Origin of the sequence: [Flexibacter] sp. ATCC 35208 (genome assembly GCF_001975825.1) — a bacterium.
In the GTDB taxonomy this organism is placed as follows: Bacteria; Bacteroidota; Bacteroidia; order Chitinophagales; family Chitinophagaceae; genus Chitinophaga.
The window spans coordinates 1-57,671 of sequence record NZ_MTKN01000019.1 but is presented as its reverse complement, the minus strand read 5'-3'; the positions used below and the strand labels follow the sequence as shown (position 1 = coordinate 57,671).

Sequence of the window (57,671 nt, the reverse complement as noted above, 5' to 3'; positions counted from 1 at the left end):
AGCAGCGAAGCATTGCTGCATGCTATCAGCGCAGCCAGCACTGTGATTGTGTATAGCAGCAATTACTCCCTGTATAAATATGCCGCTGGTTTTGGTCGTTTCAATTTCAATTATAAAGAGAAATACTACCTGGATGGTACCTTCAGAAGAGATGGTTCTTCCCGCTTTGGTTCCAATAACCAGTTTGGTTCCTTTGGTGCATTGGGTGCAGCCTGGATCTTCTCACAGGAAGATTTCATGAAAGATATAAAACCGATCAGCTTTGGTAAACTGCGTGCCAGCTATGGTATAACCGGTAACGACCAGATCGCGAACTATATGTATACACCGCTGTATTCTACTGCGTCTACTACCTATTCCTATATGGGTACCACAGCCCTGGTCGCCAATGGTGTAGCTAATCCTAACCTGAAATGGGAAACCAGCAAAAAGCTGGATATCGCACTGGAACTGGGCTTCCTGAAAGACCGTATCCTGCTGAAAGCGGATTACTACCAAAACAGGACTTCTGACATGCTCGCCTATATTACCACCCCTATGCAGATTGGTGTTAACTCTTATGCGGGTAACCTGCCTGCCACCATTCAGAACAAAGGCTGGGAATTCGAGGTAAACACAACCAATATAGCTACGAAGGACTTTTCATGGACCACTACGCTGAACCTGACCATCAATCAGAATAAACTGCTGAAATTTGACAATATCGAAAACTCCAGCTATGCCACTACTTACACGGTTGGTAAATCTATTGATGCGCCGTTCCTGTACCACTATACAGGTGTAAACGCAACTACAGGTGCTCCGGTACTGGAAGATGTAAACAAAGATGGTTCTATTGGTTCGGCGGACAGGCATGTAGGTAATGTAGGCGTACCTTACTATGGTGGTCTGACCAACTCTATCTCTTACAAAGGATTTACACTGGACTTTACCTTCCAGTTCAATCACAGGTTCTACTACCTGAACAATACGCTGAATAATTACTACTATCCATTTGGATATGATATGACCAACCAGAGTACGGCAGTGTTAAACCGCTGGCATAGTGCCGGTGATGTAAGCAATTTCCCTGGTGCCAGCAAGAGCTATTCTTCCAACTATTACTATTATGCGACCTCCGATGCAAACTGGGGTGACGCCTCTTATATCAAGTTCAAAACTTTGAGCCTGACTTACAATCTGCCAAGAACATGGTTAAACAAGGCCAGAATTGCCAATGCATCTATCTATGCAAGAGGTCAGAACCTGTATACATGGGCAAAACAAAAGTATACACTGGATCCTGAAACTACCCTGCCGGGTACTGGCGCCGGACTGGGTACTGGTCAGTACATTGCCGTACCACAGCTGCGTACCATGACTGTAGGCTTGAATTTATCATTATAAAAAAGCAGAGAGATAATGAAGAAACTATCATATATATTACTCGCATTGGGGCTTACCGCCACTTCATGCAAGAAGTTTGTAACAATCGACAATGCACCGAATTCACTGTCTGCTTCAGACACATATGCGTCTGACGGAACAGCTACCAGTGCCGTAGTAGCATTGTACTCTTACTGGGCTACCACTTATTGTCTACAGTACTATACCTGGACTGCAGAGTTACTGGGTGATGATATTCAATATCGCTATTACAGTTCTACTCCTGCTATGGCTGAATTCCAGAATGGGAATGTAACAACGACCAACAGCAATGTCCGTAACTACCAGTGGTATTATCCTTACTATGTAATTGCGGAAGCAAACAATGCGATTGAAGGGCTGACTAAATCTACGACACTGACTACTTCGGTAAAGAACCAGTTATTAGGTGAAAGTTACTTCATGCGTGCATTTCATTTCTTTTACCTGAACAATTTCTTTGGTGGCGTGCCATTGTCACTCGATCCGGTTGCACTGAACAATGCCAATCTGCCAAGATCGACCAAAGCAGAAGTGTATACACAGATCATCAGTGATCTGAAAACTGCCGAAGAGTTACTGCCTGGTACTTATACCGGTACCCTGCATGCAAGGGCGAACAAGTATGCAGTAGAAGCTTTGCTGGCAAGAGTATACCTTTATCAGAAAGATTACACCAACGCTGTGGCTTATGCAACAAAAGTGATCGGCGCTACGGATGTAACATATACCCTTTCTGACCTGAGTACAACTTTCAAAACCAGCAGTGCAGAAACCATTTTACAGTTTGCTACTTACTATGGTTATAGCAGCTTTGGCTACAGGGCTTCTTCTGCTACGACGATTCCTAACTATTACCTGTATGATTCATTTCTAAGTGAATTTGAAACAGGAGATAACAGGAAAACAACATGGACAGATAGTCTTGTAAGCGGAGGGGTTACCTATCGTCGTGTCAATAAATACAAACTGGGTACCGCCACTGCAGGTGATGAATACAATGTGGTGCTGCGCCTGGCAGAGCAATACCTGATCCGCGCAGAAGCCAGTGCGCAATTGAATGACATTGCTACGGCACAGGCCGACCTGGATAAGGTCCGTACCCGTGCCGGCCTGGCGAATACCACTGCTGCTACAAAAGATGATCTGCTCACTGCCATTGCACAGGAGCGAAAAATAGAATTGTTTGGTGAATTTGGACACCGCTGGTTTGACCTGGTACGTACCGGTCAGGCAGATGCGGTATTGAGTCAGGAGAAATCTACCTGGTTATCCAGGGATACCCTGATGCCAATTCCTTATCAGGAAATTCTGAATAATCAAAAACTGACCCAGAACCCGGGTTACGAATGATCCATTTGCTATAAAGTATTCACATGAAAAAGATTACCTCATTGTGTGTTATTGCTGCTATGTGCTGTGCCTCCTTAAAGGCACAGCGCATAGATAGCCTGTATAAGGTTTATGATAAGCTGGCCACTTCCACAGATGAAAAAGACAAAGCGTACCTGGCTACAGAGTTGTACAAACATCTGCAAAGTAAAAAGGAAGAGGATTGGCAGCTGGCAGCAAATACATTCTACCGTCTTAATAAAAAGGACGTAGTGGATTCCATTAAGATTGCTGAAAAGAAAAAGTTTCCTGCGGGTCTGGTGGTAAGACAGGATCAGATTGCACTCATCTATGATGAGAAAGACCCGGCGAAGAAAGAGGCAATGTATTACCAGCTGATCAAGCGCTTCCCTCCTGCTAAGTTTGGGCCGGACAGGATTGCGTATGATTATGTGAGGAATGCTATCGGCAGTGCATATGCTAATATCGATAGTGTAGCCAAAGCCGTTAAATTTGCCAACATGGTCGAGACTTCTGCCTGGAAAGGTGAGGGCTGGGCTGGTATTGGTAATATACTGGCTAGAAAAGGGCATTTTAAAGAAGCGGAAATGCTGCTAAAAAAAGCGGTGGACACTTCCTATTCATTTAAGATTGCAAAGGTACAGGACAATGCAGCGAAATTTGCTGGTGTTGGGTATCGGTCTTATAACGCCATCTTGTCAAAGATGCTGTATAATGATAAAAACTATGAAGAAGCGCTGAAGTATGCAGAGAATGCGTATAAGGTGTATCAGGAAGATGGTGAGGTAAATGGAGGGGTGTTAGACACATATTCCAAAACACTGATTGCACTGGGTCGTGATAAAGAAGCTTTTGAAAAGATCGATGAAGCAGTGAAAGCTGGTCAGGCGACCAATGATATGAAAACGGAGCTGAAATCCCTTTATACAAAAGTAAAAGGAACGGAAGGCTACGATGCATACCTGCAGGAAGTGAACCGACAGCTGGTTGCAAAGATCACGAAAGAGCTGAACAAGCAGATGATCAATACCCCTGCTCCTGACTTTACTTTGACGGATCTGGATGGGAAGAATGTGACATTGAGTGAGCTGAAGGGGAAGATTGTGGTACTTGATTTCTGGGCTACGTGGTGCGGACCGTGTAAAGCGTCTTTCCCTGTGATGAAACAGGCAGTGCTGAGGTATGAAAAAGAAAACGATGTAAAGTTTCTCTTTATTCATACATGGGAAAGGGATGATAAGGCGGTAGCTGATACAAAGAAGTTTATAGCCGATAATAATTATCCTTTTGAAGTGCTGATGGATTTAAATGAGCACAAGGCTGCCACAGCCTACAAGGTGAATAGCATACCTGCTAAGTTTGTGATTGATAAGGCAGGGAATATCCGCTTTAAGTTCTCAGGATTCTCAGGTGGCGCTGATGCAGCGCTGGAGGAAATATCTGCGATGATATCTATGATACGCGGTTAAAGCATTGTCTTATGATACAAAGCCCATTTTCTGTTTAAACAGAAAGTGGGCTTTGTTTTTTACTTAGTTGTGAAGTAAGTCTCTTTTAAATATTTATAGATCATCGCTTCCTGTTTATCTGTACTGTCACCTTCCTGTAAGTAGCGTTTATAGTATTTTTTCGCAATTGCCTGATTCTTCATATTCACGTCATACATTCTTCCTATACTATATAAGTGCATGGGCGCACGGCTCAGGTAGTAGGCGGTATCCATATTGGCGATGGCCGGTTTATACAATTTTAACCCTTCATTATTTGATGCCATTGCAGCATAATAGTCTGGCAAACTTTTAGAGCGGGCCAGGTCTATGCAGGTACTTAACAGCTGGTTACTCTGTTCATACATTTTCAGTTGGCTACAGGCGAGGGCTGCATAGTACATGACCTGTTCAGAAGGACTTTTGCGGTTTTCCATGTAGGTGTTGATGTCTATGCAGAACTGGTAATCTTTCAGTATAAAACTGGCTGCTGTAACATAGCTCATAGCACCCTGCATGACCACCTCATGCTGCATCAGGTATTTGCCAAGGGTGATGCAGTTCCTGTAATTTTTTAAATAGTAGTTGCACCTGACAGCAGTACCTGTGATAAAAGACTGGGTAGAATCTTTTTGCAGGTAGACATTGAGAATGGAATCTGCGGAGGTGTACATTTCCTGTCCGATGCGTTCATCGGCGAGGCGGTTGACGGTTTTAGGATCAGCGGGATTGAGCTTATAGGCTTTTAACAGCAAATCAAAGCCTTCTTCGGCCTCGTCGTTGTTTAAGAGGGCAAAGCTTAGTTGCCGGATAGCCACCGGATTATTGGGCCGTAAAGCGGCAATACGGCGAAGGTGTGGGATTGCCAGGACGGTGGCGTGCTGATTGAGGCAGATATTGGCAATGTACTGATGCGCAGATACGTTTGTACTATCCAGGTCCAATACTTTTTCATAGGTGCTCACAGCTTCACTATAACTTCCTGCCTGATAGTACGTGTACGCCAGTAGCGATTGTTGTTTAATATTATTTGTGTCCAGGTGGGCCTGCAGATAAGTGATGGCACGGGGATAATCCTGCTCCTGCAGGTATTCCATTACAGAATCGGCTTGTTGGGCCAGCAGCCTGCTGGTTGGTAATAATAACAGTAGCAGAAGGGCTCTGATCATATGAACTAATTTATTAGTTTCAAAACTATGTATTTAGTTTTACATAAAGAAATGTTATTTTTGAAGGTGCCGGGGTCAGCCACCAGGATTAAACCCTATATTCACTATAATATGAAAAAACTACCCTCATTGTGCGTTTTAACCTTCCTGTTTTTTGGTGCCGAGGCACAGAACATGGATAGCATATACCAGGTGTATGCAAAACTGGTTTCCTCCTCACAGGAAAATGACAAGGCCGAACTAAAGATGCGACTGGAGAATGATATAAAGAGTGAAAATGAGACGAACTGGATGATCGCCTGGTTTGTATATTTCCAGATGAGAAATACTGCGAAGGCAGATTCTATCTTACAGGCAGGCAAACAGAAATGGCCCGATGGACAGCTGGCGAAACATGAGCAATTTAACTTTGTCAATGATGAAAAAGATCCTTTTAAGAAGGATGCGATGTATCACATCTTTCTTAAACGCTTTCCCCCCCCTTCAAAAGATGCAATAGCTACTTACGATGATATGAGGGGACAACTGGCTGTTGGCTATCTAAAATCTGGTTACGTCGCTAAAGCCTTCTTGTATACCGACAGTATAAAAACATTGAATGTACAGCGATGGATGGCCAGGGAGCTATTTTCTAAAGACCATTGTAAAGAGGCGGCTGTCCTCATGGACAAATCAGTAGATAGCACCAGAGAATACCAGATGGCTGCCATGATCTTCCATGAAAACATGGAATATACAAAGGCACTCAGATGCATAGAGATCGCCTATAAAGACAATCATACACAGCCAATCACCTATACGATCTACTTTAGTACGCTAAAACACCTTGGTAAAGATCAGCAAGCCATGGATATAGCTGCTGAAGCAACAAAGACGGGGCTGGCAGATAAGAAAATGAAAGCGGAACTCAAAGAACTGTATGAAAAACTAAAAGGCAGGGAAGGATATGATGCCTATGCCGCTGAATTGAATAAAGCATTCCTATTGCAGCTGACTGCACATCTGCAAACAACTCAGATCAATGAACCTGCGCCTGATTTTACATTGAAGAACCTGGAAGGCAAACAAATCACCCTGAGTGAACTAAAAGGGAAAGTAGTGGTGATCGACTTCTGGGCTACCTGGTGCGGCCCCTGTATAAGCTCCTTCCCTGCTATGAAAGAAGCCATGCTACGGTTTGAAAAAGATGAGGATGTAAAATTCCTTTTTGTGGATACATGGGAGAGAGAAGCGGATCCTTCAGAGAAAGTAAAGAAATTCCTCGCCGACAACCACTATCCATTTGATGTGCCATTGGATATAAAAGCATATAAAGCAGCAGGTGCTTTTGATGTAAAGGGTATTCCTGCAAAATTTGTGATTGACAAAACGGGAAATATCCGTTTCCGTTTTACAGGATATAGTGGTAGTGATTATACAACTACAGAAGAGGTATCAGCGATGGTGACGATGTTAAAATGAGGGAATGACCAATTGCCAGTAAATACATCCGTTCAAGCTACTACAAAACCCTGAGTTAGCGTTTGCACCTAATTCAGGTGGTTGGAAATGGTCATATTTTTTAACCCTAAAATTTTCCGTAATTTCCTGACACAAATCAAACTTTGGGCGATAAAACAGATCAAAGGATATTTCTAAATTCTGTCGATTGAAGCGAATCACACATTTTGAAGGGTTGTATGGAGAATCGGGTCCCAGACCAGATGGAGAGTACCTGTTTTCTGAATTACTGGAAACACGCAGTGAAAATTTTGACTGGAAAATCAAGCCTCACATTCATACAAATCTCTACCAGATCTTTCTGATAGAGACACGTAAGACTGAGTTTTTAGGGAACAATGAAGCGACATGGCTGACAGGCCCATCCATTTTATTAATACCCCCTCTGGCTATCCATGGGTTTAACTACCATGCCACTACTAAAGGGCGTATTCTGACTATTTCCGACAAACTGGTCAGTAGTATCTTTCCCATGGTAAGCAGCATTGCACCAATGCTGGAAAGCTTGCAGATACTAACCCATTATGCACCGCCTTATACTTTCAGATATGTGGTAAAACTGGTGGAAGAATTACATGAAGAACTATTCGATACCCGGTATGAAAAGCAGCAGATGCTAACGGCTATGTTGCAGCAGCTCTTTCTTGTTTTGTATCGCTTGTGGAGACAGAATAGTGTCGTAATGCAGGAATCGGATAGTATCTCTCTCTCCTACTTTCGTAAGTTACAGAAGCGGATCAGTGAAGCGGGTTCTAAATATAGCATCGATCAGTATGCAAGAGAACTGGGCATCACGCCTGTGCACCTGAACAGGGTTTGCAACAGTGTGGCCGGGAAATCGGCGCATCAGCTGTTGCAGGATCACCTGGTGGATGAGGCGAAGAAGCATTTGCGTTATACTTCTTACACCGTTTCTGAAATTGCGTATTTATTGAATTTTGAATATCCCAATTACTTTGCACGCTTCTTTAAGAAAGTGACCGGGCTCTCACCCAGTGGGTAACGTAGGCTATAATGGCCATGATTGCTTATTTAAGAAAGTGACCGGGTTCTCACCCAGCGAGTACCGGAAGATATAATGACCATGATTGCTTATTTAAGAAAGTGACCGGGTTCTCACCCAGCGGGTACCGTAGGCTATAATGGCCATAATTGCAAGAACAAGGATAAACCACTTGCCCTGAATTTGTTCTATTTGTGCAGAGATAATGTTCGGTTCATTTGAAATTCTTTCTATCATCCAGCCCAGGCTGGCGATGATAGCGATTACTCCCCCCAAGTATTTTATCCAGACATTGTTGATCAATAATAACCAGGGCACCGTACAAAGCAGTACGAACAACTGCATCGTTTCAATACCGATATTAAAGCCTAAAATACTTAACGCCATTTCGGTGGGTACAAGGTCTAAATTATTTAACGCGGAGGCAAAGGCCAGACCGTGTATAAATCCGAAGGTAATTGCAATCCAGGCTTCTTTCCCTTTGAATATCGGACGGATGATGTGAATAGCGCTGATTAAAATAGTAAATGTAATAGCGATTTCCACCCATTGAGAAGGGATCACAATCCAGCCTAAAGTGCCACATAGCAGGCTGATGGAGTGACCTATGGTAAAGGCGGTCACGATTTGTATCAATCGTTTTATTCTATCTGCAGCTGGCAGCATTAAGGCTAATAGAAATAAAAGATGGTCGGTACCTTCGCGGATATGTTCAATACCCAGCATGACCATGTTTTTGAAACCCGTCCAGTAAGTACCATGTTCCAGGTTGATGTACATGGGAAATACTTTCCCTGAGCGGGTATCCATTTTAATGATGCCGATCTGTTCCCCGTTTTGAATCCCGTTCTTCCAGTCCTGCTTTACGAAGACTAAAATTTTATGCGTGACTACTTCATGAATAATAGCATTGTAGCGGAAATTAAAATCCCGTAGCAGTGCAGGGTCAGGAGGTGTCATTTCAAAGTAGACCAGGACCTCCTGATACCGGCCTACATTGGGATCGGTATCTGTGGTCATCCGGATACTGTCAATGGTAGTAGTCCACTGACGGTCGCCAGACAATGCGCGTATATGTTGTTGAAAATAGGCTGGGTCGATGGTATCGATCCGGGTTTGTTGAAGGGCACTGGCTAGTTCCAGCATCGGCATTTTGGCTTCGCCTTTGATGCTGTGGTCCAGTATTGACAAACTCACGATTGAATTGGGCATGGGGTGCGCGAAGAGGTGTTGCCCGCATAATAATAAGAATACACATACTAAAAGTCTCATGCTATATAGAGAGATTGGATCAGAGAATCGCTATCAGCTTTCATCGGGGTACCCGGATAAAAACAGGCTGTATCGTATTGGTGACACAACCTGTTTTTATTTTAATTAAAATCAGTTACCACCGTAGTCAGTAGATTTATCTCTCCATACAGAGTGTGGATGTGTACCGGAGAGCACCACACCGTTCTGACAGGAGTATTCAATCCATACAGAAGGACCGTCAATGCGTGCATAGTCATTACGTGTAGTCATTGCAGTACTACCTGAATAAGAGATGTAGGTCTGATCCAGTTCATTGGTGTATTTGGTCATGATCGTGCTGGTATCTGCCACATCGGCTACATAAGTTCTGATAGCAGCCAATACAAGGTTCTTCTGAGCAGTAGTCAGGTTGCTGCAGGCAATACCTGATTGTGTAGAAGGGAAAGCATCGTCATTCTGCGGCCCACAAACAAGATCACTATAAGTAGCGCTCAATTTGGCAGTAGATAATTCAGCCGTAGAAAGACCGGTGAGCATAGTAGTGAGGGCGGCCTGTTCCTGTTGGATAGGCTGATTGCTGGTACCATTCCACGTGAAGGTGGCGAAAGGCTCTACCCCTCTGAAAGAAGGTGTAGCACCAACGAGTGCACCATCAGTATACGTATTGGCGAAGGCGGTATGATGACCACCATATTGAATTTCGAAAGTGCCGGAAGTAGCGGGGGTACCTAAGAATGCAATGTAAAAATTAGCGGCGCCGTAGGTAGAGCCACCACCATTTTCGTTCAGGTATTCATCGGCATTGAGCAGTTGTTGCAGTTCATCCCAGCCTTCGTTTGAAGTGGTACCGGCGACTGCTTTGATCAGCGCTTTTGCATACTGAATTTGTTCGGTGGTCATGGAGCCGAAGTTGAGACCGACTCTTTTGTAAGAGCTGGAAACCAGCGCCTGTGGGAAGTTCGACCACTTAATGGCGTTTGACTTGCTGTAGCTCAATTGAACGGTGGCTAACTGAGCGGAGGTCAGTGTGGCCTTGAAGGCGTCGGCGAGACAGATGATTTTGTTGATGCCTGTTTCGGCGTCGCAGCTGGTGACATCAATAGGGTCAGGATTGGTGTCGTCTGTGCTGGTAGTAGTAGAGTCCGAGGATGAGGAGCCATCGGAACCGGAATCCTTGCCGCACGATATCATGATCGAGGCGATGGCAAAAGCAAGACAAAGGTGTTTGATTGTTACTTTCATATGGCGATAGTTTGTATCAGACGATTTGTAATAACGACCCCGTGTAAATATGAAAGTTTAATAAAAGGGATAGAATGTTTGGTTTGTATCCGAAATAGTGGGGAAAATATACGCTGGGGGAAAGGTGTTTTAACAACCTTTGAGCAATTAATCACATACCTAAAAAAGAAAATAATACGCCCCATATCTATGGAGCGTTGGAAAATTTTGGTATATTGGTTTTTGTTATTTAGTTCATTGCTATGAAAAACTGTATTCCACTGTTAATCCTCCTGTGCCATGTAACCTATATGCATGCGCAGGTTCATGCGCGGCAGATAATAACCACACATGCGTCGCAACATACGTTTTCATTACCGGAAGTAATTTATGTTGATCAGCAGGATGACTGGCTGGTGAAAAAGGCTGCGGAGTTGCTGCGGGCGGATATGCTTGCGGTGACGGGGAGAGCGCCGGAGATTGTGCATCGGTTGGATGGGCGGCCGTATGTATTGATAGGGACAGTTCGGGGAGGATTTGGGAAGGATAGTGTGGGGTGGGGAGATGGAGGAGATGGCGTTGATACAGTGAGGGTGAGTGGGAAATGGGAAGCGCTTCGGAGAGATAGGATTGCAGGTTTGGATACTGCGGGATTGGGGGGGAAATGGGAAGCATTTCGAATTACAGTCTCTCCAGGGAAGGTAGTAATATTGGGTAGTGATAAGAGGGGCGCTGCCTATGGTGCACTTGAACTATCTAAACAACTGGGAGTGTCGCCATGGTATTGGTGGGCGGATGTACCTATAAAAAAGAAGGAAAAAGTATTTGTGCAGGAAGGACGTTATGATTTCGGGCCTCCTTCGGTGCAATACAGAGGGATATTTATAAATGATGAGGCGCCGGCATTTTCCGGATGGACGCATGAGAAATTTGGCGGGTTTAATCATCATGTATATGAAAAGATATTTGAGTTACTATTACGACTAAGGGGGAATTATTTGTGGCCGGCGATGTGGGGAAACGCGTTTAATGATGATGATCGGTTGAATCCCGTATTGGCAGATAAATGGGGAATTGTGATGGGCACAAGCCATCATGAGCCAATGTTGCGTGCGCAGACGGAATGGAAGCGGTATGGGCAGGGTGCATGGGATTATGTGGCGAATGACAGTGTGTTGAGGGCGTTTTGGAGGGAAGGGATTGTCGCAATGGCAAAGCATGAAAGTATAGTGACGATAGGGATGCGGGGAGATGGGGATTTGCCCATGAGTAGGGAAACGGCAACAGATTTATTAGAAAGGATTGTGCGGGATCAGCGATCCATTATTAGTGAGGTGACGGGCAAGCCGGCAGCGGAGACACCACAGTTGTGGGCGTTGTATAAGGAAGTGCAGGATTATTATGATAGCGGAATGCGGGTACCAGATGATGTGACGTTGTTGTTGTGTGATGATAATTGGGGGAATATCAGGAGGTTTCCTGATCCTGTGATGCCGAAGCGGAAGGGAGGATATGGGGTATATTATCATTTTGACTATGTGGGGGATCCGAGAAATTACAAATGGGTGAATACAAATAATCTGGCAAGGGTGTGGGAACAGTTGCATTTGGCGAAGATGTATGGGGTGGATAAGATATGGATTGTGAATGTGGGGGATTTGAAGCCGATGGAGTTGCCGATAGTTTTTTTTATGGATTATGCATGGAGCGCGGAGCCAGAGGATACTTTACCAGATTATTATAAACAGTTTGCGGAGGAAAATTTTGGGGAAGGATTGGATGAGCGGATGGCAGAAGGGAATGTCAGAGGAGGAATGAAAGAGGAAGATTATTCTCGCAGGATCGCAAAAGGGAATTCCAGAGGAGGAATGGAAGAGGGAACCAAAACAGGTGCAGATTCGTCCAAACAGTCTGGATTTTCATTCATGAATTCAGCCAGAGATATAGGTGATTACCTGCGGCAGTATAGTGAAATGGCCGCAAGGCGGAAGCCGGAATTGCTGGATGAGTCTAGTTATACATTAAAGAAGTATAAAGAGGTTGTAGCCGAATGGGAAGAGCTGGTTAAAAAAGTGCGTTTACAGCCTTATTCAGATGCTTATTTTGAACTGGTACAGTTTCCTGTAGAGGCGATGTACAATTTACACAAATTGTATTATGCGGTGGCTTTGTATAAGAGCAACCGGGTGCAGAATAAGGCATGGGCGGATAGTGCGCGGAGTTATTATATGCGGGATTCATTATTGACAGTGGCGTATCATCAGGTAGCCGGTGGAAAATGGAATCATATGATGGACCAGACGCATATTGGATACACAGGCTGGCAACAGCCGCCGGTAAATAAGATGCCGGATTTGGCGGGGCCATATAAGCGTCCGGTAGTGCCTAAGATCTATAAACAGATTTCAGCAACAGGTTATGTGACGAAACATGGAGATTGGGTGCATATAAAGGGTATTGGAAAATTTGGAGATGGGATTACCAGTTTTGCTAATAGTGGTACATTTAGTGATAGCATCATTTATCATAGTGCAGGTACGGTAGCAAGATATGAGTTTGAAGCTTCGGGGAATACTAATATTTATCTTAACTTCTCTCCTACTTTGAATTTCACGCATGGGGATGGACTATGGTTTGGGGTTTCCATTGATGGTGCAAAGGAATTGGCAACGACTATTAATGCCCATGATGATAATAAGGAGCTATGGAGTAAGTGGGTATCTGATAATATTATTAAAGTAAAACTCTCCTATACATTTAAACCAGGAAAGCATGAAATTGTGTATTCCCAGTATTCACCCGGGTATTGTTTTACAAAGTATTGAATTTAAAAAACACTAACTTATGACCCGGATATTAATTGTTTGTTTATGTTCATGGTTGTTTTGTTGTTATGCATCCCTGCAAGGAATAGCACAACCACTGGTAAAGCATATTTATACAGCAGACCCTTCTGCCCACGTATTTAATGGCCGAATTTACATTTACCCTTCGCATGATACAGCAACAGGTGTACCAGAGGACGACTTAGGCAGTCATTTTGATATGAAAGATTTCCATGTGCTATCATTAGATCATGTAGGTGGTAAAGTAACGGATCATGGAGTCGCCTTGAGTTTAAAAGACGTACCCTGGGCAAAGAAACAATTATGGGCACCGGATGCAGCGTATGCGAACCACACTTATTATTTATACTTTCCGGCAAAGGATAGTGCAGGCATCTTCCATATCGGAGTAGCCACCAGCAGTAAACCCGAAGGCCCATTTAAAGCTTTGCCAAAGCCAATTGTGGGGAGTTATAGTATAGACCCTTGTGTGTTTAAAGATGAGAATGGAAGTTTCTATATGTATTTCGGAGGAATATGGGGTGGACAATTGCAAAAGTGGGATCATAACAAATATAATGGCGCTGCCGGAAATCGCAATGTAGATGATGTAGCGGCTCTACCGAGAATTGCAAAACTGAAAAAGGATATGACAAGTTTTGATGGCCCGGTAAAAGATGTAGTCATTTTAGATGAACATGGACAGCCATTTCACGAAAAGGATAATGACAAACGATTCTTTGAAGCTTCCTGGGTACATAAATATAAAGGGAAGTATTACTTTTCTTATTCTACAGGTGATACACACAATTTGTGTTATGCGATTGGCGATTCTCCTTATGGACCATTTATTTACAAAGGCATCATCATGACCCCTGTAACAGGGTGGACTACGCATCATTCTATTGTTGAGAAAGATGGGAAATGGTATTTGTTTTATCATGATGTAGAGCTATCTGGCAAGACTTATTTGAGAAATGTAAAAGTGACAGAGCTGCATTATAAGGAGGATGGAAGTATTGTGACGATACATCCCGAAGCGATCTCCCCACAGGCACATCATTGATCAATACTCATAAAAACTTACCTGCTGGATTTCCCAATTATGTGAAGGAATACGTATAGGCAGGCTCCCTTCCATTGGGTATTTATACAGTAAAGGGATCAATTGTTCCAAATTATCTACCTTTCTTACTTTTATCAGNNCTGATAAAAGTAAGAAAGGTCATCATTATCAACCAAAGAACCTTTCTTATTAATAACCTGAATTTTGTGCGGAAATACCCCCATCTGCCAGTGCAGGGTTATTATCTATTTCTGATTGAGGAATAGGTAATAATTCATCCCGATTCTTTCTGAAATAACTAATAGGATCAGTCGTGAAGTACCCCATTTTCCGCCACCTTAAGATGTCGCGGTTACGCACCTCCTCATCTCCCAATTCAACAGTTCTTTCATGCATAATTGCTTTCGTCACCTGATCCTTCGATCCTGTTGGAAATTGGGCAGTAGGATAATGTGGCATTGCTACAGAAGGACGATCTCTGACCATGTTCAGGTAGCTTACGGCTCCTGCTATATCGCCAGTTTCGTTCGCACACTCTGCCAGCATGAGCAACACATCTGCATAGCGGATGATACGCTGGTTATTGCCACCAGGGTGATAAGAAGCAGTGGACAGACTTTGCTTGTAAATGAGCATAAACTTGCGCCAGCTGATTTTCTTAGTGACTCCATTTACAATAGAAGAGTTTCCATTTTGCATCGCATCGGTCAGTACATCTGCATCACTGTTAAAGAGATCACCCGTTTCATATACCGTCCATTTATAGCGTGGGTCTGTTTTAGCGGCACCAGAAGCAGTGTTTTCAAATTCGTTCAGAAATTTATTAGATGGAATTAAATTACGCCATGCCAGCGGACAATATTCCTGGTTGCGGATGGTAGATTGTGCGTTACCTGCGCCATCACCAGTACCGCCCCAGTCAAAGGAATTATCACCTTTGTCAACAAAGACAGCTTCCCAGATAGATTCTGCATTGAACTCTGTCTCTTCCAGGAAATTATCATTAAAGTTGTCTACAAGGCGATAAAGATCGGAACTAACAATCTTTGACAATGCTACCTTGGCAGATGTGTAGTCGCCTTTCTGCATATATACTCTGCCCAGCATAGCATTGGCTGCGCCAGATGACACCCGCCCCAGATCAGCGGCGGCATAAGTTGCGCTTAGTGTTCCGGCGGCATCTGTCAGGTCCTGTATGATCTGGTCATAGATAGCAGTTTCTGCTGCGCGGGGTTGGAACTGGTTGGATTCAGTTACGACCTGTGTGTACATTGGGACTGGTCCCCACAGGGTCATTAATTCAAAATAGGCCCATGCCCGGAAGAACTTCGCCTGGGCTACACACTGGTCGCGAACGGCGTCATTATCGGTGACAAGGGGGGCACTGCCAATAACTGTATTGGAACGATGGATGATGATATATAATCCCTGCCATACGGAACTTATCACGGAATTATCTGCCGTAGTGGCGCCATTCAGGATCTGACCACGGGGTACTTCCAGTTGACCACCACCGGACGAGACGTCGTCGCTGCGGAGGTCATGGACGAAAAACCATTCACGGGCAATGAGGGTGCTGGCGTGGAAGGTAGAGTAAATAGCGTTGGTGCCGCTTAACAGTTCTGTGCTGTTTTTGAAATAGTTATCAAGGGTGGCATACCCTGGATTTGTTTTGTCAAGGTCTTTGGTACAGCCTAGTCCACCAAGAAGCAGACAGACGATGAATATGTACTTATACATGTTTTCAGTTTTTGTATGTGATTAAAATCCTACTTGTAAAATCAACCGGAAGGAGGCTGGGCAAACGAGGAATAATTCCTTTCCCAGATCTTTCAGTTGTGGCTCCTGATTAAAATCCTACTTATAAAATCAACTGACAGCAATAACAAGCTGGATACTGCCCGTAGTCGGTGCCAGCGGTAAGGAAGGTGCTGTTAAAACCCAACCTGCAAACCCAACTGGAATGAACGCGCTGCAGGATACTGCCCATAATCAATACCATTGGTAAGCGTAGTATTTTTAGACCCGATTTCAGGATCCCATCCTTTATATTTTGTAAAAGTGAGCAGGTTCTGAGAAGACACATACACCCTAAAACTGCTGATATACCGAATCGCACCATTACGCAGTGTATACCCAATCATCAGATTCTTCAGCCTCAGGTAAGAACCATCTTCAATCCAGCGGTTAGATACCCGCAGATTCGAATTCGGATCCCCACTGATAGCACGGGGAATATCAGTATTCGTATGCTCCGGCGTCCAGGCATTCAACACCTCTGTACCCGCACCAAATAAACGAGCCATGCCTTCAAGCAGCACCCGGGTGCCATTGTAGATTTTATTGCCCTGCACCCCCTGGAAGAAAACAGAAAGGTCGAACTGGTGCCAGTTCGCATTATAGTTCAGGGAGTAAGAATAATTAGGAACATAAGATCCCAGGAATGTACGATCTGCAGATGTAATAGACCCATCCCCATTCAAATCTTTGAACCGGATATCACCAGGCGCTGTGCTCTTGGCAGGGTCAGTACCAGAAAGCTGCACAGGCCCTTTATCTACTTCAGCCTGGCTCTGGAAAATGCCATCGGTAACATAACCATAGAAGGACTGAATCGGCTGTCCAGCCACCGTACGGGTCATGTTGCCATTCCCGAAATCGGCGTCTGAGCCTGCATCTATGGTAGCATTCGGCGTGTTCAGACTAAGGATCTTATTCCTGATAAAACCGATATTAGCATTTACATTCCACCTGAAAGCACCTTTCGTTTTGTTATAGCCCAGCGCAAGGTCTACCCCTGTATTTTTCATACTGGCGGCATTGAGTTGCGACCCTGCACCACCATAACCAAAGCTGGGAGGCGTGGGAATCGTGAGGATCAGGTTGTCAGTCAAACGGCGATACCATTCTGCAGTGAAGGTGATGGTATTATCAAAGAGCCCAAGGTCCAACCCCACATTGACCTGCTTGGTCTTTTCCCATTCCAGGTCAGCACTCGCCAACTGGTTATAATAGGAAGCATTGCCGACAGAAATGGTATTGCCAAAGGGATAGGTAGCACCATTAGCCTGCACAATAGCCTGCCAGGGATATTCATTAGCCAATATAGAGTTTTGTAAAGCCGGAAAAATACCGATAGCATTCAGCCCAGTCACGCCCCAGCCACCCCGTAGTTTCAATTCGGAAACTGCGGTAACAGGTTTCATAAAACTTTCCTGGTCAATACGCCAACCGGCGGAGACTGAAGGGAAGCTCTGAAATTTCTTTCCAGGCGCCCATACAGATAAACCATCCCGACGAATAGCAGCACTCAGTAAATACTTTTCACCGAACTCGTAGTTCAGACGGCCGATGTAGGATTGGATGAGTGTGGCTGTGGTAGTAGAATAAGCGGATACGTTCGTTGCACCAACCAGTGTCTCGATGTCATTTGTACTCTGGTTCCCTGTCTGGGATTCCCCATAGTTACTGGCAGGCTGTCTTTCAAATACAGCGATGGCATTGACATGGTGCCTGCCAAAGTGTTTATCTAAAGTCAATTGTTCTGTGTAGAGTAAAGTTGTTCTGTTGGCCCGTTGATCATTGATGGACGCAACAGTGGAATTCCGGCCTTTGTCATTATAGATGGGAGTAAATTGATGCTGGAACTGGCCGGCGTAGTCTGCACCAAATACAGAGCGGAAACTGAGCCATGGAGTAAAGTTAACCTGAGCATAGACTGTACCTAAGAGTTTGAAGAGTTTACGGTGCGCATCGCCTAGTAATAGCGCATCTTCTACAGGGTTGGTGGGGTCAGCCCCATCCACGCTGTTTTCTGCATTCCGGAAACCACCCTGCGTGGTGGGATCGTACACAGGCAGATAAGGCAATGCGCGAATTACGTTTGCAAGGCGGGTCCGGTTGCCGGAGGTGTTGTCATACCGTTGATTGGAATAAGCGACAAGCAGGTTCTCTCCTACCTTAAAGACACGACTGATGTTGTGTTCTGAATTGATACGGAAGTTGCCACGCTCATAGTTGACGCCCTGTGCAATCCCGTCCTGCTTGAAGTAACCGCTGGACATGTAATAAGTAGATCTGTCATTTCCGCCGCTTACTGAAAGGTTGGACTGGGTGATTAAGCCACTTTTGAAATAGGCATCCTGCCAGTCAGTATTGGTCTGCGCATACGTCTGGGAAGTACCATCGTAAATAGGTGAATTCCAGTTCGCATCTTCAAGACGTGGCGGTTTGGAAATGCCAGCGGCACCGTTCAGGGCACGTTCGTATTGCAGATATTGCTGGGTATTGAGCAGGTCGATCTTTTTCCAGGCAGTTTGTACACCTGTGTATGTATCGAGTCTTACTTCTGCTTTGTTGCTGCGGGTACCTTTTTTAGTAGTAATAATAACGACTCCATTGGTAGCGCGGGAACCATAGATAGCTGCAGCACTGGCGTCTTTCAGGACTTCGACGGAGAGGACATCTTTGCTGTCAAAACTGGTGAGGTTGGAAGTCGGAAATCCATCGATCACGTATAAGGGATCCGAGGCATAGCTGATGGAGCTGATCCCCCTGATCCGAACGATGGGGTCTGTACCAGGAGCGCCATTATTAGTGACAGTCACACCCGGTACACGCCCCTGCAAGGCCTGCTGTACACTTGCTACGGGCAACTCATTGAGGGTCTTGCCATTGACGGAAGCGACAGAACCCGTGAGGGAGCTTTTCTTTTGCGTACCATAACCGATCACGACCATCTGATCCAGATTCTGGACGTTTGGGGCGAGGTTAATGTTGTATTGGGTACCAGGATTGACGGTGATTTCCAGGGTATTATAACCGATGAAGGTGAATACCAGGGTTTCGCCATTGGCGGCGGTGATGCTGTAAGAGCCGTCGGGCGCGGTGACGGTACCCCGGTGAGTGTTTTTGATGGCGATAGAAACACCGGCTAGAGGGTTTTTAGCATCATCTGAGACTTTTCCTTTGATGGCTTGCTGGGCTCGGGTGGTGAGCGGTAACAGGAAAAGGAGGAAGAGGGGAACACACAGGATCCTCTTCAATGCCAGTGGCAATGGGTGTTGCTTCATAACGTTTGGAGTTTAATAAAATAAAATGAGGATGCGACAACGGATCGGGCCAACCAGGGTTTTACTTCCGGCTACAGTTTTTCTAACGGGAATTGTCACATCAGATACGACGTGATGTAATTTAGGTTTTTTTTGGGTTAAATGTCGATTGGACACTATGTAATTTAAAAAATCCCGACTGGCATAGCCGGTCGGGATTTTTTAGGTTATTACCTCACATAGTGCGCTTTCAGATACTGTTTCACCGGCGTAGGCTTCCTACCCAGTAACTTCTCCAGATCCCCTGTCACCACTTCAAAATCACCTTGTTTTATCGCCGCAGCAAAACCAGTACTAATCATAATGCCCACTTCCGGCACACCAATCTCCTTCATATGCTTTTCAAAAGCAACCGGATCTACATCGGTATAACCAATGTGTTTACCAGACACTTCTGACAGCATGTCTGCCACATCTGCAAATGAATACAAATGATCGCCAGTGAGTTGATAAGTCCTGTTCTCATGACCCTTGTTCGTAATCACCACAGCCGCAGCATCAGCCAGGTCTGGCCGGTATACATAAGGTACTTTACCAGCTCCTGCCGGGTAGTGAATGCCTGTATTCAATGCCTGGTCGCCGATGTAGAAAGGAATCACCTCTGCATACAGGGTATTACGCAGGAATGTATAAGTAATACCACTTGCCCTGATATAATCTTCCGTCTGGAAGTGAGATTCCATTAGTACTTTCAGCGGACTGGTAGCTGCATCTTTCATGGTTACACCGGTGTAAACGATTTGTTTTACACCTGCTTTTTTTGCAGCGTCAACAACATTGGTATGCTCTTTCAGTCGTTCAAGAGACAAGCCGGAAATGAGGAGTACTTTATCAATCCCTTTCATCGCATTATCCAGGGAAGCGACATCATTATAATCTCCAATTCGGATATTTAGACCGAGTTTTTTGAGCTGTTCAGCTTTCTGTTCGCTTCTTACAAATGCGGCAATTTGATTGGCAGGTACTTTCTTTAACATGCTATCGATGATAGCCGATCCAAGATTTCCAGCTGCTCCGGTTATTAGAATCATATTCCAGTTTTTAAATTTATTTATCAAAATTAGCAGAAGTCAATTACAAATTGTAACCCATTACTTTATGGTAACTAGTTACTTATTTGTAACTGATTGGTAATGTTCCTATTTTTGTCTGAAAATAATAAAGCTTGAAAATGGATCTTGCACAGGTTGCGACGCCTACCCTGACACCAGAATGTCAGATGATGATTGTTGGGATTAGGGATACGCAGGAGTTGTTGGGTGGAAAATGGAAGACGGAGATTATCGGAGCGTTGTATTATGGAGGGAAAAAGCGGTTTATGGATTTGAAACGACAGTTGTCCGGAATAGCGCCGAAGGTATTGTCGAAAGAGTTGAAAGATCTGGAAATGAACCACCTGATCAGCAGAACAGTGCTGGATACAATGCCGATTACGGTGGAGTATGAACTGACAGAACAAGGGAAGAGTCTGAAAATTGTAATTGAAGCCATGGCGAAATGGGGGATCAATTACAGGAAGCAGCTGTTTGAAAAGTAGTTATTTCTTCCTTGGTCTGAAAGCCAGGGTGAAGACTAAAGAGAGAACAAGTGCTACGGTGATAACAGGAGGGATCTTAGCCCAGGTAAGCGGAGGATCGGCGATCCATCTGTAAATGATACCGACGATGATGCAAAAAATGAAGGTGGTGATAAAGGATCTCATTTTGTAAAAATAGAAAAAAAAGCGACGTTCATAAAACTTTATGCCTGTGTCAGCCATTCTAAAAACTGCGAGACCTTCTCCCGGCTTATCGTAATTCTCTCAGGAACAGGTATCGATAATGTTACTGACAACTTCCTTGATAAATAACCTGATGCATCCAGCACCGATTTTTTATGAATCAGGTATTGCCTGTTGGCACGATAGAATAAAGGTTCTGTTAGTTTAGACAGCTCCTCCATGTTCTTAGTTAAAGGATACGTCTTCTTGTCAAAAGTTGTCAGATAGACAATTCCATTTTTCAGGTAAAAGAATGCAATGGTATCTATCGCTACAGGAAAGATCTTATCCTTTTGATAGACCAATACCGACCCTGGCTCTGATGATTTACGGGTTACGAAGATTTCTTCCAATGCTTTGTAAGAAGTTCGTTTACCCGTAAAAGAGATATACTTATTGATAGCGGCAGCTACCGCCTGTTTATCAGATTGTATGTAGAGGCAGGTGCGCAAGCCGGTATGCGTATGCATGAGGATGTTGAGAATTTTTCAAAGCAGGTGGATTTTGGAGCGGCTGCTGGCGTAGGGTTTCAGAGTAAGATGGGATTAGGGTTTGGGGTAAGGTATGTAGCGGGTGTTTCTTCCGCTGGTACCGTTGGTGATTTCAGAAGCGGAGTGGCACAGGGTAGTATGTTTTACATTTTTTAATGTTTGAAAGGTGGAGGTCACTAAGACCTCCACTTATCATCTCTTAGCCGTTTGCATAAACATGACTGATCCAGTCGCGCATGATCCCGATCAGTTTACGCAATTCATCATCTGTAATAATATAAGCAGGCATCACATACATGACTTTACCAATAGGTCTCAGCCATGCCCCATTTGCCATTGCGTAGTCGCGAAAGCCGACCATCATGCTGTCTTCTTTTAGTTCAATCGCACCAATAGCTCCTACTATTCTTTTATCTGCAATTGCAGGTGATTCAATCTTCTCAAATTCATTTCGGATCACTGCATTTATCGCAGTAATACGTTCTAAATAATGGTCTTTTTCTATAATCTCTATGCTTTTTAAAGCAACGGTAGTCGCCAGCGGGTTCCCCATAAATGTAGGCCCATGCATCAGTGCCTTATCATAAGACTCACCTAAAAACCCATTAAAAACACGGGTAGTGGCCAGTGTAGCTGCATGCCCCATATACCCGGCTGTCAGTGCTTTTCCAACGATCATAATATCAGGGGTAATGCCAGCATGATCTGCTGCGAATAGTTTGCCTGTGCGGCCAAAACCGGTAGCTACTTCATCCAGCACTAAGAGTATATTATATTTATCGCATAACGCTCTCGCCGCTTTCAAATATAAAGGAGAGTAAATTCTAAACCCACCGGCACATTGTACAATAGGTTCGAGTATAAAGCAGGCAATTTCAGGCGCATGTATTTTCAACAGATCTTCCAGCTTCGAAGCTTCTTTTTGAATAGTTGCAGCATCTGCATCAAACCCACCTGCAGGTGTATCTAAAAAATATCCCCTATACAATACATCCACAAATGCATTAGAGAAATCAGAATCATCCCCCACTTCCATGGCCTTAAATGTATCGCCATGGTAGCCATTCTTCAGTGAGATGATTTTATGTTTTCCTATATGGCCCGTATTTCTCCAATACTGCAATGCCATTTTCAAGGCCACTTCCACCCCAACAGAACCGCTATCAGAATAAAACACATGATTCAATCCAGGAGGTGCAATCTCCACCAACTTATCTGCCAATGCCAATGCAGGCGGATGCGACAACCCACCCAGCATGACATGCGAAAAACTATTGATCTGTTCTATCAATGCATTATTAATGTCTGGATGATTATACCCATGGATCACCGCCCACCACGAAGAAATTCCATCTGTCAATCTGCGTCCATCTTCCAGTATCATCTCCGTGCCTTGTCCGGCCACCATTACGGGCACCTGCCCAAGATCCTTCATCTGCCTGTAGGGATACCATAATTTCATGGGCACAAATTTAATGTTTTAAAAGTATCCGGAATATGCATGAAATGTATCCGGGCATCAAAGCCGGTCATTCCGGAATGTCGCGCAAATTTAATGCTTTACCGCGTTGTTCTTCCTTTTGTTCGCAACCAGTCCGGTAGTTCGATTGATTCATCCTGGATTTATATCACAAAAGGATTAAACCATGTTGAAAGAAACAACGATGGCACTTACTATGGTAAGGCCCCTGCTGCGATTGTTGACCTGAAGGCAGCAGTCCGGTACATTCGTCATAATAAAGGGGTATTACCTGGCGATGCGGATTATATCATTTCTACAGGTGTAAGTGCGGGCGGTGCGCTACCTGGTTTGCTGGCTGCTTCTGGTAATTGCCATTTGTATGATGCGTACCTCAACGAAACAGGTGCAGCTGATGAGCCGGATAATATCTATGCCAGTGCATGTTTCTGCCCTATTACAGACTTAGAGCATGCAGATGGTGCCTATGAGTGGATGTATGGAGATAAGAATAGTGATTTTGTAAAGGAATAATTCTATCACACACAAATAAAAAAACAGAGCCCGGTATGAATACCGGGCTCATTGCTTAAACCTACAACTTCGTTACACATTTTGTAACTATCAAAAAGGTATTAATGATAAATTCAAATTAATATAAGGTGTCGTATCCACTTTGCCATCAAAGAAATAACGATTCGACTTCTCCCACCGTCCATACTGTCTGTACATCACCGGCGTCCATAACCCTGCACTCACTCCTGCCAGCAATAACTTACCCAGTTTGTATTCTACCCCCGGCCCTGTCTTCAGATCCAGCGTGCTGAAATTCGCATTTCGCGGTATATTAGGTGAGCTATAGTTGAAGAAGGATACAGAGGAGGATAAGATCGTTCCGAAGCTCGCCCAGCAATTTTTGCTCAGGGTCTTCCGTAAGGTCAATTGCTGTGGGATCGTGAAATTCAGATCAACCCCATTCGGCAACTGCTTTTGATAAACAAGCAATGGAATGACCGGTGTGATGTTGGTAGGATCAATGATCACCTGTATACCTACCATCAATGTGGTCTGCGCTGATTTTTTCAGTAAGATCATTCCATTTCCCATCACCGCATACTTATTAATACCGCCACCATCACCTGTTAAAAGGACCACACTGGCCGATGAGACAAACATACGGCCAAACAGGGAATCTACTCTGCGATAGGTGGTGGTCAGGCCTACAGTATTTTTGGATAATGAAGATTCCGTAATATCCAGGCCCTTTATATCAGAAAGCTGATAATTCGTACGCGCATAGAGGATAGTTGCCGTCACCATGCCACTCTTCCCCCAATTCTTAACCGGGAGATTTAGCAGTGCTTCTGTACGTTGCTGTCCAAAATCGCTGCTCAATATGTTCTTCCCTTTTAAGTTCCCTTCCAGTTGCCCCCTGCTGATGAACGTCGTAGAGATCATTGCAGGGCGCATGCCTGGACTTTTAAGCAGGAGATCTACGATATAGGCCTTTTTCAATTGGACCTTCGCCAGCGAATCCTGCACTTTTGCAAAGCGTGCGGATGAGTCGTGTGCTCTTGCAGTGGGTGCAAGTGAATCCTGAGCACTTGTAAAGCGCGTGAGTGAGTCCTGCGCCCTTGCAAAGCGTGGAGGTGGATCCTGTGCACTTGCAGTGCGCGCAGGTGAGTCCTGCACTTTTGCAGTGCGTGCCAGTGAATCCTGTGCACTTGCTGCTATCAGGAACGCCAGTGCACAGAACAATGTACTACTAATGAGCTTCATGGTACGCGGGTTGCTTTTTCTTTTGTAAACGTATTTTAAGTTTATCAATGATCAGGTACATCGCCGGTACTACAAACAACGTCAGGATCATAGAACTCGTCAAACCACCAATGATCACCCACGCCATCCCGTTCTTGACCTCAGAACCCGCTCCCGTGGCCAACGCAATCGGCAACATACCAAAGATCATCGCCAGAGTCGTCATCAGGATCGGACGTAAACGCTCCTCTCCTGCTTCTACCAGTGCATCTTCTACTTTAGCACCCTTCTCTTTCAAATGATTGGTAAAGTCCACGATCAGGATCGCATTCTTTGACACGAGACCTAACAACATGATCACACCAATAATAGAGAAGATATTCAGCGTCTCCATACTCAGTGCCAGTGCCAGCAGTGCACCGACCAATGCCACCGGAATAGAAAACAATACTACGAATGGATAGATCACACTTTCATACAGCGCCACCATGATCAGGTATACCAACAGGATCGCTGTGATCAATGCCAGTCCCAGACTTCCAAAAGCATCGCCCTGGTTCTTTACGTCACCGAGGTATTCAATGGACACGCCTTCGGGTAGTTTTACGCTGGCTACTTTTTCTTTGATCTCTGTCGCCACTGTACCTGTCGGCCTGCCTGCCACGTTTGCATTCACCGTGATAGAGTTGAGCCGGTCACTGCGTTCCAGCACACTTTCACCTATTCCTTCTTTTATTTCGGCGAACTGACTCATCACAAATGTTTGCCCATCATTATTCGTAAATGAAAGATTTCTTACATTATTGATATCTGATCTGTTAAAGCGATCCAGGCTTACAAGAATGTCGTATTCATTGCCTGATTGCTTGAATTTACTCTTATCGTTTCCACTGAATGCATTCTGCAAAGCACCCCCTACCTGGCTGGCATTGAGCCCTAACAAGGTCATTTTCTCTCTATCCAATTTCACTTCTATCTGTGGCTTCGGGTCTTTTACTGAGAGCTGTACGAACTGTGTACCCGGCACACCCGCTGTAATCTTCATGTATTGCTCCGCCACACTCCGCACGTCTTTCAGGTTCACACCTTTCACGGCAATCTGGATGGGTGCTGTGCTGGCATTGCCCGTGATAGAAGTCGGTGATGCCGTTACCTTCACACCAGGGACGCTGGCAGTCAACTCACGCTGCATCATGATACCGAATTCCTCCGCTGTCATGTCTCGTTTCTTTGCATCTACAAGCGTCACGGTCAGCTCCGCCTTATTACTGTTATTACCTGTACCCGCCACACCACCTGTCAGGAAGCCGATACTGGAAAAGACCTTGTCTACTTCCGGTCTGGCAAGGATGTGTTTCTCCACTTGTTGTGTCAGCATATTTGTCTGGTAAATAGACGCATCCGGAGCCAATTCCAGGTTGATCATCAGCTCCCCCTGGTCTCCTGAAGGGATGAAAGCAGCGCCTACAAATCCTTTGACAACCAGCATAATAGAACCTATAATCAGAATGATCACACCGGATAACAGGTATCGTTTTTTATGCAGACTTACCTTCAATAATTTACCATAGTTTTCTTTGATCACATCAATAATATGTTCGAATCCCAGGTTGAGTCTACCCCACCAGGTATCTTTAGTAAGATGTTCCAATCTGCCGAAACGGCTGGCTAACATAGGCGTTACCGTGAAGGATACGAACAGGCTCATTAAGGTAGATATCACCACGACTAATGAAAACTCTCTTAAGATCATACCGATGATCCCACCGGCCATAGCCAGTGGCAGGAACACCACCACATCCACCAGTGTGATCGCCATGGCTGTAAAGCCAATTTCATTACGACCATCAAGGGCAGCCTGTTTCCGATCCGTTCCTGCTTCCAGGTGTCGATAAATGTTTTCCAGCACCACAATGGAGTCATCCACCAGAATCCCCACCACCAGCGAGAGCGCCATCAGCGTCATCAGGTTCAGCGAGAAGCCCAGCAGATACATGGCGATAAATGTAGGAATCATAGAAGATGGCAATGCCACCATCACAAACATAGAACTACGGAAGCTATGCAGGAAAGCCAGCATCACAACTCCTACGATGATCACCGCCAGCACTAAGTCTTCCATTACAGCATCCGCAGAGCGAAGGGTGTAGGTAGACTGGTCTGAGGATATCGTGAATTTTACTTTGCTGTCTTTATACTGTTGTTCAAGATTGGCAAATGCTTTCTTTACATCACGGCTTACATTCACGGCATTTGCATCTGATTGCTTCACGATCTGAATACCAATAGAAGGAAGCCCATTGATGTGGTTGATAGCCGTCGCTTTGGCAGTAGCATCCACAACTTCAGCTACATCTTTTAAAAATACGCTGCCGCCACCCGGACGTTGTACCACGATCAGCTCACTGATCTGTGACACTGAAGTCACGTTCGCATCATACTGGATGGTCACCTGCTGGTTCAGTGTCTCAATACTACCTGCAGGGAATGACTGGTTCGCATTGTTCACGGCATCTGTCACCTGCGTGATAGTGATACCGTAGGCATTGAGTTTACCCTGATCTACGTTTACCTGTATCTCACGTTCATCACCACCGATGATGTTTACCTGTCCTACACCGGATACGTTTTGTAAGATGGGGCGCAGTTGCTTATCGACCAGGTCATACAATGCACGGGGAGCGAGTGTAGAAGTAACACCGGCCTTCACCACCGGCGCTTCTTCCAGGTTTACTTTATTTACCAAAGGTTTATCGATATCCTTTGACAGGTCATTCTGTGCCTGATCTGCTTTACGCTGGATATCTGCTTCTGCTCTGTCGATGTTGGTACCACTCTTGAAGGTAATGACTACCTGTGATACACCTTCCTGTGATTTGGAGGTGATCTTATCCAGACCTTCTACAGAAGCAAAGGCATCTTCCAGTTTCTTTGTCACGGATGTTTCCACTTCAGAAGCGGAGGCCCCTGCATAGACTGTGCTCACTGTTACAGTAGGCACTTCCATCTTGGGCAGCAGGTTATAATTCAGGCTATGATAACATTCCAGTCCGAAAAGTATCAGCACCGTAAATATTACAAGTATTAATAGAGGCCGTTTTACGGCAATTTCTGCTATTGACATGAGGGTGCTTTTTTATTTTGACACACTGACTGGAGTACCATCTTTCAGGTTGATCTGACCGGAAGTAACGACGGAGTCACCTGCCTGCAAACCTCTGATCACCTGCATCAAACCTCCCATTTCAGTACCGGTCTGGATGATCTGCTGATGTACTACATTATTCTTCACTACATATACAGAAGCGTTCTTCACGCTCTCTGTCAGGGCTTCTCTCGGGATCACCAGGAATTGTTCCTGTGTCTTCCTCGAGAAGTCGGCGTATACGAATGTACCGGAGCGGAGGATGGACTGTGTGGCATTGTCCGTCATGATCTCTACCAGGTAGTTGTGTGTCTGATCGGCCTGTGGGCTGATAAAACTGATGGTACCGGAGAATTCCTTACCGGGATACACATCAGCGGTGATCTTTACTTTCTGCCCGTTTGTTACTTTGTAGACTTCTGCTTCTGTCAGGTTCACCTGTACTTTTGCTTTGTTCAGGTTTACGATAGTGGCGATCTCCGTACCTGCATTTACAAATACCCCCTGTTCTACCGGTTTAGCGCTGATGATCCCACTGGTAGGTGCTTTGATGGCGGCATCCGCGAGTTTCTTCCGGGCCTGGTCTACCTGGTTCAGGGCAGTCTGGTAGTTATTTTTTATTTCATTTACCTTCTCCTGTGTGGCGGCTTTTCCTTTCAGAAGTTCGGTGTAGGTATCGAGGTCATTACGGAGCTTAGCGGCATCTGTTTCTGCTTTTTGTAATTCCAGCTGTGCCTGTCGTGTATCCGTAATAGCGAGTACCTGTTCTTGTTTTACCTGGTCTCCCAGTTCAAAGCGCACCTGTGTAAGGGTACCGCCGCTCATGGCTACGACCTTTGCTTCTTTGAACGGTGCAATGTTACCGGTCTTTACAATGTTGATTTCGAGCAACTGTTCCTTTGCAACGGCTACCTTTACAGGTATCTGTACCTGGGTCACAGGTGCCTGCTTATTTTTTTCGTTCAGCTTTTTCTTATTGACAGCCAGTTTGTAAACGATCAATCCGATGATCAGGATAATGACTAAACTTACGATGTACTTCGTTTTCATATTGCTATTTATAGAGCCAGGTAAAAGGTCTTGAGTGATCCACCCGCTTTTTCGAGATCGATACGGGCGAGGAAGAAATTATATACGGAGCTCAGGTAATTGTTCTGCGCTTCTTTCAGTGAGTTCTGGGCATTGAGCCAATCGGTCATGTCCGTGGTACCTTTCTGGTATTGCAGATTGGTAGTGGTGAACACAGATTGCGCCAGTTCTATATTGCGCCGGTTATTGTCCATATTGCCCTGCTCCTGTATTACTTTGGTGCGGGCATTCTGGTATTCCATTGCGTATTTACCTTCGTCTATTTTTAATTGTTCGATTGCATTCAGGTGTTTGTATTTTGCCTGTGACGATTGCGCATTGCGCTTATAGAAATCGAGAATGGGAATACTGAGTTTGATACCTATGGCGGAATAAGTAGCCAGTGATTTGAAAGACTCATTCAGGTTATCGCCATAACCAACTGCACCATAACGGGCATATGCGGTGAGTCGTGGATAGATACCATTGCGGAGGCGCTGCTCATCTATGGCCAGCATTTTCTCATTGACCTGTGATATACGGAAATCCAGGCGGTTCGCAGCTGAAAAGGTATTCGCATCTGGCGCGGCGATAGCCAGGTTATTAAAGGCTTTAGCAGCTTCCACACTGTCTACAGTGATCGTATCAGTGAGCGGAAATCCCATTTCATATTTGAGCTGATTGTAAGATAAAGTAAGGTTACTTTCTGCAACGTGTATTTTAGACACGGTATTGTTGTAGTCAACGGTTACTTTGTCCAGTTCTTTCTGCAATACGGTGCCTCTGTTTACCTGCTGACTGGTGATGTCCATCTGTTCGTGGTAGTTGTCCAGATTCGTATGCAGGAGAGATAGCTGTTCCCTGTACACGAAGATCTGTGCAAAAGCACTGCTGATATTGTATATGATGGTCTCGTTATTCTGCTGCACATTCAGGTCGGCAGATTCCCTGTTATATTTATTCGCCTTGAGACCGGTGAGCAAAGACTGATCGAAAATGGTTTGATCCAGTTGTGCTACAGGGTTAGTATTGAATTTCTTGGTAAATGCAACACGAATATCGTGGTCGCCGAATATACCGGCAGGAATCACGGTTTCCTGTACTTTCAGGTTGTCGTCGATAGAGCCTGAGATACTAACACTGGGCAGGTAAGCGGCCAGTGCTTCGCGGGCTTTGGCATCTGCAGCTTTTTTATCATTGGCATACACAACATTGCTACGGTGGTTTTTCAAACCGTATTCAATGCAGCTCTTGAGTGTCCAGTTGTTCTGGGCATAAGAGGCACCATTGATTAGCAATAATCCTGCAATAAGTAGTTTTTTCTTCATCATATAACTATGCAATGAGACAAAACTACCGACTACATTTGCGCCATTTATTTAAATATGAATGAAAAGCGCAAATAGGGAAATGAAGTGAGCAAAAATGGAAATGAAGTGTCACTGCTCTATCCAGCGTAAAAAGTCCTGTGCCTTAAGGCGGCTTACGATAATCTTTTCCGGGGTTTTACAGTTCGTCTTGATTATCAATCTCCGGTTGAAGTAATGTTCAATATCCGTGATACTTTCCCTGTGTAATATAAATTGGCGGTTGGCCCTGAAGAAGTCATTGCGGTTCAGCATGTTCTCCAGTTGGTCGATGGTGTACTGGATCGTGTAATCCTGATCGTTGCGGGTATGGAGGGTGACCACACCATTGGCGGCATGTATATAGGCAAGATCGGTTACCTTGACGGGCACCATTTTCTCCCTGTAATGTACGAGGATGGTATGGCGGTAGGCATTTTCCATTTGGGTCATGGCCTTCGTCAGACTTTGCTGGTAGGTATTGTAATGGTCTTTGATACGATGAAATTTCTTCAGACTCCTTTCTACCTGGGCTTCTTCCAGTGGTTTTAGCAGATAGTCGATACTATTGGATTCAAAAGCCTGAATGGCATACTGGTCAAAGGCGGTACAGAAAATGATTGGCGCATTCACTGATACTTCGCGATAGATTTCAAAACATAGGCCATCGCCCAACTGGATATCTGAAAATATCAGGTCAGGTGCAGGGTTTTCCCTGAACCAACGGATGGCAGCCACTACAGAGGGCAATACCTGCAGAACGCGGATTTCGCTGTCGATATTGGTGAGGATGTCTTGTAATTCTCTGGCTGTTTTCCGCTCGTCTTCAATGATAATAACGTTCATGGCTAATGACTGGTAGATGTACAGTAAAACTTTCGTCGGTGTTGTCGATGGTAATTTGTTTATCGAACAATAACAGGAAGCGTTCGTTGATATTCTGCAAACCTAATTTGGTACTCTCTACGGGGTACTTTTTGGGCTGGCGGATATTTTTGACTGTGACTGTTTCATTTTCAATAAAGATCTCTATCAGCAAAGGTGTTTCCGGGGAGAGCGCATTGTGCTTAATGGCATTTTCTATTAAGAGCTGAATGGCTAAAGGTGGTATCAGGTAATTGTGATACTGCTCAGGAATATTGATCTGTACTTTCAGATCACCTTCGAAACGCTGATAGAGAATGTATAAATAAGAGTCGATAAAGTTCAGTTCATCAACGAGCTTCGTGATCTGGTGTTCATTGATGTTCAGCAGGTAACGATATACGTGGGATAGCTGCACCACAAAGTCCTTGGTGTCTTTATCATGAGCGATGTGCTTGAGCGTACTGAGAGAATTGAACAGGAAATGAGGGCTGATCTGTTGTTGTAAGGAGAGCAGCTGTGCACGGAGGTGAGCCTGCTTAAGATGCTCATTTTCAAGTTGTGTTTTTTGCAGCACGATGTTGACAGCCAGCGAGCTCCATACGATGTGACAAAACATACTGATAAAAAATGCACCGATGATGATGCGTAAAAAATCGGCATACGTATGATGAAATACCATGTCCTGAAATAAAAACCTGCTCGGAATTATAATTACTGAAAGGTAATTGAGACAAAATGCCACCAGCATGGCGGCGGCTATCCGGACAATGGGACGGAGTTGTTTGCTGACTCCTTTGGGCTCGTGTAACCTGAGAAACCCGTGTACCATCCAGCAGGCGAATGTAGTAATGGTAATCATGGAAAAGTACTCCAGGAACGTCCGGATATTGTGGAAGTTAAAATCCTTTAATCTCATCAGGACTGTTCCGCCGCCGAGGATGAAAATCATGATGAAACACCATTTTAACTGGTATGAGTGTGACATCTGCAAATGTACATACAAATTAAAATTACAGGGAAATTAAGGGGTTAAAATGCGCATAATGGGACTTGAAATGAACAAGGAGGAGATATGAAATGGAAAAACCCTGCCGAAGGCGATCGGCAGGTATTATGACGGTTGGCCAACTGCAATTACTCATGCGTTTTGTTATACTGTTCTTCCGTTACCTGTTCCATCCAATCTACGGGGGAACCATTTAGTTTTTCCTGTATGGCGATGTGGCTCATGCCAGTGGTGGCAGTAGCGCCGTGCCAGTGTTTTTCACCGGGGGTAAACCACACGACATCGCCAGGGTGAATTTCCTCCCGGGGGCCGCCTTCCTTTTGTACCCAACCACTGCCAGCGGTGACGATCAGGGTCTGTCCTAAGGGGTGAGTATGCCAGGCCGTACGGGCGCCGGGTTCAAAAGTGACCAGGGCCATGGCTACGCGGGCCGGATCGGGAGGATTATTTAAAGGATCAATTCTAACAGACCCAGTGAAGTACTCGGCGGGGCCTTTTCCTGATGGCTGAGTGCCGGTTCTGATTATTTCCATGACTATTCTAACAAGTTTTCTTGCCACAAAGTTATGGCGTGTTTTTGGGAGGGGATTAACGATATTCAAATAGAAGCTTAAGAAAATCAAATAATCTGCTCTATTTTGTAAAATTCCTCCCCTATAGAACTTTAATCATTTGTTTAAATCAATATTTTAACTTTACCTTTGTACAATCATGGAAGAGAAGAGCATTTCAACGGAAGAAAAGATTAAAGCCGCCGCCAGGACTATTTTCACCAGAAAAGGGTATGCCGCTACCAAGACCCGTGACATTGCAGAAGAGGCTGGGATGAACCTGGCCCTGTTGAATTATTACTTCCGTAGTAAGGAAAAGCTGTTTTCAATTGTGATGGCTGAAAACCTGAAAAAGCTGTTTGGCATACTGGCGCCGACCCTGAATGATAAAAGTAAATCGCTGGATGAGAAGATTGCTTATATCGCCACCAGTTATATCGATATGCTTTTTCTGAATCCGGACCTGCCTTTATTTGTGCTGAGTGAATTGAGGCAAAACCCTGTCTGGCTGCGGGAGACGCTGAATGTAGATGCCTATGTGATCGGGTCCCACTTTATGCAGCAGTTACAGGAGAAAAAGAAAGATATCAATCCGATACATTTCCTGATGTCGTTTTTGGGGATGCTGATCTTTCCATTTGCCGCCCGGCCCATACTGCAGGGAACCGCAGCATTAACTGATGAACAGTATAATCAGTTAATGGAAGAACGTAAGAAGCTGATTCCCATCTGGCTGAAATGCATGCTTGAATAAGCTGCATTTTTTTTGCCCACGCCTTAATCATTTGATTAAACAATATGTTTAAATATGAAATACTACGTCCTGCTACTATTATTTTCGTTGTCTGCCAGGGGGCAACTCACCTTGCCGGAATGCCACCGGCTGGCGGAACAGCATTATCCGCTGACGAAAAGATATGACCTGATCAGCAAATCGGCGGCGTACACGATTGACAACCTGAAAAAGGGATACCTGCCGCAGTTTTCCCTGAATGCACAGGCCACTTACCAATCTGCCGTGACGCAGATACCGATCAGCATTCCGGGGGTGAACATACCAGCCTTGAACAAGGACCAGTATAAGGCCACGGCGCAACTGGACCAGGTGATTTATGATGGAGGTGAAATTGCGAAACAGCAGGAGCTGCAAAAGAGCAATGAAGCCGTGTCAAGGCAGCAGTTGCAGGCAGATCTGTATGCGCTCAAAGACAGAATTAACCAGCTGTATTTTGGGATTCTGCTGGCGGATGAACAGTTGAAACAAAATGACCTGATGCTGGCAGACCTGCAACTGGGGTTGAAGAAAACACAGGCAGCGCTGGATAATGGGACGGCTTTTCGGAGTAATGCAGATCTGATCAATGCAGAAATACTGGCTACCCAGCAACATAATATTGAAATTGCCAGTAGCCGCGAGGCTTATGCTAACATGCTCTCTTTATTTATTGGTGCTCCGGTCACCTCGTTGGAGAAACCAGCTTCTTTATCGCTCAACGATAGCATTCATCGTCCGGAATTATTATCCTTTGATGCGCAACAGAGATCTTTACTGCTACAGGATCAGCTATTGACGGTAGGTACCCGGCCCAAGGTTGGTTTCTATATTCAGGGGGGATATGGCCGACCAGGATTGAATATGCTGGACAATAGTTTTCGGGCTTACTATCTCGGAGGTATTCGCTTCAGCTGGTCTCCTTCAGCCTTTTACACCCTGAAGAAAAAGAGAGCGCAGATCGTCGTAAACCAGCAGGAAATAGCGGTACAAAAAGAAACCTTCTTGTTTAACACAGCTATGACTGTACAACAGGAATCTGCGGCAGTGAACAAATACCAGCAATTAATGACGTCTGACGATGCAATTATCAAATTGCGTTCACAGGTCAAAACTGCGGCTATCGCCCAATTGGAGAATGGCGTGATCACCGGCAATGACTTTCTGAAAGAAGTAAATGATGAAAATCTGGCCAGACAAAATAAGTCCCTCCACGAAATGCAATGGCTGCTCTCACAATATAATCAACAAACTACTACAGGTAATCTATGAAAAAGCATCTAATCATACTCATACTCGTCGCTGCTACCCTCTCAGCTTGTAATAAAAAAGAAGCAGCATACGACGCATCCGGAACTTTCGAAGCAGTGGAAACGATTGTATCTGCAGAGGCTTCCGGCAATATCAAATCACTGGATGTTGAAGAAGGACAAGTGCTGAAAGCCGGTCAGGTAGTGGGTTATATCGACAGCATTCAACTCATACTGAAAAAGAAACAATTACAGGCACAGATCAGTGCAGTACTGAGCGGCCGTCCGGATATCTCTGCACAAACTGCCGCTTTGCAGGAACAACTGAGACAGGCAGAAAGAGAAAGAGATCGTACGGAGAATTTACTCAAAGCAGATGCTGCGACCCGCAAACAACTGGATGATGCAGTTTCACAGGTAGCTATTGTGAAAAAACAAATCGCCGCGACACAGTCTTCTCTCGGTATTACGACTACCAACCTAAAAGATCAGGCAGCCCCTTTACAGGCACAGATCCAACAAATCGATGATCAACTGGATAAATGCAGACTAACAAATCCTATTGATGGCACTGTCCTTACCAAGTATGCAGAAGCAGGCGAAGTAACGAGTCCCGGCAAGGCCGTATACAAGATCGCTGCTTTGAATACCATCATTTTAAGAGCTTACCTGAAGGGGGATCAGCTGTCTCTTGTAAAACCTGGTCAACAGGTGAAAGTATTGGTTGATAACATGAAGGATCAAACAGGCACCATCGAATGGATCAGTAATAAAGCAGAGTTCACCCCTAAGACGATTCAGACAAAAGAAGAAAGAGCCAACCTCGTATATGCCCTCAAAGTGCGCGTGCATAATGACGGGTTTCTGAAAATAGGGATGTACGGAGAGATAAAATTATAACTTATGGATGCTATAATCGTCAACAACCTGCGTAAAGTGTACCAGGATAAAACAGCCGTGGATGATGTATCCTTTGCTGTAAAGAAAGGGGAGCTATTTGGCCTGATCGGCCCTGATGGCGCGGGCAAGACGAGTATCTTCCGGGTATTGACCACCTTGTTACTACCAGATGGAGGAAGTGCTACCGTAGATGGTTTTGATGTGGTCCGCGATTATAAAGCGATCCGCAAACGGGCGGGATATATGCCCGGGAAGTTTTCGCTGTACCAGGACCTGACCGTGGAAGAGAACCTGAATTTCTTTGCAACGGTGTTTAATACCACCATAGCCGAGAATTATGATTTGATAAAAGACATCTATGTACAGATCGAGCCTTTCAAAAAAAGGCGGGCAGGGAAACTCTCCGGTGGAATGAAACAAAAGCTGGCATTGTGCTGTGCGCTCATCCACCGGCCATCGGTGCTGTTTTTAGATGAGCCGACAACGGGTGTCGATCCCGTATCCAGAAAGGAATTCTGGGAGATGTTGCGGCAATTGAAAAAACAGGAGATCACCATCATTGTGTCTACACCTTATATGGATGAAGCAGATCTATGTGATAGAATTGCATTGATACAGGATGGAAAAATATTGTCTATTGATACCCCATCAGACATCGTGCATGCATTTGCAGACAAATTGTATGCAGTGAAAGCGGACCAGATGCACCCGTTGCTCAAAGCCCTGCAGGCATCTTCGCTTGTTAAAGACAGCTATGCATTTGGAGAATATGCGCATGTAATTTTTGAAGGCGATCTGCAACAGGAGCTAACTTCACAGGATTTGACAGGAATAGAGATAAAACCTACACCCGTGACTATTGAAGACTGTTTTATTAAACTATTGAAAGATGATCAAAACAGATAAACTAACCAAGCGCTTCGGCGATTTCATTGCAACAAATGAAATCACTTTTGAAGTAGCCAAAGGCGAGATCTTCGGATTCCTGGGCGCCAATGGTGCAGGCAAAACAACCGCTATGCGCATGCTCTGCGGACTGTCCACACCGAGTTCGGGCAGTGCGACCATCGCGGGTTTTGATGTCTATAAACAAACGGAACAGATCAAAAAGAACATCGGGTACATGAGCCAGAAGTTCTCCTTATATGAAGACCTGACGGTAACAGAGAATATCCGGTTCTTTGGTGGTATTTATGGTTTGAGCAATCAACAACTTAAAACCAAGAGTCAGCAACTGATCCATGACTTAGGCCTTGAAAAAGAAGCGAAGAAACTAGTGGGTTCCCTCCCACTCGGCTGGAAACAAAAACTATCATTTTCTATAGCTGTATTGCACGAACCGAAGATCGTATTCCTGGATGAACCAACTGGCGGCGTAGATCCTATTACCCGCAGACAATTCTGGAACCTGATCTATGATGCGGCAGACAGCGGCGTAACAGTATTCGTGACCACCCACTACATGGACGAAGCAGAATATTGTAACCGTATTTCTATTATGGTGGATGGTCGTATTAAAGCGTTGGACACACCCCATAACCTGAAGAATACATACCATGCTTCCAGCATGGATGAAGTCTTTTACGCACTGGCCCGCAGTGCAAAACGTAGCGAATGATATGAAACAGTTGTATACCTTTATCAGGAAAGAATTTGCACATGTACTGAGAGACAGGAAGACCCTTCTGATCCTCTTTGGCTTGCCGATCGTGCAGATCCTGATCTTTGGCTTTGCCCTGACGAATGAAGTCCGGAATGCGAAGATTGTGATCTATGATCAGGCACAGGATGTGGCTTCGCAACAACTGATCAGTAAAATTGAAGCCAGCCGTTATTTCGATATTGCCTATGCGGTGATGGATCGTTCGGGTATTGATGCTGCTTTCAAAAAGGGCGATATCAGACTGGCAGTGATCTTCCCACAGGGATTTAATAATGACCTGTTGCATACACACCATGCGCAGATCCAGATCATTGCTGATGGGGCTGGCCCGAATACAGCCACAACGCTGACCAGTTATATTACGTCGATCATACAGGATTATATGGCGGCACAGGAGCCTTTCCAGATAAGTCCTCAGATCAGGTATTTGTATAACCCGCAATTGAAAGGTGCGCCGAACTTTGTACCGGGGGTCATGTCGCTCGTACTGATGCTGGTATGTGTGATGATGACGGCAGTGTCGATTGTGCGCGAGAAGGAAACAGGTACGATGGAAGTACTGCTGGTATCGCCTTTTAGTCCACTGATGGTGATTATATCCAAGGCCATTCCGTACCTCCTGCTGTCATTGATCAACGTAACCACCATTTTACTCCTCAGCACCTTTGTGCTAAAATTACCCATCAATGGCAGTATACCATTATTGTTTGCAGAAAGCACCTTATTTATAATTACCTGTCTGACGCTGGGGATCTTCATCTCAGTAAAAACAAGTTCGCAGCAGGTAGCGATGCTGATCTCACTGATGGGTATGATGCTGCCTACGATCCTCTTTAGCGGGTTTATGTTCCCCGTAGAGAACATGCCACTCCCCTTGCAGTTGATTAGCAATATCGTGCCTTCTAAGTGGTATTATAATATTGTGAAGGCGATTATGATCAAGGGGCTGGGATTCTCTGCCGTGTGGAAAGAAACACTGATACTGGCAGGTATTACAGTGGTTTTATTATTCGTGAGCTTTAAAAGTTTCAAAATCAGGTTATCATGAGAACGATCCGGTTTTTATTACAAAAAGAATTCAGGCAGATCTTTCGTAACCGTTCTATCCTTGTGATGGTGCTGGTGATGCCGGTGATGCAGTTGTTTATCCTGCCTCTGGCCGCGAATTATGAGGTAAAGAATATTAACCTGGCGATCATTGACAATGACCATTCTTCATATTCGCAGAAACTGATCAGCAAGATCACCGCTTCAGGATATTTCAAATTAACGGGGTATGTATTTTCTTATAAAGAAGCCCTGCATTTGATTGAAAAAGATAAAGCAGATCTGTTGCTGGAGATACCGCATAACTTTGAGAAAAATCTGGTCAGGGAGAACCGTGAGCAGTTGTTTGTAGCGGTCAACGCCATCAATGGCACCAAAGCCAGTCTGGGCGGCGTATACCTGAATAGTGTGATCAGGGATGAAAATAATGACATCCGGCTACAGCTGGTAGAACCTGCGCGTTTTCAATCACAGCCCATGGTGGAAATCGTTTCGTCTAACTGGTTCAACCCACACCTGGATTATCATTTATTTATGGTACCTGGAATACTGGCTATACTGGTCACAATGATCGGTGGTTTCCTCACGGCATTGAATATTGTAAAGGAAAAAGAAGTAGGTACCATAGAGCAGATCAATGTAACACCTATTAAGAAACATCATTTTATACTGGGAAAGCTGATTCCATTCTGGGTATTGGGCAATGTCGTATTCACACTGGGTTTGATTGTAGCAAGGGTAGCATATGGAATAGTACCATTGGGAAATATCTTTTTACTCTATGGTTTTATCTGGGTATACCTGTTGGCAGTATTAGGTTTTGGCCTGCTGGTATCAACGTATTGTGACACGCAACAGCAGGCGATGTTCATTATGTTCTTCTTTGTAATGATCTTTATTTTGATGGGTGGTTTGTTCACTTCTATTGATAGTATGCCAGACTGGGCACAGGTGGTGACAAAGTTCAACCCGGTGAGTTACCTGATAGAAGTGATGCGTATGATCGTATTGAAAGGCAGTGGTATCCGCGATGTGCTGCCTAAACTGGGTGTGATATTGATCTTTGCTTTTGTATTGAATACGTGGGCGGTATTGAATTATAGAAAGACTAATTAAAAGGATCAGAAAAGCGTGGATCTGTGATAAGGTTGGGGGCCATTAAGATATAACAGCCCCGTTATATAGCAAAATTTCTTTCATTCTTTACAAATGCAGTGACGAATTTCCACCATTAACCATTATCACTTGTCACCGTAATTTTTCCTTTGTCTGAAATGGTGAATGCTTTATGTACTTCCGTCTTTTTATTTTCTGCACCATAATAATACTGAACTACCTGGATGGTCGTGTCATTTACCACCTGGTAATTGCCTCTGGAATAGTTACTATCCCTATTACTGCCCCTGTTATCGCAAATGATCTGACTATCGGTGAGCGTACTGGTAGTGGTATCAACAATATACATTTTGTATGTACCAATTTGATGATGAACAAACACTGCACAATACTTTCCTGATTTACGTACTTCCAACCCGGTGAAATTCATATCCGGAGCGGTTGTATCTTCTTTCAGGTAATGATGTACCTGGCTATTGGATAAGGGTAACTTTGCAACGACACTATCCCGGAAGGCGGCACCGGTGTCGTGAGGTCCAAATGGTTTACAGGCAGCTAACAGTAATAATAAAGGGTAAAATTGACGAGGTTTCATGTTATTGGTTATTATGTGTCTCAGTGATTTTTCCTGTGCTTGAAATGGTAAATGTAGTACGGACTAACTGTTCCGGTTGCTTACTTCCCTCCGGAGCAAAATCTTTTTCAACAATCTCGATGGTGGAATCATTGACGAATTCATAATCACAGCTGCTACCACCATAACCTCCGTCTGCATCAGAATTATAACCAATAATAGAATGATCTAACAGGGTATAAGAAGCGCTGTCTAATGTATACAATTTATACGACCCATATTCAAAGTTAATGATCATTAAATACATGTTTCCCAATCGCCGCAGCTCATGCCCTACCAGCGGTTTGTAAGGTCCGGTGGTATCATCCTTCAGATAAAAGGATCGCTGCCTATTGGTCAGTTCCATCTGTTCTGCCACACTATCTCTGAAATTATCAAATACCCTGTTGTCAGCCTCAAAATCATGATTGACCCGGGGCATTGTTACGGAATCGGAATTGACCGTATCTTTTACTACATCTTCTTTCACCTGCGGCCCTTGTGAATGGCAGGCTGTCAGCAAAATTAATAAAGGATAAAAACGACTTAGTCTCATAGGTTTATTTCAAATCTTTTTAATTCTGCCAGTACAGCATCCCGCTGCTCCCATTTATCAAATGCTTCTTTTTTGATGTAAGTGAAATTCAATGCATACGCGGGAGAGTTTTCATCGGAGGTTACTAATCCAAATCCAAAGATCTCCTCCCCTGGCCAAATAGGCTCCTCTGTTAACTTACAAACAAAGGGCATAGGCACTTTGGTAAATTGAATCGCCTTTTCTGCCAATGGGTGGGTTAGCAGACAACTTTTGTGAAATACTTTATCATTAAAAAAATCCAGTGGTTCCTTCCTGTTGCTCACAAATGGAGGGAACAAATATGCCTCTGCAGCAATAATCACCTTGCCACAGATCGGACATTTGGATTTGCCTTCGAGAAATATCGCCATCAGAATTCATTTATAGTGATCACTTCCGCCTGAAAGGGGAATACTTTTTCAACCAATACATCATGCAATGCAGGATCCCGGTCAGTACAACAAGCAGCCAGCACTGTGATACGATAATCCTTATCCGCCGCTTCGCGCAGGGTAGATAATACGACCCCACTGCTAGCCACCCCTGTAAGGATCAGGTGCTGTATCCCCTGCGCTCTCAATACCACTTCCAGGTCACTTCCTGTAAAAGCGCTGATCCGGCGTTTGATAACAATAATTTCATTTTCCAAAGGCGCAATAGCAGCATCTATCGCCATCTATCGCCATCGCTTCGCTCTGGCCACCGCCAGCGCCGCCGGAACGGGTTTTGCTGGCGCCAAATACTTTATTATTCATACTGATCTCAGGCATACCAGGACGAAAACCTACTACGACATAGATGACCGGAATATTTATACTGCGCGCGATGCTGATCGCTTTACTGACATTAGTGATGGCATTGTTATAATCGGGTAACTGGCGAATGACAGCATTTTGCACGTCCATTACTAACAGGGCGTTCATTATGTCTTAGATTTTTCGAACCTAAATTTATAATATTTCCTTAAACCTACCCGGTAGATTATTATTTATCTTTGTGACATGAAATATAGCACACCGGTTCAGAAGAGAGATCAGCCAGACGATTCGTATAAATTTCAGCCTTTGCCTGCCCCAACAGGGCCTTTCCCTTACCAACTTGATATAGCGCAGGTGATTCCGGACATCAATACACAGAAGATGACTTTTCACCTTGCAGGTGATACAGGTAGTATCAGAAGCACTGATTTTCAGCGGAAAGTGATTACAGCCATGCAGGCGCAATTTGAACAGGACAATCCTCCACAATTTTTATTTCACCTGGGCGATGTGGTATATAACCATGGTGAAGCCAGTCAATACTACAGGCAATTCTTTGGTCCGTTTCAAAACTATCCGGCACCGATATTTGCTATAGCAGGTAACCATGACAGTGATGTGAATCCGGCGGCGCCACCTTATCATAGCCTGGAGCCTTTTGTGAAAGTGTTTTGTGATACGGCACCGAACACCGTACCATTCAGCAATGATATAGCGCGGAAAAGCATGATACAGCCAAATGTCTACTGGACACTCAAAACGCCTTTGGCGAACATCATCGGCATGCATAGCAATGTGCCAAAATTCGGTATTGTTACACCTGAACAACAGGAGTGGCTGAAAGCCGAACTACGTAGTGCAGATGCAGAGCGGCCGGGCAAAGCCCTTGTTCTTTGTATTCACCATGCACCTTATTCTGCAGATATTAATCACGGATCCAGTATTCCCATGATCACTTTGCTGGAAGGGATCTTTGAAGAGACAGGTGTGCGTCCGGACATAGTGTTTAGCGGGCACGTACATAATTACCAGCGATTGGTGAAAAAATATAATAGTGGACGTTCTGTTTGCTTTGTAGTAGCCGGTGGTGGCGGGTATGATGAATTACATCCGATAGCAGAATTGTCTGATACAAGATTTACGAATAAGCTGGATCTTTTTGAAGGTGTTACCCTGGAAAATTATTGCGATCAGCTGCATGGATTTCTACGGTTTAGTATAGAGAAGACAGGGGTGCAGCTGGTAATGAAAGGAGATTATTATTCAGTTGCGGATGATGGAGTTGTTACAATGGAAGATCAGTTTGAAATAAAGCTTTGACCCATACGGGCCAAAGCTTTTATTGCTGAAAGGCTATTTATTTCTAAAAGGCGAAGCCGGTAACCCCTCCTGATTGTACAAATTTACCACCGGTACATTACTCCATCCATACCGCACCCATGTAGGATGCAGCACATGCTCGCTTGACAAGGTTATCTTATTCCCATGAATAACCGCCTCCGCAGGATAATAGCCCTCTCCATTGCTGATCTCAAAACCCGTCAGCTTTCCTCCCTTTGCCACCAATCCTTTTCCTGCATGAGAAAAACTAACCGTTATCTCATCTTTCCCCTGACTGAATTTCTCAAACACAGGTCCGCTATACTCCCCTTTTACACCATATACCACGCCACCTGCGGCAATGGCCAGCCGTTCTCCTACAGGTTGTTTATGAGGGGGATGAATATCGGCGGAGTCTCCGCAGTCAGTGGTCACTATCAAAGCTGTTTTCCTGACATTTTTAACCACCAAAAACTGCGCTTCTCTGATCTCAGGCCTCATACCCTTGTGCGGGGCAATCTGGACAATTAAAAAAGGTAATTCGGGCTGTTTAAATTCCATCCTCCAATTCCTGATCAGGGTCGTTAATATTTCCGGGTATTGCTCCGCACGGTCACTATTTGACTCCCCCTGGTACCAGGCCACTCCCTTGATGGCATAAGGCAGCAATGGGTAGATCATACCATTAAACAAACCTCCCATGCATTGTCCCTGTGGTTTCCAACCGGCACTGGCGATGGTCTTTGCATAATTTCCAATCATCTCTTTCAGTTTCGGATTGGCTTCCAGCGCGGCCACACTGGTCCAGTCTTCTGCCGGTGTACCGCCAAAGGCAGAGAAAATAATCCCTACCGGCACCTGCATTTTTGCATAGAGATTCTTTGCAAAGAAATATCCTACAGCCGTGAAGTCACTCACCGTCTGCGGACTACATACCGTCCAGTGATTATTGACATCCGGGATCGTTTCTTTCGAATACTTCAGGGGTACATAATACTCCCTGATCAGGGGATAATTAGCGGCATCCCGCTCCTGCTCCCAGTTATAGATCGGCTGCTGTGGCGGGCGTGGACCCAGCTGGCGTTCCATATTTGACTGGCCGCTGCACAACCATACTTCGCCGACCAGCACATCCTGGATGTGAACAGTATCAATGCCACTGTAAATCGTCATTTCCTGACCTGATGAAACATAAGGCAATGGCTGCAAACTCACCATCCATTTGCCTTGTAACGTCTTTGCAGAAACGGACTGACCATTGAACTGCACCGTAACCAGTGCCCCTTCATCTGCCGTACCCCATACAGGAACAGCGACTCCTTTTTGCAGCACCATATGATCAGTGAACAGGCTAACGGGTTTTAAGGTAGCATAGGCATTTGAAAAACAGGCTACAAACACCAGTGGAATTATTAAAGACCTAAACATTGTAAATTCATTTAGACAGGGAATTTATATAATTTGCGATCATGTACGAAGTATTTCTCAGCAAAGTCAATGAAAAAGTGGCCCTCACCTCGCAGGAAGAAGCAGAAATAGTAGCACATCTAACCCTTAAAACCCTGCGGAAACGCCAGTTTTTCCTACAGGAAGGAGACATTTGCCGCTATATTGCCCTGGTCGAAAAAGGTACACTCAGGACTTATGTGACGGATCTGGAGGGTCATGAGCATATTACGGCTTTTGCGCTGGAAGGATGGTCACTGGGAGATCTGTGTAGTTTTCTCAGGGAAGAACCTGCTACCCAAAACATTGAGGCGCTGGAAGATTGTGAGTTATGCCTTATCAGCCGCCCTGCCCACGAAGAACTGCTACTGAAAATGCCGAAGTATGAGACGTATAACCGTATACTCATGACAGAGGCATACATCGCCCTGCAAAAAAGAACCCGGGATATGATCAGTCTTTCGCCGGATGAGCAGTACAAAGCCTTTGTAAATGTATACCCCAATATTGTACAACGAGTGCCGCAACATATGATCGCTTCTTATCTGGGATTGACCCCCGAAACCCTCAGTCGCATCAAAAGCCGTATTTCCCAGCATAAATGATTTTTAGCATCCCTGATGGCCATTCATCTTCTTCATAAAAAGCCGTATTTCCCAGCATAAGTAATTTTTAGCATCCCTGATGGCCATTCACCTGCTGTATCAAAAGCCGTATTTCCCAGCATAAGTAATTTTTAGCACCCCTGATGGCTATTCACTTTCTGCATAAAAAGTTCGATTTCCCAGCATAAGTAATTTCTTGATCCAAATCATTGGGACCAACCTCCTTCATGTGGTACTTTTGTATAACATGAAACGCAATCAATTCATTAAATCGATATTAACAGGAGTATTTGGTATGACAACGCTATCAGCATTCAGGAACTTTACTGATTCATTACAGGAAGACGACCATCTGATGCCCGTTTTATTCATCGGACATGGTTCTCCTATGAACGGTATTGAAGACACTGAATTTAGCAGAAGATGGACACAGATGGGCAAGGAAATTCCAACTCCCAAAGCCGTATTGGTGATCTCCGCCCACTGGTATACCCAGGGTACGAAGATCACTGCCATGGAGCATCCTAAAACCATCCACGATTTTGGCGGGTTTCCGAAGGAACTCTTCGCCGTGCAATATCCGGCTCCCGGTAGTCCGGACCTCGCCAGAGAAACGGCTTCCCTGATTCACGCTTCCCTCGATCACGACTGGGGGCTGGATCACGGTACCTGGACGGTGGTAAGACATATGTATCCAGAGGCAAACATCCCGGTGCTGCAATTGAGTATAGACTATTCCAAAGGTCCGCAATATCATTACGACCTGGCGAAAGAACTGTATGCCCTGCGCAGGAAAGGCGTACTGATCATCGGCAGCGGCAACCTGGTGCACAACCTGAGAATGGTGGCATGGGATCGCCTTGATGATAAGGAATATGGGTATGACTGGGCACTGGATATCAATAACCAGTTCAAACACCTCATCAGCAGCCGTGAACACAAGCCGCTGATCAACTATACACAACTGGGTAAAGGCGCTTTGCTGGCAATTCCTACACCGGATCACTATCTCCCATTGATGTATACACTGGGACTGGAATCTAATAAGGATAATATCTCATTCTTTAACGATAAAGCGGTAGGTGGTTCGCTGACCATGACTTCCGTGAAATTCGGTTAATATGCCTTTGTATTACTATCTGGTTGCCCTTTTGCCATTTTTAAAACAAGTGAACAGCATGGAATATTTGATTCATGAGCCAACAGTAAAGACAGAAAAAAAGAAAGCGTTAATTCTCATGCATGGTGTGGGGAGTAATGATAAGGACCTGTTTAGTCTGGTCGATTATTTACCAAAGGATTATTATGTGATTTGTCCGCAAGGACATTTTGCAATGGGTGGTGGCAGATATGCATGGTATAATGTAGACTTCTCTACAGGTAAGCCAGTGTATAATGTACAGCAGGAAAAGGAAAGCAGGGAGCTGATCAGGCAGTTTGTGGGAGAGATGAAGGCAAAGTACCATTTGGATGAAGTGTATTTAGGTGGTTTTAGCCAGGGGGGTATTATGAGTTATACGGTAGGGTTGAGTGATCCTAAGCTGGTAAAGGGGATTATTATTTTAAGTAGCAGGATACTGGAAGAAGTAAAGCCCGTTTTGGTGAAACAGGCACCTGAATTGCAGGTGTTTGTATCGCATGGTACGGCCGATGGTACGTTGGGGATCCATTATGCAAGAGAGGCCAAGGAGTTTTTGGAAGGGATGCATGTGCAACTGAGCTATCATGAGTATGGAATGGGCCACCAGATCAATCAGCAGGTGTTGGAGGATTTGAATAAGTGGCTGGCAGCGCAGCAATAAGTTGGCAGGGAATTATAGGATTCGAATAAATGGCTGGCAGTACAGCAATAAGTCGACAGGGAATTATAAGCCTCCATAACTGGCGTTATCGAAAGTGAATGCCGCCCGGATGGATCTGCAGGTTTCCCGGTATTTGAACGACTATTTGCATTTCTGGATTTTTTTTTGTCACTTAGAGAGATAGAACGCTCAAAGTGACCATTCAGAAAATATTCCTCTCCGCCCATTTCATGGTGCTGCTAGGGTTGGTAGTCTTCACCTTCCTGCCTTTTTATACCCTTTCACATACATTTCCCATCGAGGTCTGGTTCAAACAGCTCTCTTTGTTCCTCTATTGGACAGGCGCCTATTTTCTGGTAATTAAGGTCTTGCTACCGAAATTATTATACCGGAATAAAGGCGCCTTGTTTGCTTTGGTACTATTGGCCGTACTCTTTGGGGCATCTATATTAAATAACCGGTTCGATAATGCCATCCGCTTTACAGAAGTCGTAGAAAAGAACCTTCCCGCCAGCAACGCCGGCAATACCTCTCCTACAGGCGATATGGGGGCCGTGTTGATGACAATTTTGGTCTGCGGCATTGGCGTGATCATCGTCATTACCCAAAAGATCCAGCAGGACCAGCTCCAAAAGATCAGTAGCGAGCTTGCCTTTCTGAAAACACAGATTAACCCGCACTTCTTCTTTAATGTCTTACACACTATTTACGGACTAACAGACCAAGATACAGCGAAAGCGAAAGATTCTATCTATACGCTTTCTCATATGATGCGGTATGTATTGTACCATAGTGAAAATACAACACTGGAAAAAGAGCTGGAATTTGTAGAAAGTTATAATAAGCTGATGCGATTGCGGGTACCACCTGATGTACAGATTATCTTTGAAAAACCCGCTTTTATTGAGGACGTGCCCATAGCGCCGATGATCATTCTCCCTTTTATAGAAAATGCTTATAAGCATGGGATCAGTAGTATATACCCCAGCTTTATCTTTATGAGCGTCGCCCATACCCACAATCTAATAGAAATAGAAGTCCGCAATTCCTCGTTCGGTTCCGGAGGGGGCGAACTGGAAGAAAGCAACGGTATCGGACTAACCAATACACGCCGCCGCCTCAACCTGCTATATCCAGGTCGGCATACCCTGGTCGTAGACGATAATAAAGCGAACAAAGAATTCAGCATACACTTAAAACTGGCCATCGCATGATACTCAACTGCATCGCGGTAGATGATGAACCAATAGCATTGGATATAATTACGCAATATATTGCCATGACACCTTCATTGCAACTAGCGGCCAAATGCAACAGCGCAGTGGAAGCTATGAAAGTATTGCATTCACAACCAGACATTCAATTGATCTTCCTCGACATCCGCATGGCAGACCTTAGTGGTATGGACATGGCAAAGATCATTGCACAATCAGAGCAGCGGCGGAATACCCGCGTGATCTTTACAACCGCCTTTGACAAATATGCATTGGAGAGTTACAAAGTAGCCGCACTGGATTATCTCGTAAAGCCATTTAGTTATACCGATTTTTCAAGAGCGGTGACAAAAGCATTGGAGTATTTTGGAATGGGAGTAGCTGCCCCTGTCGTTGTAAGTGAAAAACAGCATATCTATTTCAAAGTGGAATACCAGCTGGTAAAAGTACTATTGGATGACATCCTTTACATTGAAGGATTAAAAGACTATGTAAAAGTTTACCTTGATAATGAAGACAAACAACTCATGACCCTGACCAGTCTCAAAGCACTGGAAGACAAGCTCCCTCCTGCCCGGTTCCTGCGCCTTCACCGGTCATATATCATTAACCTTGATAAAGTACGGGCTACTACCAAAACTTCGGTGCAGATCCATCAACTGACCATCCCCATTACAGAACAATATAAGGTCGTATTCCAGGATTTTCTGAGTAAGTGGGTATAACCCCTATCTATTTTTAATCCCTTCCTATCGGTTCCCGACCTTGTCGTATCGAACCTGCTTTTTTAGACCATTGCTCCTTACTTTCTTTGGGGCATGATCAGAAATGCTATCCTTATATTTTGTTTACTTGTTGGGCGACCTACAACAGCACAGGTCAGATGGGATCTGGCTACCTGTATTGCATTTGCCCAAAAGAACAATATACAGGTCAATACCCAGCGGTACAATCAGCAAACAGCACAGCAGAACTATTACCTGTCCAAATCGGCCCAATTACCCAGTTTGTCCGGCTCCGCTACACAGTATTTCCAGAAGCACCTCAATATTGGATCATATACTTTGAATACGGCACTCACCCTTTATGAAGGTGGCTACCTGCAAAAAGACATACGGCAGAAACAACTTTCCCTCGAAGCAGCGAATCAAAATGTAATGGCTACTGAGAATGATATCACTCTAAATATTATTCAATACTACCTCACTATATTATTGGATAAGGAAACCGCAGTATACCAGCAAAATGTAGTGAATACCTCAAAGGCACAACTGGAACAGGGAGAGCAAAAGCTTGCTGTGGGAAGCGTGGCGCGAAAAAATGTCACCCAACTCAGATCGCAGTTAGCCAATGATGAATATAGCCTGATCTCTGCGGAAAATACCATCAAACAGGACCTGCTGTCACTAAAACAATTATTACAATTACCCACAGAAGTTCAGTTTGAAATTGCTACACCAGATACGATCATTTCAAAAAGTGAAGTTCCTTCACTGGCAGCGGTACAGGAGTATGCTTTAAATAACCGTCCGGAAGTAAAAGAAAACCAGTTACAAATACAGGTGGCGCAGTTGGGGCTTGCTAAAGCAAAGGCGGGTTATTATCCTACACTGAGTGTGAGCGGCACGATTGGGAGTAGTTATTTCAATGATATTTCCGGGTTAGGAAATGGTTTTTATAAGCAGGCAGGCATTTCATTATCAGTTCCCATCTTTTCTAAAAGACAAAACAAGACCAATATAGAAAATGCAAAGATCAACATTGGTCAGGCACAGATCAATCTGAATGATACAAAGACAACACTGGCCGCTAATATTGAAAAATACTACCTGAATGCGATCAATGCACAAAGCCAGTTTACAGCAGCAGAACAGGCTTTTAAATACAATGAAGAGGTGTATAATATTGCTAATCAGGAACTGGCATTAGGCGTGTCTAATATGGTAGAATACCTGCAGCAAAAGGAATTGTATGTACAGGCCCTGCAACAGTTTATACAGGCGAAATACAATGCAGCACTGACGATAAAAGTTTACGAATTCTTTTATAATCAACAATGAAATACAACGCTGCATTGGCAATCAAAATTTACGAATTCTATTATAATTAACAATGAAAAAGAACCTTACAATAGCATCTATCCTTATTGCAGCAATTGCCTGTACGGCATTGCTCATTACCCATAAACCTGCCCGTATCGTGCTCCCGGTAGAGCTGGCAACTTATGGCAGGATCGCCCAGTCAGTTACCGCTACCGGCACCATCGCACCTCTGGATACAGTATCTGTAGGCACACAGGTATCAGGTATTATCAGCATGATCAATGCAGATTTTAACTCTGTAGTACACAAAGGTCAGTTGCTCGCGCAACTGGATAAATCATTACTACAGGCTACAGTAGATCAGAATATGGCAGCGTTGGCCACACAGCAGAGTACACTGGCTTATAATAAAAGTAATTTCCATAGACAGGAGATCCTGTACAACACCGGTTCTATCAGTAAGGCAGATTACGACATCGCATTAAACAACTACAATGCAGCAGTGGCGGGAGTTGCCAATGCAGAAGCCACATTACGGTCAGCGCAAAAGAACCTTTCTTATGGAGATATTCTGGCACCTATTGACGGTGTGGTGCTTAGCCGAAATGTGAGCATTGGTCAGACTGTAGCCTCCTCATTTACAACACCTACTTTGTTTGTGTTGGCAAAGGACATTAAGCAAATGCAGGTGCAGGCAGATGTAGACGAGGCAGATATCGGCGATATTCAAAAGGGAGAACGGGTGTCGTTTACAGTGGATGCTTATGTTGATGATGTATTTAAAGGAACCATTTCGGATGTGAGGTTACAGCCAAAGGTGAGTTCGAATGTGGTGACTTATACGACTATCATTTATGCGCCTAATGATGAGTTGAAATTGAAACCGGGGATGACAGCAAATATTACTATTTATACAAAAGAAGTACCGCGTGCTTTATTAATAAGCTCAAAAGCTCTCAACTATTACCCCGATTCACTGACGACTACCCAATACAAATTAAGACCACAGGTACATAAAGACAAGTCCCGCTACGTATGGATCAAGCGAGGTGATTCACTGATCGAAACGATGGTTCAGACGGGGCTGGATGATAATACACATGTAGAGGTGATAGCAGGTATCAGTCCGAAAGATTCAATTATTACAAAATGAGAACAATATTAAACCTACAGGAGATAAAACGTGAATTTCAAATGGGCACAGAAATAGTGAGAGCGTTGAAAGGCGTGTCATTTACCGTACAGGAAGGAGAATTCGTGACCATCATGGGGAGTAGCGGTTCTGGCAAAACAACGTTATTGAATACATTGGGGTGCCTTGACAAACCCAGTTCAGGTGATTATTTGCTGGATGAAGTAAATATTGCTTCACTCAATCGCAATGAACTGGCCAGACTCAGAAATGAAAAGATAGGGTTTGTATTTCAGGCGTATAACCTGCTGCCACGTACATCTGCATTGGAGAATGTAGAGCTGCCTTTGTTTTATAATAAAAAGATCACGCCTACGGAAAGAAAAGAACGGGCAATTGCGGCATTGGAGGCGGTAAAACTAGGCAACCGGCTACATCATATGCCCAGTGAACTATCCGGCGGGCAACAGCAGCGGGTAGCAATAGCAAGGGCATTGGTGAATGAACCAGTAATGATATTGGCGGATGAAGCGACGGGGAACCTGGATTCAAGGACTTCTTATGAGATCATGTCATTGATGCAGGAATTGAATCAGGTGCAGAAGAAGACAATTGTATTTGTGACACATGAGCCGGATATAGCAGGGTTTAGTAGCAGGACGATTGTTTTAAAAGATGGGAAAGTAATGAAGGATACGGCAAATTTATTGGTACAAAATGCAAGGAAAGTGTTGGCGGCATTGCCGGTAAGCGAAGACTATTAGGAGCTTTCAGGTAAAATCCTCAATCGCATTTTTCCTGTGACGGAAGGCTATCAGCATTTCAAAGTACTCATTCGTTTTTCCAGTAATTTAAAACTATCAGCATTTCAAAGTGCTTTTACGTTTTAACTGAAACTGAAAATTATTAGCATTTCAGGATATCATTCGTTTTTCCTGTAACCGAAGATGATTAGCATTTCTAGTTCTTATACGTTTTACCCGTAACTGAAAACTATTACCATTTCTAGTTCTCATATGTTTTACCCTGTAACCGAAAACTATTAAATCCTCCCATCATGCTCAAACTCGCTCTCAAAGCATTGCAGCGCAATAAGCTCCGTTCCCTCCTCACCATGCTCGGCGTCATCATCGGCGTAGCAGCTGTGATCACCATCGGTGCACTCGGCGAAGCTTCCAAGATTAACATTCACCATTCCCTCTCCTCTCTTGGCTCTCATCTTATCATCATACTTCCCAACAGCTCCGATGCCGGCGGTGCCCGTCTGCAGGGCGCTAACATCGCTAACCTTACCATCAAAGACATCGAAACCATCCAACAGGAAGCCACCCTCATCACCGGTATCTCTCCCGATGTACAGTCCCGCGGCCAGGCCATCAATGGCTCTCTCAACTGGCCCACAACTGTAGAGGGTGTGAATGAACAATTCCTTGCTATCAAAAATATGCATATCAGGGATGGTATTCCTTTTTCAGAAAGGGATGTGCGTACCTATGCAAAGGTGTGTCTCCTTGGTCAGACGGTCGTAGACAACATCTTCCCCAAAGGCACGAACCCCATCGGCAAAACTATCCGCTTTAATAAAATACCATTTAAAGTGATTGGCATCATTGCTAAAAAAGGTCAGAACACCCTCGGCCAGGATCAGGATGATATGATCATTGCGCCCTATACCACCGTACAAAAGAGGATCACTGCTACGAATTATTTCGGGAGCATCTTCGCCTCCGCTAAATCAGAAGCCCTTTCCTTTCCTGCTTCTGCCGAGTTATCGAATATTCTCCGCTCCGCACACCCTCTTGGCAGAAATGCAGAGAATGACTTCGTGATCAAAACACAGGCAGAACTGATTCAAACTGTCGGCAATGTCACCGGGTTATTAACTATTTTACTGACAGCTATCGCAGGCATCTCACTACTCATAGGCGGTATCGGCATTATGAACATCATGTACGTCTCCGTCACCGAGCGCACCCGTGAGATAGGCCTGCGCATGAGCATCGGTGCCAGAGGGATTGACATCCTTCAGCAGTTTTTAATGGAGGCGGTACTCATCAGTCTCGCAGGTGGCATTATCGGTATATTAATAGGAGAAGGGCTATCTTTATTAGTGGTCCATATATTAGGCTGGCCACCCGTTGTCAGTCAGACATCCATTTTATTATCCTTTACGGTCTGTTCTTTCATAGGCATCTTCTTTGGCTACTACCCTGCTCAAAAGGCATCCCGCTTAGATCCTATCGAAGCACTCCGGTATGAATAAAGAAGAGGGTGTATCCAAGTTAGATACACCGTCTTCTTTCTGAAAATGGTTTTCATGAAGGTTTTAATTCAGATATCTAATGGAGCCAGATTCCAATTTATGCGACTCTCAGGAGTTTCATTTTTTTAAGATACACCCTCTTCATTTATTCTCTGACATCTATTTCCTCACCGAAATAATACTTTGCAACACCACCGACGCCATTACTAATATCAGCCCTACATAAAAAGAAAAATTCACATCCTTCCCTTCTCCAAAAAACAAAAAGGCCATAATAATTGCGTAAACCGGCTCCAGGTTAAAACTCAGGTTGACTGTAAATGCAGGAATCTTTTTCAATACCTCCGCAAACATTACATATAACCCAACGGTACAGAACAGCGATAACAGCAACAGATATATCGTATCCTTCATACCCGGTATTAAACTAACCGCAGGATAAAAATGCAGGTACAGCGGCAATAACAGACCTAGTCCAATCGTGCCTCCTAACATCTGGTAATAATTTATCACCTTGCTATCATAATGGTGTACCAACCGCTCATTGTACACCGTATACAATGCCCCAAACGCTGATGAGATCACCCCTAAGATAATTCCCGCATGATACGATCGGTCAAAATGGAAGATCAGTCCGATACCTAATAATGTCAGCATGCTCATTAAGAGCTCCGACACGGCAAACCTCTTTTTATTTATTAAAGGAGAAAAGATCGCGGTAAAGAAACTGGTCAGACAAAAGCAAACCACCCCAATGGAAATATTGGAATATTTGATACTGGCATAAAAGAGCACCCAGTGTAACGTAATCAATAACCCGACTTTGGCGAGGTTAAACTTTTCCCTGTGCGCAAGACGGTTGTCAATTTTAAACAGCCTGAGTATAAAAAATAACCAGATGAAGGAGAAAAATAGTCTATACCATACAAGCAATCCTTCGTTGAGAGAGATGAGCTTACCGAACACACCGGTAAAGCCAGCGAGTATTACAGCCAGGTGTAATACAACATATGATTTTTTCATGAATAAGTTATCTGTTTAGCTTGCTCTGTAGAGCAGCTATTATATTAATAATGTAAATACCTATTGGAATACACTATAATACAGGAGGTGGCAGATAACTTACGTAATGCATATGCTTGATTTATTCAGATAAAAATAATTATAAAAGATTAAAAACAAAATAGTTGTCAATAAAACAGTAAACAGCTTGAACTGCCTAAAGAGCTTAAATAGCCTGAACTGTTTATACAGCCATCCCTGTTGTTCCACTGGCATCCATCCTCACGGGCGGGTTTTGCATCTTTATCAACCGGATCGCAAAACCGACTCCTATCACTGCCATACAAGCGCCTACTACCACCGGATAAGTAAATCCATATCCCATCACAATCGGCAATCCACCCAGGAACGCGCCCAGGGAATTCCCAATATTAAAGGCCGCCTGTATCAGTGCAGCCCCCAACATCTCTGAGTCGCCAGATGTATTGATCATCAATATCTGTATCGGTGCAGCAATCATCATAGACAATGCCCCCGTCATGAAAGTCAGGAATAATGATATGAACTGGTACCCTGAAAAGTAATGGATCGCCAGCAAGTTCACGGCCATACACAACAAGAGACCGGCACAGGTATATACCGGCTGAAAACGATCGGCCAGTTTACCGCCGATCAGGTTCCCTACGATCATCCCAAAACCAGCCAATACCATAATCCAGGATACACTATCAGGTGAGAAACGGGATACTTCCGTCATTAACGGAGAAATATAACTGATCCAGGCAAACATACCGCCGGTGCCTACAGCAGTGATCGCAATCACCAGCCATGCCTGTGGGTTCTTCACTATTTCCATTTCCTTTTTGGGATCGGCGTTTTCATTTGCCGGCAAGGCAGGTAACCACAATTTGATAGCTACCAGCGTGATCAAACCAATTACTGCTACCAGTCCAAATGTATACCTCCACAGCAGGTGGTGGCCTATCCATGTCCCTATCGGCACCATCACCAGGTTGGCAATCGTCAGTCCGGAGAACATCACCGCAATCGCCTGGGCCTGCTTGCCTTTATCTGCCAGTCTGCTGGCTACTACTGAACCTACACCAAAGAAAGCCCCATGTGGTAAGCCCGCAAAAAACCTTGCCATGAGTAGTGTGACAGGGCTGGGTGAGAATGCAGACAAAGCATTGAACACAGTGAAAATCAGCATTAATGCAAGTAAAATCTTCTTGGGAGGGTGCTTTACACTTAGCATGACCAGCAAGGGTGCTCCTACAACAACGCCTAATGCATAGGCTGAAATGAGGTGGCCCGCTTCAGGGATTGTGATGTGCAGGTCACTGGCAATATCCTGCAAAAGCCCCATCATTACAAATTCAGTTGTTCCTATTCCTAAACCGCCCAGCAGTAAGGGCAATAAACTCTTTTTCATATGGTTGGCGACGCAATAAAAGACGATCAGGGTACAAAATTAGTAGTTTTTTTGTCTTGAGGGTATATATTTTATTTATAGGTATATTGCGTGATTATACGAATTCGTTTACTAACTATTCCTTTGAAAAAATCAATCTAATGTCTTTCAACTACGATACAGAAGCAAAAAAGCTGGCACCGATTTTTGACTTTATCATAGATGCTATTGAAAAGTTTCCTCCTGAAGGCTGGACTCCCCAGAACATTAGCCAGACACTAAAATTCAACCGGGAAATGAAAGAGGATATCTTACAACCTGCTGCTGAATTCAGAAATGAAAAGAGTTTAAAAATCACGAAACGGAATATTCTGAATATGTTTCAGGAAGGTACGGGGAAATATGTCGAGTATTTTTGGGAGCAGGTGGAGAAAAATGGGATGTCGGAAGAGGTGGTGAGGGTTAATCCAATTGAGAGTATTTTGAAGAAAGGGAAGATATCGAATGCGGGGGAGTTGGAGATTGCACAGGCTTATTTGAAGGGTGGAAAGGTGGATGTGTTGTTGAGTGAATATATTGAGAAATTTGAACAAAAGAAGAAGGGACGGAAGGCTTAGGCTTTCGTCCCTTCTTTCAAAATAGATTATTGTTCTACAATCATTTGTATACCTTCTGAATGGTTAAACAATCACCTAAGAAAAATATTATTAACGGATCATTACCTATCCCATTTAACCATGTAATTTTTTACATTCAGTATATGATTCCACTTCCACAAATTAAATTTCAAATCCCCATCTACCATGATTTTATAACAAATCGTACATTGCTCTAAACTTCTATGAAAACTCACACTCTCTTCATAATTATTAAATTGCAAAAATATCTCTCTTCCTTTCATTTTAGCTAGTTTAGAATGGACCACATGATACTGCGCCACATCACAAGCATAGGCCATATAATGACATTCCAGATGTACGTCCCTTTAAACAGGGAAATTACTGTTGCATAACAGTATTATGAGAAGTAGAAAACAGAGGAAGACCAGCATCCATTTTAAGAATCTTTTCATTAGAAATAAATCAGCAGGTAATCACTTAGGAGCCACCTCTTGCAGCTCCCAGTGAAATACCCTTGTATATTAATGTACCCATTAATACGAATCCAAAAAATAGATAACCCCTACAAATACAACAACAATAGCATACATTCATGCTAACAAGAGTATTAATCTTCTCAATTGTAACATCATGTTACGAACAAACAAATGTCTTTCTCAGCAGGATCGATCTTTAAATGTAGCACCCACCAATCATATATCAATACTACTAATGTGTCATTATTTGAATATCTACTAATCCGGGGATATTCAGGATGCATTAACACTATTTAACTATGTATTTTAAACCATCTGGCACGATACTGGCCTTATAACAATAGTTACTCACCAAAAAAGTAAGGTTATGAAAGCGAAAATTGTTTTAATCCTGATGATTCTTTTTACCGGTGTTACCATGCAGGTATCTGCTCAACACCGTCATAGAGAAAAAGCAGTGGTGGTAAAGAACGTGCCCGGACATCCAAGAGTAGTGGCTTATCAGGGAGTTAATTATCATTATACAAGTGGCAGGTATTACCGCCCCGTAAATGGAGGATATCAAAGATTAGCTGCACCGCCTGCAGGCATGGCAGTAGATTTTATACCAAGAGGTTATAAAACGCGGGTACACAGAGGCGTTAGGTATTATCATAGAGGAAATGTGTACTACAGAGAAGTAAGACCTCACTCTTACGTTGTGACCGAGAGACCTTGGTAAAACTCGATACCTTGGTAAAAAATAACCGGCCCTCTGAAAATGGGCCGGTTATTTTATTATAGAATTACCCATTTAGCT

Annotated in this window: 53 protein-coding genes (1 of these 53 running past the window's edge); 29 read left to right on the top strand and 24 right to left on the bottom strand. The window is 44.2% G+C overall.

Annotation, left to right across the window (positions count from 1 at the left end; all coding sequences use genetic code 11):
- The 3 genes in view from BW716_RS13875 to BW716_RS13865 are tightly spaced (at most 23 nt apart) and all read left to right on the top strand, a layout consistent with a single transcriptional unit that may run on beyond the window.
- Nucleotides 1–1,386, top strand: the final stretch of a protein-coding gene (locus tag BW716_RS13875; protein WP_179091127.1) for a SusC/RagA family TonB-linked outer membrane protein. The gene continues 1,914 nt to the left of window position 1, outside the view; only the last 1,386 of its 3,300 coding nucleotides appear in the window; the start codon falls outside the window, past its left edge; it ends in the stop codon at nucleotides 1,384–1,386.
- Between the two features lie 15 nt (nucleotides 1,387–1,401).
- Entirely contained in the window at nucleotides 1,402–2,757 is a 1,356-nt protein-coding gene (locus BW716_RS13870; RefSeq protein ID WP_083723166.1) for a RagB/SusD family nutrient uptake outer membrane protein, read from the top strand.
- A 23-nt stretch (nucleotides 2,758–2,780) separates the two neighbouring features.
- Nucleotides 2,781–4,226, top strand: coding sequence for a redoxin domain-containing protein (locus BW716_RS13865; RefSeq protein WP_083723165.1), 1,446 nt, complete (start codon nucleotides 2,781–2,783; stop codon nucleotides 4,224–4,226).
- Between the two features lie 59 nt (nucleotides 4,227–4,285).
- Here the strand turns inward: BW716_RS13865 and BW716_RS13860 are convergent, their stop codons facing one another.
- Nucleotides 4,286–5,413: a tetratricopeptide repeat protein gene (locus tag BW716_RS13860; RefSeq protein WP_083723164.1), complete on the bottom strand. Its 1,128-nt coding sequence runs from the start codon at nucleotides 5,411–5,413 to the stop codon at nucleotides 4,286–4,288.
- Nucleotides 5,414–5,524: 111 nt separating this feature from the next.
- On the opposite strand from BW716_RS13860, the gene BW716_RS13855 reads away from it, so the two are divergent.
- Together BW716_RS13855 and BW716_RS13850 are read left to right on the top strand one after the other, a co-directional pair.
- Nucleotides 5,525–6,874 (top strand): TlpA disulfide reductase family protein, encoded by a 1,350-nt coding sequence (locus BW716_RS13855; RefSeq protein ID WP_179091126.1) that lies wholly within the window; start codon nucleotides 5,525–5,527, stop codon nucleotides 6,872–6,874.
- Nucleotides 6,875–7,061: 187 nt separating this feature from the next.
- Nucleotides 7,062–7,916, top strand: a complete 855-nt coding sequence (locus tag BW716_RS13850; RefSeq protein ID WP_083723162.1) for a helix-turn-helix domain-containing protein — start codon at nucleotides 7,062–7,064, stop codon at nucleotides 7,914–7,916.
- A 93-nt stretch (nucleotides 7,917–8,009) separates the two neighbouring features.
- Here the strand turns inward: BW716_RS13850 and BW716_RS13845 are convergent, their stop codons facing one another.
- Both BW716_RS13845 and BW716_RS13840 read right to left on the bottom strand, forming a co-directional pair.
- The gene (locus tag BW716_RS13845; RefSeq protein WP_083723161.1) at nucleotides 8,010–9,188 is read right to left on the bottom strand and encodes a HupE/UreJ family protein; all 1,179 of its coding nucleotides are present in this window, start codon (nucleotides 9,186–9,188) and stop codon (nucleotides 8,010–8,012) included.
- A 111-nt stretch (nucleotides 9,189–9,299) separates the two neighbouring features.
- The gene (locus BW716_RS13840) at nucleotides 9,300–10,412 is read right to left on the bottom strand and encodes a DUF3500 domain-containing protein (protein ID WP_083723160.1); all 1,113 of its coding nucleotides are present in this window, start codon (nucleotides 10,410–10,412) and stop codon (nucleotides 9,300–9,302) included.
- 242 nt (nucleotides 10,413–10,654) lie between these two features.
- Here BW716_RS13840 and BW716_RS13835 point away from each other — a divergent pair, with 242 nt between their 5' ends.
- Nucleotides 10,655–13,216, top strand: a complete 2,562-nt coding sequence (locus tag BW716_RS13835; protein WP_083723159.1) for a glycosyl hydrolase 115 family protein — start codon at nucleotides 10,655–10,657, stop codon at nucleotides 13,214–13,216.
- A 19-nt stretch (nucleotides 13,217–13,235) separates the two neighbouring features.
- Entirely contained in the window at nucleotides 13,236–14,282 is a 1,047-nt protein-coding gene (locus BW716_RS13830) for a glycoside hydrolase family 43 protein (RefSeq protein WP_083723158.1), read from the top strand.
- A 189-nt stretch (nucleotides 14,283–14,471) separates the two neighbouring features.
- Here the strand turns inward: BW716_RS13830 and BW716_RS13825 are convergent, their stop codons facing one another.
- The 3 genes from BW716_RS13825 to BW716_RS13815 all read right to left on the bottom strand — a co-directional run bounded on the left by BW716_RS13825 (nucleotide 14,472) and on the right by BW716_RS13815 (nucleotide 20,424).
- Nucleotides 14,472–16,022: a RagB/SusD family nutrient uptake outer membrane protein gene (locus BW716_RS13825; protein ID WP_083723157.1), complete on the bottom strand. Its 1,551-nt coding sequence runs from the start codon at nucleotides 16,020–16,022 to the stop codon at nucleotides 14,472–14,474.
- A 194-nt stretch (nucleotides 16,023–16,216) separates the two neighbouring features.
- Nucleotides 16,217–19,354, bottom strand: a complete 3,138-nt coding sequence (locus BW716_RS13820) for a TonB-dependent receptor (protein WP_083723156.1) — start codon at nucleotides 19,352–19,354, stop codon at nucleotides 16,217–16,219.
- A 209-nt stretch (nucleotides 19,355–19,563) separates the two neighbouring features.
- On the bottom strand, nucleotides 19,564–20,424 hold the full coding sequence (locus tag BW716_RS13815; RefSeq protein WP_083723238.1) for an SDR family oxidoreductase: 861 nt from the start codon (nucleotides 20,422–20,424) through the stop codon (nucleotides 19,564–19,566).
- A 140-nt stretch (nucleotides 20,425–20,564) separates the two neighbouring features.
- Here BW716_RS13815 and BW716_RS13810 point away from each other — a divergent pair, with 140 nt between their 5' ends.
- On the top strand, nucleotides 20,565–20,930 hold the full coding sequence (locus BW716_RS13810) for a helix-turn-helix domain-containing protein (protein WP_083723155.1): 366 nt from the start codon (nucleotides 20,565–20,567) through the stop codon (nucleotides 20,928–20,930).
- Here BW716_RS13810 and BW716_RS36760 read toward each other — a convergent pair whose 3' ends face one another.
- Nucleotides 20,931–21,095: a hypothetical protein gene (locus tag BW716_RS36760; RefSeq protein WP_179091125.1), complete on the bottom strand. Its 165-nt coding sequence runs from the start codon at nucleotides 21,093–21,095 to the stop codon at nucleotides 20,931–20,933.
- Nucleotides 21,096–21,133: 38 nt separating this feature from the next.
- Entirely contained in the window at nucleotides 21,134–21,622 is a 489-nt protein-coding gene (locus BW716_RS13800; RefSeq protein WP_083723153.1) for a LytTR family DNA-binding domain-containing protein, read from the bottom strand.
- On the opposite strand from BW716_RS13800, the gene BW716_RS13795 reads away from it, so the two are divergent.
- Entirely contained in the window at nucleotides 21,617–21,799 is a 183-nt protein-coding gene (locus BW716_RS13795) for a hypothetical protein (RefSeq protein WP_083723152.1), read from the top strand. The genes BW716_RS13800 and BW716_RS13795 overlap by 6 nt on opposite strands.
- Nucleotides 21,800–21,842: 43 nt before the next feature.
- Here the strand turns inward: BW716_RS13795 and bioA are convergent, their stop codons facing one another.
- A complete protein-coding gene (bioA, locus tag BW716_RS13790) occupies nucleotides 21,843–23,105 on the bottom strand; it encodes an adenosylmethionine--8-amino-7-oxononanoate transaminase (RefSeq protein ID WP_083723151.1) in 1,263 nt (420 codons plus the stop codon).
- Between the two features lie 39 nt (nucleotides 23,106–23,144).
- Here bioA and BW716_RS13785 point away from each other — a divergent pair, with 39 nt between their 5' ends.
- Complete coding sequence (locus BW716_RS13785; RefSeq protein WP_143708847.1) at nucleotides 23,145–23,636, top strand: hypothetical protein; 492 nt, start codon at nucleotides 23,145–23,147, stop codon at nucleotides 23,634–23,636.
- A gap of 90 nt (nucleotides 23,637–23,726) precedes the next feature.
- On the opposite strand, the gene BW716_RS13780 is transcribed toward BW716_RS13785, so the two are convergent.
- From BW716_RS13780 to BW716_RS13750, 7 genes are all read right to left on the bottom strand, one after another.
- A complete protein-coding gene (locus BW716_RS13780) occupies nucleotides 23,727–24,881 on the bottom strand; it encodes a hypothetical protein (protein ID WP_083723149.1) in 1,155 nt (384 codons plus the stop codon).
- Nucleotides 24,868–27,984, bottom strand: a complete 3,117-nt coding sequence (locus BW716_RS13775) for an efflux RND transporter permease subunit (protein ID WP_083723148.1) — start codon at nucleotides 27,982–27,984, stop codon at nucleotides 24,868–24,870. The genes BW716_RS13780 and BW716_RS13775 overlap by 14 nt, the downstream gene beginning before the upstream one ends.
- Nucleotides 27,985–27,996: 12 nt before the next feature.
- A complete protein-coding gene (locus tag BW716_RS13770) occupies nucleotides 27,997–29,055 on the bottom strand; it encodes an efflux RND transporter periplasmic adaptor subunit (protein ID WP_083723147.1) in 1,059 nt (352 codons plus the stop codon).
- Between the two features lie 8 nt (nucleotides 29,056–29,063).
- Nucleotides 29,064–30,404, bottom strand: coding sequence for a TolC family protein (locus BW716_RS13765; protein WP_235643688.1), 1,341 nt, complete (start codon nucleotides 30,402–30,404; stop codon nucleotides 29,064–29,066).
- Between the two features lie 108 nt (nucleotides 30,405–30,512).
- Nucleotides 30,513–31,265, bottom strand: coding sequence for a LytTR family DNA-binding domain-containing protein (locus BW716_RS13760; protein ID WP_083723146.1), 753 nt, complete (start codon nucleotides 31,263–31,265; stop codon nucleotides 30,513–30,515).
- The gene (locus BW716_RS13755; RefSeq protein ID WP_179091124.1) at nucleotides 31,246–32,235 is read right to left on the bottom strand and encodes a sensor histidine kinase; all 990 of its coding nucleotides are present in this window, start codon (nucleotides 32,233–32,235) and stop codon (nucleotides 31,246–31,248) included. Before BW716_RS13755 ends, BW716_RS13760 begins: the two co-directional genes overlap by 20 nt.
- A 185-nt stretch (nucleotides 32,236–32,420) precedes the next feature.
- Entirely contained in the window at nucleotides 32,421–32,825 is a 405-nt protein-coding gene (locus BW716_RS13750) for a cupin domain-containing protein (protein WP_083723144.1), read from the bottom strand.
- A gap of 178 nt (nucleotides 32,826–33,003) precedes the next feature.
- Here BW716_RS13750 and BW716_RS13745 point away from each other — a divergent pair, with 178 nt between their 5' ends.
- From BW716_RS13745 to BW716_RS13715, 7 genes are read left to right on the top strand one after another with little or no spacing between them, the layout of a single operon-like run.
- The gene (locus BW716_RS13745; protein WP_083723143.1) at nucleotides 33,004–33,597 is read left to right on the top strand and encodes a TetR/AcrR family transcriptional regulator; all 594 of its coding nucleotides are present in this window, start codon (nucleotides 33,004–33,006) and stop codon (nucleotides 33,595–33,597) included.
- 54 nt (nucleotides 33,598–33,651) lie between these two features.
- Nucleotides 33,652–34,887, top strand: a complete 1,236-nt coding sequence (locus BW716_RS13740) for a TolC family protein (RefSeq protein ID WP_083723142.1) — start codon at nucleotides 33,652–33,654, stop codon at nucleotides 34,885–34,887.
- Nucleotides 34,884–35,765: an HlyD family secretion protein gene (locus BW716_RS13735; RefSeq protein ID WP_083723141.1), complete on the top strand. Its 882-nt coding sequence runs from the start codon at nucleotides 34,884–34,886 to the stop codon at nucleotides 35,763–35,765. Before BW716_RS13740 ends, BW716_RS13735 begins: the two co-directional genes overlap by 4 nt.
- Before the next feature lie 3 nt (nucleotides 35,766–35,768).
- Entirely contained in the window at nucleotides 35,769–36,671 is a 903-nt protein-coding gene (locus BW716_RS13730) for an ABC transporter ATP-binding protein (protein WP_083723140.1), read from the top strand.
- Nucleotides 36,655–37,383 (top strand): ABC transporter ATP-binding protein, encoded by a 729-nt coding sequence (locus tag BW716_RS13725; RefSeq protein ID WP_083723139.1) that lies wholly within the window; start codon nucleotides 36,655–36,657, stop codon nucleotides 37,381–37,383. Before BW716_RS13730 ends, BW716_RS13725 begins: the two co-directional genes overlap by 17 nt.
- Before the next feature lies 1 nt (nucleotide 37,384).
- Complete coding sequence (locus BW716_RS13720; RefSeq protein WP_083723138.1) at nucleotides 37,385–38,476, top strand: ABC transporter permease; 1,092 nt, start codon at nucleotides 37,385–37,387, stop codon at nucleotides 38,474–38,476.
- A complete protein-coding gene (locus BW716_RS13715; protein ID WP_083723137.1) occupies nucleotides 38,473–39,591 on the top strand; it encodes an ABC transporter permease in 1,119 nt (372 codons plus the stop codon). Before BW716_RS13720 ends, BW716_RS13715 begins: the two co-directional genes overlap by 4 nt.
- Before the next feature lie 115 nt (nucleotides 39,592–39,706).
- On the opposite strand, the gene BW716_RS13710 is transcribed toward BW716_RS13715, so the two are convergent.
- From BW716_RS13710 to BW716_RS38450, 5 genes are read right to left on the bottom strand one after another with little or no spacing between them, the layout of a single operon-like run.
- The gene (locus BW716_RS13710) at nucleotides 39,707–40,186 is read right to left on the bottom strand and encodes a hypothetical protein (RefSeq protein ID WP_083723136.1); all 480 of its coding nucleotides are present in this window, start codon (nucleotides 40,184–40,186) and stop codon (nucleotides 39,707–39,709) included.
- A gap of 1 nt (nucleotide 40,187) precedes the next feature.
- Nucleotides 40,188–40,760 (bottom strand): hypothetical protein, encoded by a 573-nt coding sequence (locus BW716_RS13705; RefSeq protein ID WP_083723135.1) that lies wholly within the window; start codon nucleotides 40,758–40,760, stop codon nucleotides 40,188–40,190.
- Complete coding sequence (locus BW716_RS13700; RefSeq protein ID WP_083723134.1) at nucleotides 40,757–41,152, bottom strand: hypothetical protein; 396 nt, start codon at nucleotides 41,150–41,152, stop codon at nucleotides 40,757–40,759. Before BW716_RS13700 ends, BW716_RS13705 begins: the two co-directional genes overlap by 4 nt.
- Entirely contained in the window at nucleotides 41,152–41,457 is a 306-nt protein-coding gene (locus tag BW716_RS38455; protein ID WP_220388757.1) for a cysteine hydrolase family protein, read from the bottom strand. Before BW716_RS38455 ends, BW716_RS13700 begins: the two co-directional genes overlap by 1 nt.
- Nucleotides 41,420–41,704, bottom strand: coding sequence for an isochorismatase family protein (locus tag BW716_RS38450; protein ID WP_220388756.1), 285 nt, complete (start codon nucleotides 41,702–41,704; stop codon nucleotides 41,420–41,422). The genes BW716_RS38455 and BW716_RS38450 overlap by 38 nt, the downstream gene beginning before the upstream one ends.
- A gap of 78 nt (nucleotides 41,705–41,782) precedes the next feature.
- Between BW716_RS38450 and BW716_RS13690 the strand changes: the two genes are divergently transcribed.
- On the top strand, nucleotides 41,783–42,859 hold the full coding sequence (locus BW716_RS13690) for a metallophosphoesterase (protein ID WP_083723133.1): 1,077 nt from the start codon (nucleotides 41,783–41,785) through the stop codon (nucleotides 42,857–42,859).
- 33 nt (nucleotides 42,860–42,892) lie between these two features.
- Here the strand turns inward: BW716_RS13690 and BW716_RS13685 are convergent, their stop codons facing one another.
- Nucleotides 42,893–44,287 (bottom strand): sialate O-acetylesterase, encoded by a 1,395-nt coding sequence (locus tag BW716_RS13685; protein WP_083723132.1) that lies wholly within the window; start codon nucleotides 44,285–44,287, stop codon nucleotides 42,893–42,895.
- 41 nt (nucleotides 44,288–44,328) lie between these two features.
- Between BW716_RS13685 and BW716_RS13680 the strand changes: the two genes are divergently transcribed.
- From BW716_RS13680 to BW716_RS13640, 9 genes are all read left to right on the top strand, one after another.
- Nucleotides 44,329–44,910, top strand: coding sequence for a Crp/Fnr family transcriptional regulator (locus BW716_RS13680; protein WP_083723131.1), 582 nt, complete (start codon nucleotides 44,329–44,331; stop codon nucleotides 44,908–44,910).
- A 247-nt stretch (nucleotides 44,911–45,157) separates the two neighbouring features.
- Nucleotides 45,158–46,030, top strand: a complete 873-nt coding sequence (gene ygiD / locus BW716_RS13675; RefSeq protein ID WP_235643686.1) for a 4,5-DOPA dioxygenase extradiol — start codon at nucleotides 45,158–45,160, stop codon at nucleotides 46,028–46,030.
- Between the two features lie 58 nt (nucleotides 46,031–46,088).
- Nucleotides 46,089–46,712, top strand: coding sequence for an alpha/beta hydrolase (locus tag BW716_RS13670; RefSeq protein WP_083723130.1), 624 nt, complete (start codon nucleotides 46,089–46,091; stop codon nucleotides 46,710–46,712).
- Nucleotides 46,713–46,906: 194 nt separating this feature from the next.
- Nucleotides 46,907–47,926 carry a sensor histidine kinase gene (locus BW716_RS13665; protein WP_083723129.1) on the top strand — a complete coding sequence of 340 codons (1,020 nt, stop codon included), beginning with the start codon at nucleotides 46,907–46,909 and terminating at the stop codon, nucleotides 47,924–47,926.
- Nucleotides 47,923–48,651, top strand: coding sequence for a LytTR family DNA-binding domain-containing protein (locus BW716_RS13660; RefSeq protein ID WP_083723128.1), 729 nt, complete (start codon nucleotides 47,923–47,925; stop codon nucleotides 48,649–48,651). Before BW716_RS13665 ends, BW716_RS13660 begins: the two co-directional genes overlap by 4 nt.
- 93 nt (nucleotides 48,652–48,744) lie before the next feature.
- On the top strand, nucleotides 48,745–49,986 hold the full coding sequence (locus BW716_RS13655) for a TolC family protein (RefSeq protein WP_083723127.1): 1,242 nt from the start codon (nucleotides 48,745–48,747) through the stop codon (nucleotides 49,984–49,986).
- A gap of 52 nt (nucleotides 49,987–50,038) precedes the next feature.
- Nucleotides 50,039–51,121 (top strand): efflux RND transporter periplasmic adaptor subunit, encoded by a 1,083-nt coding sequence (locus BW716_RS13650; protein WP_083723126.1) that lies wholly within the window; start codon nucleotides 50,039–50,041, stop codon nucleotides 51,119–51,121.
- Nucleotides 51,118–51,864, top strand: coding sequence for an ABC transporter ATP-binding protein (locus BW716_RS13645; RefSeq protein WP_083723125.1), 747 nt, complete (start codon nucleotides 51,118–51,120; stop codon nucleotides 51,862–51,864). The genes BW716_RS13650 and BW716_RS13645 overlap by 4 nt, the downstream gene beginning before the upstream one ends.
- A gap of 293 nt (nucleotides 51,865–52,157) precedes the next feature.
- Nucleotides 52,158–53,363 (top strand): ABC transporter permease, encoded by a 1,206-nt coding sequence (locus tag BW716_RS13640; RefSeq protein ID WP_083723124.1) that lies wholly within the window; start codon nucleotides 52,158–52,160, stop codon nucleotides 53,361–53,363.
- A 159-nt stretch (nucleotides 53,364–53,522) separates the two neighbouring features.
- Here BW716_RS13640 and BW716_RS13635 read toward each other — a convergent pair whose 3' ends face one another.
- Nucleotides 53,523–54,386, bottom strand: a complete 864-nt coding sequence (locus tag BW716_RS13635) for a DMT family transporter (protein ID WP_083723123.1) — start codon at nucleotides 54,384–54,386, stop codon at nucleotides 53,523–53,525.
- A gap of 223 nt (nucleotides 54,387–54,609) precedes the next feature.
- Complete coding sequence (locus BW716_RS13630; RefSeq protein ID WP_083723122.1) at nucleotides 54,610–55,797, bottom strand: MFS transporter; 1,188 nt, start codon at nucleotides 55,795–55,797, stop codon at nucleotides 54,610–54,612.
- A gap of 140 nt (nucleotides 55,798–55,937) precedes the next feature.
- Between BW716_RS13630 and BW716_RS13625 the strand changes: the two genes are divergently transcribed.
- A complete protein-coding gene (locus BW716_RS13625; RefSeq protein WP_083723121.1) occupies nucleotides 55,938–56,393 on the top strand; it encodes a hypothetical protein in 456 nt (151 codons plus the stop codon).
- Nucleotides 56,394–57,239: 846 nt separating this feature from the next.
- Entirely contained in the window at nucleotides 57,240–57,593 is a 354-nt protein-coding gene (locus BW716_RS13615; protein ID WP_083723119.1) for a DUF6515 family protein, read from the top strand.
- The last annotated feature ends 78 nt before the right edge of the window (nucleotides 57,594–57,671 follow it).

What these genes read in the sequence shown, in the direction of transcription:
- BW716_RS13870 (WP_083723166.1), top strand. Translation starts at nt 1,402, where the DNA reads ATGAAGAAACTATCATATATATTACTCGCATTGGGGCTTACCGCCACT.
- BW716_RS13865 (WP_083723165.1), top strand. Translation starts at nt 2,781, where the DNA reads ATGAAAAAGATTACCTCATTGTGTGTTATTGCTGCTATGTGCTGTGCC.
- BW716_RS13860 (WP_083723164.1), bottom strand. Translation starts at nt 5,413, where the DNA reads ATGATCAGAGCCCTTCTGCTACTGTTATTATTACCAACCAGCAGGCTG.
- BW716_RS13855 (WP_179091126.1), top strand. Translation starts at nt 5,525, where the DNA reads ATGAAAAAACTACCCTCATTGTGCGTTTTAACCTTCCTGTTTTTTGGT.
- BW716_RS13845 (WP_083723161.1), bottom strand. Translation starts at nt 9,188, where the DNA reads ATGAGACTTTTAGTATGTGTATTCTTATTATTATGCGGGCAACACCTC.
- BW716_RS13840 (WP_083723160.1), bottom strand. Translation starts at nt 10,412, where the DNA reads ATGAAAGTAACAATCAAACACCTTTGTCTTGCTTTTGCCATCGCCTCG.
- BW716_RS13835 (WP_083723159.1), top strand. Translation starts at nt 10,655, where the DNA reads ATGAAAAACTGTATTCCACTGTTAATCCTCCTGTGCCATGTAACCTAT.
- BW716_RS13830 (WP_083723158.1), top strand. Translation starts at nt 13,236, where the DNA reads ATGACCCGGATATTAATTGTTTGTTTATGTTCATGGTTGTTTTGTTGT.
- BW716_RS13825 (WP_083723157.1), bottom strand. Translation starts at nt 16,022, where the DNA reads ATGTATAAGTACATATTCATCGTCTGTCTGCTTCTTGGTGGACTAGGC.
- BW716_RS13820 (WP_083723156.1), bottom strand. Translation starts at nt 19,354, where the DNA reads ATGAAGCAACACCCATTGCCACTGGCATTGAAGAGGATCCTGTGTGTT.
- BW716_RS13815 (WP_083723238.1), bottom strand. Translation starts at nt 20,424, where the DNA reads ATGATTCTAATAACCGGAGCAGCTGGAAATCTTGGATCGGCTATCATC.
- BW716_RS13810 (WP_083723155.1), top strand. Translation starts at nt 20,565, where the DNA reads ATGGATCTTGCACAGGTTGCGACGCCTACCCTGACACCAGAATGTCAG.
- BW716_RS36760 (WP_179091125.1), bottom strand. Translation starts at nt 21,095, where the DNA reads ATGAGATCCTTTATCACCACCTTCATTTTTTGCATCATCGTCGGTATC.
- BW716_RS13795 (WP_083723152.1), top strand. Translation starts at nt 21,617, where the DNA reads ATGCATGAGGATGTTGAGAATTTTTCAAAGCAGGTGGATTTTGGAGCG.
- BW716_RS13800 (WP_083723153.1), bottom strand. Translation starts at nt 21,622, where the DNA reads ATGCATACGCATACCGGCTTGCGCACCTGCCTCTACATACAATCTGAT.
- bioA (WP_083723151.1), bottom strand. Translation starts at nt 23,105, where the DNA reads ATGAAATTATGGTATCCCTACAGGCAGATGAAGGATCTTGGGCAGGTG.
- BW716_RS13785 (WP_143708847.1), top strand. Translation starts at nt 23,145, where the DNA reads ATGAAATGTATCCGGGCATCAAAGCCGGTCATTCCGGAATGTCGCGCA.
- BW716_RS13780 (WP_083723149.1), bottom strand. Translation starts at nt 24,881, where the DNA reads ATGAAGCTCATTAGTAGTACATTGTTCTGTGCACTGGCGTTCCTGATA.
- BW716_RS13775 (WP_083723148.1), bottom strand. Translation starts at nt 27,984, where the DNA reads ATGTCAATAGCAGAAATTGCCGTAAAACGGCCTCTATTAATACTTGTA.
- BW716_RS13770 (WP_083723147.1), bottom strand. Translation starts at nt 29,055, where the DNA reads ATGAAAACGAAGTACATCGTAAGTTTAGTCATTATCCTGATCATCGGA.
- BW716_RS13765 (WP_235643688.1), bottom strand. Translation starts at nt 30,404, where the DNA reads ATGATGAAGAAAAAACTACTTATTGCAGGATTATTGCTAATCAATGGT.
- BW716_RS13760 (WP_083723146.1), bottom strand. Translation starts at nt 31,265, where the DNA reads ATGAACGTTATTATCATTGAAGACGAGCGGAAAACAGCCAGAGAATTA.
- BW716_RS13755 (WP_179091124.1), bottom strand. Translation starts at nt 32,235, where the DNA reads ATGATTTTCATCCTCGGCGGCGGAACAGTCCTGATGAGATTAAAGGAT.
- BW716_RS13750 (WP_083723144.1), bottom strand. Translation starts at nt 32,825, where the DNA reads ATGGAAATAATCAGAACCGGCACTCAGCCATCAGGAAAAGGCCCCGCC.
- BW716_RS13745 (WP_083723143.1), top strand. Translation starts at nt 33,004, where the DNA reads ATGGAAGAGAAGAGCATTTCAACGGAAGAAAAGATTAAAGCCGCCGCC.
- BW716_RS13740 (WP_083723142.1), top strand. Translation starts at nt 33,652, where the DNA reads ATGAAATACTACGTCCTGCTACTATTATTTTCGTTGTCTGCCAGGGGG.
- BW716_RS13735 (WP_083723141.1), top strand. Translation starts at nt 34,884, where the DNA reads ATGAAAAAGCATCTAATCATACTCATACTCGTCGCTGCTACCCTCTCA.
- BW716_RS13730 (WP_083723140.1), top strand. Translation starts at nt 35,769, where the DNA reads ATGGATGCTATAATCGTCAACAACCTGCGTAAAGTGTACCAGGATAAA.
- BW716_RS13725 (WP_083723139.1), top strand. Translation starts at nt 36,655, where the DNA reads ATGATCAAAACAGATAAACTAACCAAGCGCTTCGGCGATTTCATTGCA.
- BW716_RS13720 (WP_083723138.1), top strand. Translation starts at nt 37,385, where the DNA reads ATGAAACAGTTGTATACCTTTATCAGGAAAGAATTTGCACATGTACTG.
- BW716_RS13715 (WP_083723137.1), top strand. Translation starts at nt 38,473, where the DNA reads ATGAGAACGATCCGGTTTTTATTACAAAAAGAATTCAGGCAGATCTTT.
- BW716_RS13710 (WP_083723136.1), bottom strand. Translation starts at nt 40,186, where the DNA reads ATGAAACCTCGTCAATTTTACCCTTTATTATTACTGTTAGCTGCCTGT.
- BW716_RS13705 (WP_083723135.1), bottom strand. Translation starts at nt 40,760, where the DNA reads ATGAGACTAAGTCGTTTTTATCCTTTATTAATTTTGCTGACAGCCTGC.
- BW716_RS13700 (WP_083723134.1), bottom strand. Translation starts at nt 41,152, where the DNA reads ATGGCGATATTTCTCGAAGGCAAATCCAAATGTCCGATCTGTGGCAAG.
- BW716_RS38455 (WP_220388757.1), bottom strand. Translation starts at nt 41,457, where the DNA reads ATGGCGATAGATGCTGCTATTGCGCCTTTGGAAAATGAAATTATTGTT.
- BW716_RS38450 (WP_220388756.1), bottom strand. Translation starts at nt 41,704, where the DNA reads ATGAACGCCCTGTTAGTAATGGACGTGCAAAATGCTGTCATTCGCCAG.
- BW716_RS13690 (WP_083723133.1), top strand. Translation starts at nt 41,783, where the DNA reads ATGAAATATAGCACACCGGTTCAGAAGAGAGATCAGCCAGACGATTCG.
- BW716_RS13685 (WP_083723132.1), bottom strand. Translation starts at nt 44,287, where the DNA reads ATGTTTAGGTCTTTAATAATTCCACTGGTGTTTGTAGCCTGTTTTTCA.
- BW716_RS13680 (WP_083723131.1), top strand. Translation starts at nt 44,329, where the DNA reads ATGTACGAAGTATTTCTCAGCAAAGTCAATGAAAAAGTGGCCCTCACC.
- ygiD (WP_235643686.1), top strand. Translation starts at nt 45,158, where the DNA reads ATGAAACGCAATCAATTCATTAAATCGATATTAACAGGAGTATTTGGT.
- BW716_RS13670 (WP_083723130.1), top strand. Translation starts at nt 46,089, where the DNA reads ATGGAATATTTGATTCATGAGCCAACAGTAAAGACAGAAAAAAAGAAA.
- BW716_RS13660 (WP_083723128.1), top strand. Translation starts at nt 47,923, where the DNA reads ATGATACTCAACTGCATCGCGGTAGATGATGAACCAATAGCATTGGAT.
- BW716_RS13655 (WP_083723127.1), top strand. Translation starts at nt 48,745, where the DNA reads ATGATCAGAAATGCTATCCTTATATTTTGTTTACTTGTTGGGCGACCT.
- BW716_RS13650 (WP_083723126.1), top strand. Translation starts at nt 50,039, where the DNA reads ATGAAAAAGAACCTTACAATAGCATCTATCCTTATTGCAGCAATTGCC.
- BW716_RS13645 (WP_083723125.1), top strand. Translation starts at nt 51,118, where the DNA reads ATGAGAACAATATTAAACCTACAGGAGATAAAACGTGAATTTCAAATG.
- BW716_RS13640 (WP_083723124.1), top strand. Translation starts at nt 52,158, where the DNA reads ATGCTCAAACTCGCTCTCAAAGCATTGCAGCGCAATAAGCTCCGTTCC.
- BW716_RS13635 (WP_083723123.1), bottom strand. Translation starts at nt 54,386, where the DNA reads ATGAAAAAATCATATGTTGTATTACACCTGGCTGTAATACTCGCTGGC.
- BW716_RS13630 (WP_083723122.1), bottom strand. Translation starts at nt 55,797, where the DNA reads ATGAAAAAGAGTTTATTGCCCTTACTGCTGGGCGGTTTAGGAATAGGA.
- BW716_RS13625 (WP_083723121.1), top strand. Translation starts at nt 55,938, where the DNA reads ATGTCTTTCAACTACGATACAGAAGCAAAAAAGCTGGCACCGATTTTT.
- BW716_RS13615 (WP_083723119.1), top strand. Translation starts at nt 57,240, where the DNA reads ATGAAAGCGAAAATTGTTTTAATCCTGATGATTCTTTTTACCGGTGTT.